The sequence below is a fragment of the Chryseobacterium sp. CFS2 genome, from assembly GCF_036543225.1.
Taxonomy (GTDB): Bacteria; Bacteroidota; Bacteroidia; order Flavobacteriales; family Weeksellaceae; genus Chryseobacterium; species Chryseobacterium culicis_A.
In genome coordinates this window covers 346030-403700 of sequence record NZ_JAZHQU010000004.1, presented here as the reverse complement: position 1 = coordinate 403700, position 57671 = coordinate 346030, and the positions used below count along the sequence as shown (strand labels likewise).

The following is a 57671-nucleotide window of genomic DNA, read 5'->3' as shown; positions in this document are numbered from 1 at the left end:
CCGTTATAATTAAAAGCAGAATAGTATTCCAGTGTCTGGTTGGTATTATAATGATTTATCTTTACAGGCTTCCCGTTATTGTATTCAAATGTGGAAGTTCCATAGGCGGACGAAGTTTTTGTAAGCTGCCCCTGACTATTGTATTCAAGGGTTTCTACGCTGGTTTGAGGCTGTGATGGATTATCATAGTAAACTGTAGTGATTTTACTTAATAACATTTTTGGTTCGGAAGGATTATTGGTTCCCTCATTATCATCATTGCTGCAGCTGTTAAGGAATACAACAGCGCTCATTATTCCCAGAAATAAGTAGTTTTTCATGTTATTTTTTTAGTTGACAAAAATAAGGAATTGCTCTGCGGCACTCCATAAAAAATCCCACTATCTTAGAAATAGTGGGATAATATCATATTTTATTTAGATCTTAGTATCTGTAGTATTCAGGCTTGAATGGCCCTTTTACGTCTACTCCGATATACTCAGCCTGCTCAGGAGAAAGAGTTTCCAGCTCTACGCTTAATTTCTTAAGGTGTAAAGCAGCTACTTTCTCATCTAAGTGCTTAGGAAGCATGTATACTTCGTTTTTGTAAGCAGCAGAATTGTTCCATAATTCGATCTGAGCCAAAGTCTGGTTAGAGAAAGAGTTAGACATTACAAAACTTGGGTGACCTGTAGCACATCCTAAGTTTACCAATCTACCTTCTGCAAGGATGATTACTTCTTTTCCTTCAATAGTATAAATGTCTACCTGAGGTTTTACTTCAGATTTAGTCTGACCGTAGTTTTTGTTTAACCAAGCCATATCGATTTCGTTGTCGAAGTGACCGATGTTACAAACGATAGCTTTATCTTTCATTTTAAGGAAGTGTTCTCCTCTAACGATATTGAAGTTACCTGTTGTAGTGATGATGATATCAGCATTATCTACCACAGTGTCTAATCTTTTTACTTCATATCCGTCCATTGCAGCCTGAAGTGCACAAATTGGATCAATTTCTGTAACGGTAACGATAGAACCTGCTCCTCTGAATGAAGCCGCAGTCCCTTTACCTACGTCTCCGTATCCGCAAACTACCACTCTTTTTCCAGCTAACATTACGTCTGTAGCTCTTCTTACTGCATCTACAGCAGATTCTTTACATCCGTATTTGTTGTCGAATTTAGACTTAGTTACTGAATCATTTACGTTGATCGCCGGCATTACCAGAGTTCCGTTTTTCATTCTTTCGTAAAGTCTGTGTACTCCTGTAGTTGTTTCTTCAGAAAGACCTTTGATATCTTTTGTAAATTCAGGGTATTTATCAAAAACCATGTTTGTTAAATCTCCACCATCATCCAAAATCATGTTTAATGGTTTTCTGTCTTCACCAAAGAATAAAGTCTGCTCAATACACCAGTCAAATTCCTCCTCATTTAACCCTTTCCAAGCATACACCGGAATTCCCGCAGCAGCAATAGCAGCAGCAGCGTGGTCCTGTGTAGAGAAAATATTACAAGATGACCAGGTAACTTCAGCTCCTAAAGCTACCAAAGTCTCGATAAGCACAGCCGTTTGGATCGTCATGTGAAGACATCCTGCGATTCTTGCTCCTTTCAGTGGCTGAGATGGTCCGTACTCTTCACGGATAGACATCAAACCTGGCATTTCTGCCTCTGCAAGAGTAATTTCTTTTCTACCCCATTCTGCAAGGGAGATATCCTTAACTTTATAAGGAACGTATTGTGTTGTAGTACTCATATGTAATGAATAGTTTTTAAATTCAATTGATAACGAAAGGCAAAATTACGATTAATAATTAAGATATAAAAACGGCAGATCAAGTTCAGTTTTATGAGATTAAACATGAGTTAATATTATTTAGTCTTAATATAAATAATTAATTTTAGCTGATAAAAAAATATATTATGAACCGTACCCATACAGAAAAGAAAATCAAACCCGTTGCTCCAAAAGTACAGGAACTGATCAATGCTTCAAAAAGTATCATCCTTGCTACTGTAGATGCTGAAGGAAATCCTAATTCAAGCTATGCTCCCTTTGTACAGGTAGATCAAACTTTTTATATTCTGGTCTCTTTCATGGCAAAACATACTAAAAATCTTGCTGACGGAAGAAAAACATCCATTATGTTTATCGAAGATGAATCGGCTACCAAGCAAATCTATGCCCGCGAGCGCCTTACCATTGAAGCTGCAGCTTCTCAGATTGAAAGAGATTCTGATGTATGGAACACTGTAGTTACCCAGCTTAAAGAAGTTCATGGCAAAGTAGTGGACGTAATTTCTGAAATGGGGGATTTTATTTTAATTGCTCTGCAGCCTGTGAAAGGATCTTATGTAAACGGTTTCGGAAGTGCCTACTTCGTGGATGCCAACCTTGAAATTGTAGAGCATAGAAATGATGTGAATCATCAGGCTAAATAAGTAAGCTGGAGGCTGGGAGAGGGAAGCTAGAGGTTTGTAAAGATTAAGGAAGCAAAGAGTTTGTTTTTTTCTCAACGGATTCTTCGGTCTGAAAATTCTTTTTACCACGAATAGTAACTTCGATATTCCAGCTCCCATCTTCCATTCCTTTTTTCATCAAACGATTTTTCTGACTTTATTTATCTCTTGTTTTTATAACGGATAGTAACTTCCATCCTCCCGCTCCCAGCTTCAAGCTTTTTTTAGTATTTTTGTCTCATATAAAAAAAGAATGCCCCTTTACAGAGATTTTTCAGATGATAATGCCACCATCCTTGTTTGGAAATATGATGAAAGTGAAGAACTTGATATCAACCAACTTCTGGAACCGGAAAATGCTGAGAAGGTAAAAGATTATCATCCCAAGAAATTATTGGAAGTTCTGATGGTACGCAAGCTTCTGAAAGGATTAAAGCCCCATTCTAAGATTTTATATAAAGAAAGAGAGCCTTTTCTTTCTCCCAATGATGCGGAAATTTCTATTACGCATTCTTTTCCCTTTGCAGCCATTGCCATTTCTAAAAACAAAATAGGAATTGATGTTGAAAAGTTCAATCCTAAGATTTTAAGGGTGATCGATAAATTTACCTATGAAAATGAGCGCGGTTTTATTCCTGAAGATAAAGCAGACACTTTTTATACAATTATATGGAGTGTAAAAGAAAGTATGTATAAAATTCACCACTCAAAATATTGGTCTTTAAAGAAAAATTATGAGGTGAAACCTTTCGAGCTGAAGCATCTTCATAAAATAAGCTGCCGAGTATATGACGATCAGTTTTCAGATGAATTCAAAGCCAGGGTAGAGTTTTTCGACGATTACTGTTTTACGATTGTGGAGGAGTAGGATCTGTCTCATTTTTGTATTTTTCGATCACTTTTCTCTGTTCTTTTGCTACATCATAGATCAGCTCCAGAATATCGTGGATGTTTTTAAGCTCTGTTAAATGGGATACTTTATCAGGATCTCTTCTGTCAACGATATCATTTTCCTCAATCTCAGTTTTTCTTTTCAGAATCATATCTTCAATAGAAGAATCTTCCGGCTCAAGACGGCTTTCCATTTTCAACGTTTCATTGATATCATTTCCGTTGAGAAGGGTAGAGGTTTGCTGCATTTCGGCTTCAATCTTTCTGCTCCAGCTTTCAGCATCTATTTCAGGGTATTGCTCATTGCTTTTGGAATATTGAGACAGGGAAGCGGTATAGGCCGTAATCAGATGTGAGGTAGCCACAAACTGATGTACAACTTCCAGTTTTTTCTGCTGATTTTTAGGATCAGAAATCATTCTCTGGAAATTATCGGAAAGGTTGGCCAGAGAAATGATCGCATTTTTTCGTTTTACCTTATAATCTTCAAGGTCAAAATTTCCCTGTAAGAATTTAGAGATCACGCTTTGAAAATAAATAAGATTGTCTGCTGCCGATTTTTTCATCAGATCCAGGTTTTGGGTATGTTCCCAGACCGGAAGCACAATATAAGACACAGCAAAAGCAATCATTCCGGCAATAGCGGTATCGAATATTCTGTCTTTAAAAATAATATTGACTTTCCCGGGATTTAAAAAATTAAAACTCAGGAAAACATAGATCGTCATGAATAATACCGCCCAGAAATACCGTCCTTTCAGAAAACTAAAACACATGATCATGCTGATCAGCAGAATGGCAAATAAAACCCCATTAATATGTACAAAATGCAGAATGGCATAAGCAATACTTGCTCCTGCAATTGTTCCATAGAGACGAAGAAGGTTTCTCTGTTTGGTGATGGAATAGGCCGGTTTTAAAATGGCCGTAATGGTAATTAATATCCAATACGTGTGTCCCAATCCCAGAAAATCGAACATGGAAAAAACATATCCCAGCAGCAAAGCTGTTGTAATTCTGATGGCATGGCGGAAATGAGAGGATGATAACGAAATATTATTTCTTAAAACCTTGGCATTAAGTTTAGGCTCATTAGGCATGAATTTTTTCAAGTCTAATCCCGTAGATAAACTCTTCGCCAGTTTGATATCCTGTGAAAATACTTTATAGATTTCGTTAATTTCTTTCGTAATTTCATAGATACGCATCAGGATCTGGCGCAGAATCATGAAATTTTCCAGATTGTCAGGAGAAAGCTGTTTATTTCTGAGTTCGAAATAATTGTAGTTTAAGTTCTTTAATTCCAGTTCCAGATTGGACATAGGTTTTGCTCTGATACCGCTTTGTAATGCGATTCCGATATTGGTGATCTCTTCCGCCAAGAGATTAAGATAATCATGGATATTCACCAGGATCATGCTGTCTTCAAAGCTCTGCTGTAGCTTTTGATAGTCACTTTCAGAGGTCATCAGCTTTTCATGAAGGTCCATGGAATTCAGAAACATCAGCATTAATAAACGGCTGGTGGTTGTAGATTCATTGACGATCGTTCTTGTTTTGAAAACTGTTTCCCTGGTATCTTCCTGCAGGTTTTTTATTTCAATCTGCTTTGCAATAACCTGAGTGGTCAGTTTATTAAAATCCGGATTCTTTTGATAATAATTGGCTTTAATCTTTAAAAACTCAGCCAGCTGAAGATAATTTTCTCCAATCATCTGGCTTGCCAGTTTATACGGACGAATGGTGGTTACAATAAGAAATATGAGTAGAAACCATATACAGCCGCATGCAAAAATCAGCAGACTTTTAAAGATATTACTTCCTGTAAGGTGGCCATCAATAAAGATCGCGAGTACTACAAGTGATAGCGAACCTACAGCGGCCAATCTCTGTCCATAAACACCAATGAGGGAGAAAAACATCCCGAAAACAATGACCTCCAGCAATACCAGCACTTTGATATTCATCACAAGACTTGCAATGAGCGCTACAAATACAAAACAGCAGATGGCAAAAGTAAGAGCATTTCTTCTTCGGATAAAAGGTCCGGGCTGGTCGGTAAGGGCTACAAAGCTGGTTCCTAGCGGAAAAAGGAAATATTCTTTTAAAATCCCAAAGTGGGCGAGGACTAAACAAGGCAGAACAGTAGCTAGTGTAATTCTGATGGCAGAATATACATACTGACTGGTTACAAATTTTTTTAGTTCCGCCGAATAGTTCATACTACAAAAATAGCTATTGAATTTAAGAAAATCGCCATAAAAAAGAGACTTTTCTCAACTTAAATGTTATATTTTTTTAATGAGATGTTATTGTATTCAAAATAACTGACATACGAAGCAGATTGATGATTCATCATTCATACATATCAATTTTAACACAACAGCTAACAAATCTTGTTCCATGAATTCTTACTTTAGCTTATCTCAACTCTTAAGTAACAGTTTCATGAAAAATACTATTAAAAATCTCTTCTTTATATTCTTCTCTTTTTTCATTCTGAGTTGCGGCTCACAGAATAAGGAAAGTTTTAAAGCAAAGAAAATATATGAGTCCAATAATCTGATCATCACTCAGATTTCAGAAAATTCTTTTATCCATACTTCCTTTAAGCAGACGAATGACTTCGGGAATGTACCTTGCAATGGATTGATTGTAAAAGATCATCAAGAAGCTATTGTTTTTGATACTCCTACTGATGATAAAAGTTCAGAAGAATTGATACAATGGATTAAAGGGAAGTTGCATGCAAAAATCAAAGCCGTTATTCCCACCCATTTTCATGATGACAGCTTAGGAGGATTGATGGCGTTTCACAAAAATGGCATTCCCTCTTATTCATATGTGAAAACAATTGAATTAGCGAGAGAGAATAATTTTGTTATTCCTGAAAATGGTTTCAATGATTCTGTTGTTTTGAAAGTAGGGGACAAGGATGTTATGGCAAAATTTTTTGGGGAAGGGCATACAAAAGATAATGTTGTTGGATATTTCCCCAGCGAAAATATTCTTTTTGGCGGATGTTTGTTGAAAGAGCTAGAGGCAGGCAAAGGATATCTGGGGGATGCAAATGTTTCTGCATGGTCTGGTACTGTTGAAAAAGTTAAGAAAGAATATCCCCATGTGAAAATTGTAATTCCGGGACATGGAGAATCTGGAGATGGAAAGCTCCTGGATTATACCATTGCACTGTTTAAAGGTCAATAGTGAATTTTTGCTTCGCAAAGTGAATGGTGAATGGTTATAGTATGTGAAATTGACAAGCGAAGCGGATTGACGATTGACAATTGACAGTTGTTCTTTAGTGAATTTTTGCTTCGCAAAGTGAATAGTGAATGGTTGTAGTATGTGAAATTGACGAGCGGAGCGGATTGACGATTGACAGTTGCTCTTTCCTATTTTCAATAGTGAATTTTTGCTTCGCAAAGTGAATGGTGAATGGTTGTAGTATATGAAATTGACAAGCGAAGCGGATTGACGATTGACGATTGACAGTTACTCTTTCATATTTTCAATAGTGAATTTTTGCTTTGCAAGTGAATGGTGAATGGTTGTAGTATGTGAAATTGACAAGCGAAGCGAATTGACGATTGACAGTTGCTCTTTCATATTTTCAATAGTGAATTTTTGCTTTGCAAGTGAATGGTGAATGGTTGTAGTATGTGAAATTGACAAGCGTAGCGAATTGACGATTGACAATTGACAGTTACTCTTTCATATTTTCAATAGTAAATTTTTGCTTCGCAAAGTGAATGGTGAATGGTTGTAGTATGTGAAATTGACAAGCGTAGCGAATTGACGATTGACAATTGACAGTTACTCTTTCATATTTTCAATAGTGAATTTTTGCTTCGCAAGTGAATGGTGAATGGTTATAGTATGTGAAATTGACAAGCGAAGCGGATTGACGATTGACAGTTGTTCTTTCCTATTTTCAATAGTGAATTTTTGCTTCGCAAAGTGAATAGTGAATGGTTATAGCATGTGAAATTGACAAGCGAAGCGGATTGACGATTGACAGTTGCTCTTTCCTATTTTCAATAGTGAATTTTTGCTTCGCAAAGTGAATGGTGAATGGTTGTAGTATATGAAATTGACAAGCGAAGCGGATTGACGATTGACAATTGCCCATAAAAAAAGCCTCATTACAATGTATGAGGCTTTTTTATATAGCTGTTGCTCTTTTTTAACGATCGTTGTTGGATGTTTCTTCTCCAATGTTCCAGGTAAGACCGAAACGAAGAGTGTTATCCAATGCACTGTTGATTTTAGACATATTGATCAAATAAGAAAGATCCAGTCCGAAAGAACGGTATCTTAAGCCGACACCCGCTGTTGCAAACTGTCTTGCTCCCTGCTCTTCACTTTCGTGGAAGTAACCTCCTCTTACAGAAAAAGCATTGTCATAAGAATATTCTAAAGCACCACTGTACATGATACTGTTTTTATTTTTGAAAGATTTTCCGATACCAGCCATTGGTCCTACATTCGGGATTTGATAAATAGGCTGTCTTGTATTCGGATCTATTCCTGCATACTCAGATCCTGGAACCAAAAGTTTTGATCCTTCTACAGAAATTCCAACTCTGTTCATATCATCCAGGTACATATCGTATCCAACCCCTAATCTTGCCATTGTAGGAAGATAAGATCTTGATTCTTCATTTCCTGTATAATCCAGTTTCGGACCTAAGTTCTGAATAGCGATACCGGCATTCACTTTACCATCATATCCACCAATACTTGAGAATCGTGGAGAGGTATAGTATCCTGAAACGTCTACCGCAAAAGAGTTTGCTGCTTTAAGCGTAGTATCAGTGTTGAATCCTCCGGCTAAGTCTGAACGGATGAATCTACCGGTAACAGCACCGGAGAATGAATCAGAAAGTTTCAAAGCATAGGCAACGTCAATAGAGAATTCGTTTGGTTTTGATGTACCCATTGAAGCAATTTCTGTACCTACCAGCTGAGTCAGGTCTACCTGTCCCATATTGAAATAATAGATACTTGCAGAGATGGTAGATCTTTCTTCCTGCCCCAAAAACTTATGAAACGAAGCATATAATAAGAATACATCATTGGTAAGTTTTCCCATGTAAGGCGTATAGTTAAGACCTACGGAAGAACTTGTCCTGCTGAAGGGATATTTAGCCGCATTCCAGAATTGTGAAAAGGCATCCGGAGAGGTTACCACACCTTGATCTCCCATACCTCCCGATCTTGCATCAGGTGCAATTCTTAGGAAAGGAGCTCCGGTAAGAACTGGGTTTACTTTACCTAAATCTTGCGAATAGCCTAAAAAACCAGCACTCAAACCAAATCCTAAAAGCAGTTTAGTAGTTAAATTCATATGTTGTCTTTTATATATTATCAGTTTTTTATTAATATTATTGTCTATGTTCTATTTTATTATTTCAAAAGTACCATTTTTTCTACAGCTGTAGCACTTCCTTTGCATTTTTCTTGATTTTGACTTTTTGCAAATATCTTAAAAATATACGTACCTTTTGCTACCGTAGACCCAAAATCATCTCTTCCGTCCCATTCTATTGCCTGACGAGGGGTTCTAAAGCCCTGTAGGAACGGTTCTGCGACTACTGGTTGCGATAAAGTTCTTACGAGTCTTCCGGTTATAGTATAAATTTGTACGTTCACATCCAGAATGTCATCACAATTGTGTTCAAACTGAATATATGTTTTATTGGTAAATGGATTTGGCCAGTTCAGCGGACGGTTGATTGTCAGGTGTTGGTCAGATTCATCTTTAACTTCAAAATTTAACGTAGCAGTTGTGGAATTATTGTTTATATCCCAAACTTTAAATGTTAATTGATGTTGCCCTATGGCAAGATTTCTGAAAGGATAGGTTACATTCCCTTTTTGATACTCTGCAAGACTAGGATTTAAACATCCGTTTCCTTCTCCTGCTGCATAGAAATCATTCAAAACAACAGTATTGATAATCTGCCCGTCAAGATATACTGTAATATCGTGGCCTACTCCTGATCCTGTTGAGTTGATTCCTGTATCATCCGTAAGGCAGGCAAGAAGCATAGGGTTCTGGTTGGTAATACCACCATCTGCAAAGTTGGTGTTATTCATATACAGCTTTACTTTTGGAGGTTGATTATCATTAATTCCGTTAGGATTAATATCACCCACCTGTACAGCCTGGTTATTGAAAACATCTGTTGATTTGTTGTCTGCATAGGCTAGTATTCTTCCCTGGCCTACAGCATAGTTAATATCTTTAGGAACATAAAACTCAGCAGTGAATACTCCGTTTACCGCAGTTCCGGCAGATTTTACGATGGCACTTCCTTCTTCAGTATAATCTAAAACCGGAGTTAACACGCCACTGTTATTTAATGTTTTCTTGTTTAATCTTTTATCAAAAATATTGATGCTGACTTTTCCGTTGAAGGTATTATTCAATGTTCCGTTTGGATTATTGATGTGTCCTTTTATCTTTACAAAATCCAACCCTCTTATCAGTCCTGGAACCGGAGTTTCAATATTATCAATGACTAAAAGTCTTTGTGGTCTGCTTAATTTCATAGCAGGGTCACCCAATAAGTTTACTTTTAAGTGATTGCTGTTTGGCCCTTTTTGTTTTTTAGCAATTAAGTGAGCATTTCCTAACGAATTAAAATCATCGTTGGTTAATTTAAAGATATTCTGAGTAAATGTATTGGTAAAATCACGTCCATAATCTACCCCAATAGCACGGCTGGAAGTAATCATTGTGGAAACACCTCCCTGCTTCATCTTAATAAACTGTTCCCCTACAGAGTTGGTGGATGGTTCATCCCATAATGTAAATTCACAAGTGATGGTAGAAACGAATGGGAATCTGCTGTATACATTAGAGAAATTGTTGGCATTCTGAACCTCACTACTCGTCAGAACTCTTTCCTGTGCCCAGCCATTGATTCCTCCATGTCCGAAATAGAACAGATATAAACTGTTTCCGATAGCATTGGAAATCGCCTGATTTACCTGTGGATATCTTCGCCCTCCAGAGGTACTCTGAGCGGTAAAGGCATCCATATATAATTTTTTGACGTTATATTCTTTAAGATCCGTCTGGCCTGGCTGCTCAAATATACTCACCAGAGAATTGTTCATTACGTTATGAAACGGACCTCCACCTTCATCATTATCATCTACAACAAAGTCAAGCCTCATACGCCAGTCTCCGAAAGGACTTGACTGTCCCTGAAGAGAATTGTAATAAGCCAGTGTTTTATTGATCATATCTCCGGCTTCACTTACATTGGCTGCAGGAATTCTACCAACAGGCAGATCCGGTAAGTTATTTTCAATTAATAGCGTGGTCTGCGGTTTGGTCATGACGATATAATCATCCGTCACGAATGATGAAACGTAGTCTGAAGACTGCTCACTCTGATAGCTGGCAACAACGTTTGAATTATTCGGAACCCTGTTTTTATAATCATATGAAGCATCCCCCAGAATAAATACATACTGAAGTCTGCCCAGCGGAGTGTTCAGTTTGCTGACAAAGTCTCTTATTGCAGTAAGATCTTTACTTCCGCTGCCATATTCCTCATAGATTTTGTTAATGTCAACAATTTCTACCTTATAGTTATGGTGAGTCTGATGATAGCTGGCAAGTCGCTGTGCCTGTCCCATCATTTCAGGTACGGTAAGGATGAGATAATCTACATTTTGTATGGCAGAAAGATTCTGGTTGGAAATTCTTCCTACAAACTGAGGACTGAAAGCTGCATCAGCACGGAAAGCTACAAACTCATTGTTGAAATTCTGATCAGCAGCGGTATAGGCAAAGTTGAAAGAGCCGGCTCCTGCTTTATTCACTCTTCGGTTTGCATTGGTAATATCCGTAACGTCCCATACCTGTTCAACATTAGCAGCATTACTGATACTGAAACCATAGGTTGTATTACTTCCACTTACAATCGAATAATCCCTGAAATTCATCTGTGAACCATTGAACGCAAGATTTTCTTTATACTGAACCTCTACATAATCAAAATAGAAGGTTCCATTTGGATTTTTGGAAATATCAGGGTTATAAACCAGTGTAAACTGGTTTCCTGTAAGATTGGTGAGTGTTCCGGAATACGTTACAGGATAAAAGGTATACTGATAACTCGATGTATCCGTAGGGATAACCTGTATCGGATGCGGATTTAAATTGTTGATCTTAAAATCAACAGTATTCTGTTGTGAATTATAGGCTACTACCTGAGTTCTGTATCGTATCACATCATTAGCCTGTATAGGTGAATTGGTAGTAAGCGTTACTGTTTTTTCATTAGTGAAAGGCGTATCTTCTACCCATGTTCTCCCAACCTTTAACAGGTTTTTCTGATCTTTATTGATCACCTGGTAATTGTCATACCTTGTAATCATCTGGGCAGGAAGGTTTCCGTCAACAGTCGGAACTCTTTTTCCCGTACCTTTATCAAAATTGATATAATAATAAGAGAAATCTTCATAGATGTTTTTCACATTATTACTTCTCTCACTGAATCGGGTATCGTGTCTTTTAAAACCATTTCCATTGGCAGTATCATAAAGGTTGTATCCGTCCGGGCCTTGCGCATAGAAAAGAGCATAGTCATTATCATTCCATACCCCATCATCTTCACCTACTACCTGAATGGCATTTTCCTGTAAAGCACCATATCTTGGATCCTGATTGTATTCAGGAAGCATTACCCCTCCGTTTCCGTAAATTCGGAAGTTTTTAGGATTTACAGAACTCGGATTGATTCCATTATCTCTTAAAAACTGTGAAGTGATTTTGAATACTCCGGACTTGTCTACCTTTATTTTGTAGAAGTTTCCACTGGATAAAGGATTGGCAGTAGTTCCTATTTTATTAACCGTTCCTGTAGTATTGATAAAAGAAGAAGCTTCCGAAACATTAAATGAAGACAATCTCTGAACACGGCCCTTTATATTTTTAAATAAAGCAATACTAATGCTGGCATAGCTTTCACCGTTTAAAGTATAATATGAAACATCGGCTACATCATAATCAGGAAGTCTGCCTTTATCCAGCTCAAACAAATCCTGATTGGAAACACCTTCCCAAACAAGGTCTGAAATTTTCAGCTGCTTTTCTCCAATTTTTTGTTGGGTTACTATAAAAACATTATTTTGGCTGAAAGAAAAACCTTCATTTTTAAAATTGGGAAGATTTAATTTTGTGTCACCAAAATCCTGGATTTTAGAACCATTCCATTCTATGGTGTTTCTCTGGGCGTAAAGTGTTGATGCAAAAGCGATTAAAGATAAAAGAGTTATTTTTCGTCTCATGTTTACTATTGAAATTGCTAAATTACAAAATAAATCAAAATTTTAGAATTAAATTGCGATACAATAAAATTAATTTGTTAACGTTTTTCAAAAAAATCAAATGTTTACTTGATTTATTGAATAATTTATTTTTTCTTTGTACTTTGAAAATATTTATATCGACTATGAAAAAACTAAAGTTGTTTTCATTAATAGCATTAAGTTCTACACTTGCATTAACCAGTTGTGGCGGATCAGGAACCAGCAAAGGTGGCGGTACCAAAAAATTTGTCAGTAAAACAGGTTGGAAACCAAACGAAAAACAAGGTTGGTTTTTTGCAGGAAAGCAACAAAAGCAGAAGGGGTGGCCTGGAATGGTATATGTAGAAGGTGGAACTTTTACAATGGGATTAGTGAAAGATGATGTTATGCACGATTGGAATAACACGCCTCGCAGAATGCAGGTAAGTTCATTCTTTATCGGTGAAACTGAAATTACTAACTACGAATACCGCGAATACCTTACATGGTTGAAGTATGTATTCCCACCAAGTGACCCGAGTTTTAAGGAAATCTATAACGGTGCTTTGCCGGATACCTTATTATGGGACAACAAATTAGCAAGAAACGATTATAATGAAACTTATCTGCGTTCTCCGGAGTTTGATTACTATCCGGTAGTAGGAGTTTCCTGGACCCAGGCAAACAGATACTGTGAATGGCTGTCAGACAGAGCGAACGAAAAAGCTTTGATGCAGGCTGGTATTATTGCTAAAGATTTGTATATCAACGAATCTAACAACCAGGGAGGTACTGCTTTCAACATGGATAAATTCAAATCGAATGATCCTGAAATGCAAGGGTATATCAACGAGAAAAGAATGCAGCAAAAAACAGGTATGAAAACTACCAACCAGAGATTGCTTGCTGCTAACAGAGCCCCTAATTCTGCAATGGTACAGAAGTTCAGACTTCCTACCGAAGTAGAGTGGGAATATGCAGCTCTTGGTATGGCTAAAACCAGAGAATATAACCAATATCTAGGTAAAAAACCTGAAATCGAAAGATTAAGAGGTACTAAAGGAAGAGACAGAGGAATGTTCCTTGAAAACTTCAAAATGGGTAAAGGTGACTACTCAGGTATCGCTGGATGGAAGAATGACGGTTCTGCTCAAACTTCTGACGTAAGACAATATCCTTCTAATGATTTAGGAGTGTATGGTATGTACGGAAACGTTGCTGAATGGACGGCTGATGTTTACAGACCAATCATTGACGAAGATTACAACGATTTCAACTATTATAGAGGTAACATGCCTCAGGCAATTGTAAGAAACGGAGACGGTACTTATAAAATGATCGACGAAGGTACTATCAAATATGATACTTTGGCTGACGGAAGATTAGTTTACAAAGGACTTCCTGGACAATTTGAAAGACAGACTATCGCTGACTACAGAAATTATAGAGATGGTGACAGACAATCTTCTTTAGAATATTACAGAGCTTCTGATTCTGCTGCCGGATTCGATATGTACAACGCTCCTAAGAAAAGCTTTGTTGTAGATGGAACAGGTAGAGTGAAATTACAGAAAGATACCAAAGAGAGAACTTCAGGAATTTCTAACGAGGTTAGAGTTGTGAAAGGAGGTTCTTGGCAGGATACAGCGTATTGGCTGGATCCGGGACAAAGAAGATATAAAAATCAAAACAGAGCTTATGGTTGGGTAGGATTCCGTGTTGCACAGGATGCTAGAACTAACGATAAGAGTAGAACTAGAAGATAATATTTATCAAAAAATACTTATAAAAAACCTTCCGAACTTTCGGAAGGTTTTTTTATTTTTGAACCATGAAATCGCTTCGGTTAAAAAGTCTAAAACACTCATGTAGATTTGGCGATTGCATGTGACCACTTTAAAAAAAATATATATTTCCAAATGAATATAGAACAGTTTTATCCTTTATTTCTGCAGGCCGCAAAAGTGACCATTGACAGCAGAAAAATAGCACAGAATGATATTTTCTTTGCTTTTTCCGGTGAGAATTTCAATGCAGCTACTTTAGCAGAAAAAGCCATTGATGATGGAGCTTTGGCCGTGATTGTTGAACTTCCGGAATTTGAAAACAACGATAAAAACATTTTCTATGTTCCGTCTACCCTTGAGTTTTTGCAACAGCTGGCTATTTATCATAGAAGCAAGCTTAGCATTCCTTTTATAGGACTTACGGGAAGTAATGGTAAGACTACCACAAAAGAACTTATTCATGCGGTTCTTTCTGAAAAATTTAATGTTCAGTATACATTTGGAAACCTGAACAATCACATCGGAGTTCCGTTAACAATTCTTTCCATTAAACCGGAGCATGAAATGGCTGTGATTGAAATGGGAGCCAACCATCAGAAAGAAATAGAATTTCTGTGTACCCTTGCTCAACCTGATTTTGGCTATATTACCAATTTTGGAAAAGCCCATTTAGAAGGGTTCGGAGGTTTTGAAGGCGTCATTAAAGGAAAGTCTGAACTGTATGATTATCTTAAAAACAATAACCGAACTATTGTTGTTAACGAAAATGATCCTATTCAGGTAGAAAAAACTGAAAACTATTCACCTAAAATTACTTTTGGAAAAGATACATCCGATTATAATTTTGAATCTTTTTCAGAAGAACATTTTGTAGGGTTGACTTATCAGGGAATAAAAGCCGTTTCAAAGCTGACTGGAGAGTATAATTTTACCAACCTTTGTGCAGCTGCAAGCCTGGGTCTTCATTTTGGAATTGGTTTTGACAAAATACAACACGCACTGGAATGGTATACCCCTACCAATATGAGATCTCAGGTGGTGAAAAAAGAAGGAAGGACTTTGGTTCTGGATACGTATAATGCGAACCCAAGCTCTATGACCGCTTCGTTGAATAACTTTATCAGTTTTGAAGGTACTACAACCATTATCATTGGAGATATGCTGGAATTGGGTGATGAAAGCGAGAAAGAGCATCAGAACATCTTAAAACTGGCTCAGGATCTTCATTTCAATGAAATTATTACTGTGGGAAAACATTTTAAAGCCGTTAATCCTTCAGATCTTGCTTTTGAAAATACAGCAGAGCTGATAGAATATTTGAAACAAAATAGAATTCAGTCCGAAAACATCTTGTTGAAAGGGTCTAGAGGAATTGCTCTGGAGAAGTTGATTGACTTTATTTAATGCAGTAAGGAAGCTGGAGGCTGGGAGAGGGAAGTTCATGAGCGCAATTGAAGAGCGTCCTCTTTTTTATTCAACTTTATAAAATTTCATTGTTAAAATGATCACAGGAAAATGAGGGTGCTGGATCGTAACTTCCAGCTTCACTCTTCCAGCTTCCAGCCTTCTTACTTATTTCTTCAAATCCCAGAATTCTTTTACAATTAGTTTAATATTTTTAAACGTACTTGGGAAAACTTCATTCTCAATTTCTGACGTGGTCTTCCAGGCAACTTCAGTAATACCTTCTTCTATTTGTGGCGTGGAAGTATCTTCTCCGTCAAAGTTCATTTCAAACCAATGGGTACATTTTAAAATTTTCTCTCCATTTCTTTCTACATAGATGTGGTAAGTGGTATTGATGAATTTTACAAGCTCCACATCACTAAGGCCGGTTTCTTCCTCTATTTCCCGTACAGCAGACTCTTCCCTGGATTCTCCTTTTTCCATCTTACCTTTAGGAAGATCCCATTTGCCAAGTCTTTTAATGAAAAGAATCTTACCTTCAGGATTATTCACGAGGCCTCCTGCAGCTTCTATAATTCTGAAAAGCTTTTGGAACTCCTGCCAGATTTCATCCAAATTCTCTCCATATACATTAAGTTCCTGTACAGAAGTGTTCTCTAAAAGATCCAAAGCAATCTCTAAAGTTGTGTAATTTTCATACGCAAGCTTTTTTTCAAGTTCTTCAGGATGCTTAGATATCAATAATTTTTTTTCGTTGACAAAAACTTTATACATTTGTAATAGTTAAGAATTTAAATACAAAAATAAAAAATGAATTTAGAAGGACGAAAGATTATTGTCAATAAATCATCTAAAGAACTTACCGAGTTGCTGAAATCACCTGAAAATTATAAAGATTTTATGCCGGATGGTCTTCAGAAATTTGAAACGAGAGATAACGGATTTAAATTTGGATTACAGGGAATGCCGGAAATTGCGTTAAAAATAGACGAAGTAGATGATCAGAAAGCTGTTTTAAAATCTGCAAGTTCAAGCTTGGATTTCACATTAACAGCAACTTTAAACCCAATCAGTGATAACCAAACTGAAGTTCAGATGCTATTCGAAGGGAAATTCAATCCATTCATTAAAATGATGGTAGAAAAACCACTACAGAACTTTATCAATACGCTTACTGATAAAATCGAAGCCTATAAATAATAAAAACCTCCAACGTTGGAGGTTTTTTATCATTTTGTCTTGTCCTGAAAAAGGTTGACTATTCATAAAAAAAATAGTCATTATTATGGATTTTAAGAAATTATTATATTAAAATATCTTGTTTGAATAAATCAATTAATTTATTTAAATATTTATAAGAAGTTAAATCTTCCCATTTTCCGTCTTTTATAAACTTTTCAGCAATACTGATAAAATCAGCTCTATCTTTCCATTTATGCAGATTACGTTTATTCAATATAATAAAGTTAAATTTATATAGGTCTTCATCATCATTAGATGTTAATACTCCCATAAATATGTAATCATGAACATCTTCTATAATTTCTTCATCTACAATACATTTTCTATTTTCAGGTTTAACGCTATAAAGATATTGTTTAGCTAATTCAACGGCTTTTTTTCCAAAAGAATGTTTATTTAAACAATTAATGTGAAATACAGAATCATTGAATTGATATAAAGGATCTTTAATATTTTGAATGAAAGGTGGAAATGAAAAGATACTCTCCAAATCAGTAATTTTTTCATTACACAGTCCACATGTCGTTTGATTTATAAATGCTATAGCCATATTTAAATATCTTAAGGTCTAATTAAAGTTGTTTCACCTCCATGAAAAACATATCCCATCCAGGAAAGAGGATTGCTATTAGTACTGCCAAAACTACTGTTATTATAGCTATTATAAGGGTTGTCATATATACTGTTGCAGGCACAGTTGTCATAAGCTCTATTACCACTTCCATAGCCGATCTGTATTCAATCTTTTGAATTAGAGTATTGGTTTTCAATACTCTAATTTATAGTCAACACATTCGGAATGTTACCAATGCATTTATTTTGTCAAAAAATTATCAAAAGAATTTCCAAATTCTGATTCTATTCCCTTAGCTAATGCTATTCCGCTATTACAAGTCAATTCAAAATTAGCTTTATTATCCTTTATGATATATTCATTTTCAGAATGTTCAGTATCAAAAGAAATACTAACAGATAATTGAGGATTTTTCCAAGAAAACTTTCCTTTTATATATTGACAATTTCCCATTACTAAATAAATGATTTCATCATCTTTTTGTGAAGTTATTTTTAAGGCTATCTTGTTATGGGTCATATCAAATAACCATATTTTAACCATATCGCCCTCATATTTACTTAATACAATATTGATCTTATCTAAATTTGTTAGTACTTCCATATTATTTTGATATAAATTGTGTTCCATCCCAAACAACTTGATTACCATTTTTATAAATGTAGTCTTTTGAAGCAGCCCAGGATTACTTAATATGTGGTCAAATTCAAAATTTGTCATTTTAGGTTGCTCCGGTACCCCTGTGTAAAGCTAAATCAGCATCAATTCCTAAACCTATTATTTTTCCCTCCGCTTGCACTTCCTTTGCTGCCAGTCCTGGTTTCCTTAATGCTACTGCGCCAATAATCCCGGCAGCTATCGCAAGATACCTGTTTTCAGGTTTCCAAGTACTTATTATCTGTCCTCCAATGTCAAAGACTCCTGCTGGGTCATCAGCACTTCCAATATATTGGATAGGTCCATCGGCTCTTACACCAGACATTCTCCATGCCATATCATTTATTCTCTCCAGCCGTAGCTGTATAATCCCGTTTCCTGAAGTTCTTTCCCGTTGTATTTATTATCCTTATGGCTTTCCCCGTCCAAAGAATGCATTCCCGGTTTTAAAATGATTCATCCCAAAAGGATAGTAATCATTGGCATCTGTGATCTCAAGAACGCCTGCGCTGTTTCTACCGTAAGAAATCCTTACATTTCCAAGCTGGTCTTTTTACCAACACATCTGAAACACCTGATATGATCTTTAATATTTTAAATAGCCTATTTTCTCTTTTCTCCTGTTCTGGCTATCCGCAATATCATTTAAATTGAGATTTTCATTCTTATTTTTAAAATTAGAGTATTGAAAACCAGTACTCTAATTTAATATCAATACATTTGGAATATTCCGTTAATTTTTTAATTCGTAATTAGGATAACTTCATCATGTTCCAAATTTAAATTAGAGTTAAGAATTCTGTCTTGATTTACCCATTGGTTTTTACCTATTAAAAGTCCTCCAGCAATTATATAATATTTCTTTTCCTTCGATTCCAGTTCGAAAATCTTCATATTATATTTCAATAAGTTTTTATCGATTTCCATTGGAACTTCTTTTTCTGTAATTTCTTTAATTATAATATTATTAAGAATCGTTGGAATATTAATATAATTTACTGCCCAGAACTCGAAATCAATATTATAAGATTGATCTTCAGTATAATTATCCTGATCAGGAAATTTCATCTCACTACGTAATAATAATGATGAATGGCTTACAATATAAGCCCACATTTTAAACTTTCTATTTGAATTATATACCATAACTTTAGATTATTATAGTTAATATAAGAGTGAATAACTATCTAATATTTTATATGTACCATCTGCCGCTTTATTATAAAATATTGTTTTCTGTAATTAATAATGAAGCATCATTCATAATAGTATGCATTTCCCAGTTGGTATAATTTCTGAATGTAAGAGGTGCATTAGGGTCGAATTTAGAAAATTTAATCTTCCCAAATCCTGTTGTATTAAAATGTATTTTATCGTAACTTTTCATAGCATCTAATATTTTACTTTTATTAAATCCTGTGGAAAAATCTCTATAAGTATGAAATGAGTTTTTTTCTGCAAAATTGAATAAATCATCACCTAATCCTAATGCAAGATTTTTTTCTGCCTTTATTTCGGCGGTTGCCAGTCCTGGCTTCCTTAATACTACTGCCCCAATAATCCCGGCACCCATCGCAAGATACCAGTTTTCAGGTTTCCAGTTGCTCATTATTTCTCCACCAATGTCAAAGATGCCGAAGAAGTCACCAGCCCCTCCTATAAACAACTTTACAGGTCCATCAGAACAGTGCCCACAATATGGAGGTAATGATATCTGCGGCGGCGGAAGATTCACCTGATAGCCTCCGCTTGCATAGCACATGGTACAGTTTGACGGAAATACAGAGTTATTATTATTGACATTATAATAATTTTCTATCTGCCACCATGTATGATAATTACTGCTGCCACCCGGTGGGGTAAGGATAATTTTTCCGATATCAATAGGATTACTGGATGAAGAACCCGGCGGATCTTCTCCGTATAATCCCGTTGGATCTATAAAATTAACAGGGTTATTAAAAGCATAGCCATAAAATCTTCCGGATTAAACACCAACACATCTGAAACACCTGATATGATCTTCAATATTTTAGACAGCCTATTTTCTCTTTTCTTCTGTGCCAGCTATCCGAAATATCATTTGAAATTGAGATTTATTTCCTGTTTTTAAAATTAGAGTATCGGTTTTCAATACTCTAATTTATTGCCAACACGTTTGGAACAATACCTAATGCTCTGATTCATTGTTACCTTAACCTTTTTATATAAAACTTCATATATTTTTTATAAAGAAGGCTTTTTGTTGCATCGATTATAAAAAGCATTTATTATAAATCTTCAATATCAGCTTGGTCTATATTATAATTCTTCAATAACGAATAAGCTTTTTCTGATATTGCTAACCCATTTTTTTCCGTAATAAAAAAATCATCTCTATTTGATTCCCCATTTATTTTAGCCCAAAAGAAGTTGGGAAGTTCTTTATTTGGATACAGCTCTAAAAAAGTTTCTGATTTAGATATTATAACCGCATCAAAACTAATACCTGTGAGTTTCTCATGTTCTAGACCTTTTCTAAGTTTCTCTGTTACTATGTAGCATGGAAAAGATTCTAAAATATCATCTCCTAACCAACCCTCAAATTCATAATGAAGATTTTTAATAAGAGGAGGAAAAAAAGAATTATCCAATTGTGTTTGTTCGCCTAAGCCTCCGGCTACTTCTGGTTCAATAAGTCTATACATTAATATTAATTATTTTAACGGTGGTGTAAATTGCGTTCCAAATTTTCACCTATTATTGTTGCCTGATCAAATAATTGCTGCTTGGTTGGACTAGGATTCTCTTTATAAAATTTATTCCATATTTTTCTTATTTGGCTTAAGTGGACATCACGCTCTCCGAAGTCTCCCGACTTTGGAGCATCTTGTATAGAGATTACTTTTATTACTAACTCAAAGTCAGGAGACTTTGCACAACTGAGGCATTGAAGATCTAATTTATTACCAACACGTTAGGAACATTACAACATTACCCAAAGTCCGGAGGCTTGGCATAGTTAGTACCTAATATTACCATTATAATCCAGAAGAATCGGGAAGTTTTTTTATAAACTCCTTTATTTTAATATCCTTTAGCCCTTCATGTTGCATGTAATGTTCAATTTTTAATGCTTTATTATAATCTTTATAAGATATTTTATACCTTAATATGTCAAAAGAAAATTTTGATAATTCTAATCTTAATTTTTCCATTTCTAGTGGATGCACCTCAGTATCTTTTTCAAGCATTTCTGCAAAATTCACTAATTTTTGGCATATATAATAAATTTCATCCTTAAGAAAAACAGGAGAAAATCCAAGTAAAAAATATATTCGAGAAAGGATAATTTTTCTAAAACTATACTCTTTTATCCCGTAAAAATATTCTAACTTATTAATATCTATATCAGCATTTAATATTAAAAAATTCACTACATCTCCAGGATTTACCTGATTTAAGTAAAAATTTTTCAATTCTCTGATGCTTGTCCATCCCGCTCTGTGTAATGATAAATCAGCTTGATTTAAATAAGCAAATAAAAATACACACAAGTTATATTCTAATTTTATTTTTTTCATATTCTCATTAAAAAGGCCACCAACGCTTAACATATTTTGGGTTCAAAGTTCTTATATCCAATTGCATACGTCCTTCTACTATAATTCTTCCAGAATTTCCCACGCCACCAATATAAGGAGTAGGCGTAATACCCGATTTAGGGACTGTAAACTCTACATATCCACCACCACGATTACCTCCTGCTGCTTGTCCCAGGTTTACCTTCGATGGCTTTACAAAAGGAGCTACTTCAACATCAACACCAAGTGGTTTAGGCGATGAAACATTGATAGATCCACTTTTCTTTATTGCATTAACCGCTGAATTAGATGTATGATGTCTTACTGTTATAAAGTCCTCTGCCAAACCTGACGCAAGTTTTTTTTCTGCCTGCATTTCAGCAGTTGCCAGTCCTGGCTTCCTTAATGCTACTGCACCAATAATCCCGGCACCCATCGCAAGATACCTGTTTTCAGGTGTCCAGTTGCTCATTATTTCTCCACCAATGTCAAAGATGCCGAAGAAGTCACCAGCCCCTCCTATAAACTTTACAGGTCCATCAGAGCAGTGCCCACAATATGGAGGTAATGACTGTATCTGCGGTGGCGGAAGGTTAACCTGATAGCCTCCGCTTGCATAGCACATGGTACAATTCGACGGAAATACAGAGTTATTATTATTGACATTATAATAATTTTCTATCTGCCACCATGTATAATAATTACTGCTGCCACCCGGTGGAGTAAGGATAATTTCTCCAATATCAATAGGATTACTAGATGAAGAACCCGGAGGATCTTCTCCGTACATTCCCGTTGGATCTACAAAATTAACAGGGTTATTAAAAGCATAGCCATAAGGATCTAATGAAAGAGCGCTCAAAGGGTCATGCTGCATAAATCTTCCCAGATCCGGCATATAGAAACGGGCATTCATATCATACATGCCTGTTTCCTGCAGCTCATTTCCAAGATAACCGTACTTATAACCAGAAGATTCCTCTATCTCATTATACCCCTGATGCTTTAATCCAAAAGGATAATAATTATTTTCTTCAACAATCCCTATTCCGCTGGTTGTATTAAGGTAACTTAGCCTTACATTGCCCAGATGATCTTTATAGTTGTAAATATACCTGTTTACCAGAAAATCATAGTATCCTTCCGAAGTGGGTACAAACTGTAATACTCCGTTTTTGTACTGAAACCCATCAAGATAATCTGTTACTGTTGTTTTATTTATTTCAGTTTCATCATGAATCAATCTTAATTTAGTCCCATCAGCTGAATAAAGATACTCAAAATTTTCAACTTGTTTCTCTATTAGACTGGGTAAATTTAAATGATTATATTCAATCTTATTAATCAAATGGGCTGCATCTGCTCTCAGATTTCCATTAACATCGTAGACCATCTCGTCTCCTCCGTCAAGCCCTAAAGAATTACCACTGGAATCCCAAACATCTACAAGCTTGTTCCCGTCATATGTGTATTTGATATCATCAATTTTTACGGCAGAATTACCATCAGAACTTCCAAACCTTAATAAGGTCTGAATATTTCCATTAACATCATAAGTTACTTTTTCGTTATAAGCATTTGTTGCTATGACAGTTGATTTAGGTTTTTGATAAACTGCTGATTCTAACCTATTAAATTGATCATATCCATAGCTATATCTTCTCAGCACTCCATCACTTTGGGTAGCCCAGTCAACCTCGGCAATATTCCCGCTATAGGATGCTGCAGTACTTTGTGGATTAGTATATTTGAGTTGTAATCCAAAAAGCTTATTGTTTAGGTTGTTAGGGTCATTAATATGAGTTAAGGCTCCACGTGTGTTATATCGGTAAGCAACAGACTGTATACCATTACCCACGTTTTTATTCTGAAGTTGTCCCAGCTCATTGTAAACATATTCAGCCAGGGTTTCTTCGGCCCCGTCATTGATCCGGTGAGTATGTTTTAATAATCTTTCCTGATGATCATACGTAAAGATTTCATTGATCTTTACTTCCGGGCTGTTGCTGTCTTTTTTATGACGGGTTGTCGTATTCAATGGAACGCCGGAAAAGGCAAGTGTGGATTCTATATTGGTATATCCCCCTAAATGGTTAATCGTTTGCCCTCCTGTTACTCTTTCTTTATCATCGTAGTAAGTATAGTTTTTGGTCCAGTTATTATCTTCTATATTTTTAATGAAGGAAGCAAGAAGTTTGGATTGTGTAACCACTCCTGAACTGTTTGACGGGCTTCCGGGAGGATACGTGTCATAATAATTAACACTTAAAACCGTAATATTGTTTTGCGGATAGGTATTGCCGGAAGTGTAATAAATTGTGGAGCCTGCTAAATCCGTAAAGCCTGTATTACTCCTTTCTTCACCGGGATTAGTATTAATTGCAGCCTGCTGGGTAAATCTTCCTTTCGGGCTGCTTTGGAGTCCTGTGTAAGCCACCCGGTTGAAGGCATCATATTTTGTAAAAAGCCATTTGCCCTGAGAACGGAGATTGCCATCCTGTGACATCACTAATCTGCCCAGCTGATCATACACCATGTATTCCAAGGCTTTTCCAGGAAGTTTTTTTTCTACCAGCCGGTTCCAGCCATCATAGGAGTACGCATAGAGCAGCCTGTCCAGAATATCAGGAGTAATAACACCATTATTAGCTAAAATCTTCTGGGATGCTAAGGGAGGGATAACAAAAGCCAGCTGATTGTATTCGTTATAAATATAATAGGTATTCAGGGACTCTGAACCTTCCTTTTTACGGGTCAATATTGTTTGCCCGCGTTCATTTTTGAACTCTGTAACCGAGTGCCCATCTTCATCCGTAACTATGGTTTTGTATAAGGTTCCTTCGGGATAACTTATGGGGTTTGGGTTTAAAGCAGAGGAAGTTGCCCCGTATTTCCAACTTGTTGTTGTAGTAAATTTGTAGACTTCTGAATTACTGTTAGTCTGATAATCATAGCTGACCTTCTTACCCAGCCAGTCACTTCCCGGGCCCGCAGAAGATTGTAAACGGTCTAAAGGAGAGTTTTCCAGGGAGTTTTTTCCATATATCAATGCATCCGCACTACCTGAAGTGGTTTTATAATATCCTGAAGTAGAAGGTGGGGTCTGGATATCACCATTTAAACTGATCATGGGTATGGGAAGCCAGTTTTCCACTTGTCTTCCAAAACTATCATAAGGAATATGGGTAACCATATCATTACCTGTTGGAGAGGTATGAATGGCTACATGCTGTCTTGGTTTTCCTAATCCATCGAAAAAAAGGATACCCTGAATCTGCTTAGCTTGAGCATCACTAAAAGTCTTTGGCTCCAGATAAGTGCGGGTGTAAACATAATTCTCATTTACGCTAGAGAGATCAGAATTCTGGCCATTAAAGAGATTAGAAGTCGAATTAAGAACCGCCTGGCTGTAATGCATAATACTTACCAATAACAGTATAGCTGCGTGTAATTTTTTCATTGTTGTTAGTCTTTATAGTTTTTATATCGGTATTGGTAATCCTTGATAATATTTCCGTCTTTATCCTTTACAGAGTGTAACCTTCCCGTATTGTCATAAATATAATATTCCGTAACTCCTGATGGGGGAGTCATACTTCTGATCCCAACTAAAGGATCATAGGTATAAGTAGTGATCTGAAAATTGGATAGGCCAGGTTTTTTTCTAAAAGTATTCATTGCTGAAAGTAATGCTTCCTCGGAAGCCTGAGTTCCTGCATTGTTGTCTACGTCTGACGCATCAATGAAGTCTTGCGCTAGATTCCAGACTTGATCATATGCTGCCCCTTGCACTTTAGCAATGATGAGCGATTTATTATATCCGTAAATCATGGCAGTTTTTACGCCTGCTGCGTTTGAAAGCTGGATAAGGTTTCCTTTGTAATCATACGAATCCATCTTTTGAATTTCCTTCGTATTCTCATCTTCAATATTGGTAGCAAGAACAGAGGTAGGCAATAAAGAGCCGTTATTAAATAACACTTTTGATCTGGCAAGAAGCTTCCCGTCTTCTTTTTCTTCAACGGACACCGGTACACCAATCATATGGGCGCTTTCCAGATGAGAATATCCGGGTAAATTAGTAGGATAAGTAATGGATTTTTCTTTTACTTTCCCGTTAACAACTGATTTTATGTAACCGGGTTTAAGATTTATAGCGTTGATGCTAACCTCTGTTTCCTTAGTTATACTTTGATTATTAGCATAAAATTCCTTCTCTGTTTGAAGTGTTTTTAAAATATAAGAGCGTTTACTGGAAATGTGCTCTGAAATAAATACTGAATATTCCGGGTGAATCTTAAAATCATACTGACTTTCCCAATATTGATCAAAGAAATAATTAGTTTCTTTTTGAGAAAGCAATCGGTTCTGATCATCATACACTTCTTCCTTCGATGGTAAACCCCACCTTGTGATATCATAATAAGGCCAGAAATAATAATAATTAACATATATTTGGTTGGTCAAATATTTTGGATAATCATTAGGAGTAATAAATGTTTTTTGGGTATACCCTTTACCGGTTTCCCATACTTTCACATTTTTATAGAGGATATAAGAAACCTGTTTTTGCTCATTATACTCATCTATTTCTCCATAATATTTATATCCTGATGATGTTGTTGTTCCAAAAAGATTATAATCATAGTTGATGGTTCTTTCCGGAGCAATATCAATGCTATTTTTATAATAGTTGATGACTTTAACTCTCTTTGCTATATTTCCAGCTGCGGAAGCAGAATTGGTATAAACGTGATCTTCATACTTATATTCCGCAATCCCTCCTGCGGGTGTCGTTATTTTTTCCAGTATTCCTTCCTGATTTCCTGACTGCGCACTATTTTCATAGCCAAAAACAGTCTGCTCTATTTTGAGATTATTTTTATCGTTTTTTCTTATGAAATTTAAAATGCGTTTTCTTCCCCATACATCAGACGAGGGAAAAGCAGATATATAACTGTTCATTACATAAGAATACTGCACTTCACCTGAAGGATTTTTGAGTGTAATTTCTTTTAGCCAGTAAGGATCATTAACGGTGTTTTCTAAACTCTCATCATAAATAAATGTAAAGTTAACTTCTCCTTTGACCGTTTTTATTGACTTTAGTTTACAGTATTGCTGAGCCATCTGGCTCGGAACGTTTTTATTTTGCAACTGATAATCAAAAGTTGCCACTTCAACTCCTGTGGGTGTAAAAATTTTTGCCAGATAATAAGTAGATGCCACTCCACTGGGTTTTGGATAATTATTGCATTTAAATTGGTAATTATCAATATTATTAAAACTGTATCTATAACCATTATTAGTTATTATGGCGAATTCTAACCCAGTTGCCATAATAGAATTATTAATTTCTATTGTGATATTATTATTGGGATTTAAATTGACAACCTTATAACCATTGGTATCCTTTTTAACAGTAAACTTCCCAGATAAATCAAGTACATTGTAATAATAAGTGCTTTCGTACGGATCATACTGATTATTAATTCTATCACACTCGACTTCAACACTTTGTATATCTCTATAAATAATACTTGTTCCAAACAATGACCATCCCTGGCCAATATCACTGACTCCCCGGATGTTATTATAATTTCTGACATTATACCGTAAACTGATAGGATAATTGATGTTATTATCAGCCATAGGTATACTGAGTAGGGGAATATTTATATTAGGAATTCCTGAAGCCTCATTTACAGGCATATCAATATAATTGGATATTGATGCAATAGACTTTTCTAATGCCGCTCCATTCTGTGCATATCCCAGCTGTATTCCTAATATCAGAAAGACTAACGGGACAAAAAAATCTGGATATATTTTCTTCATCATATTTATTTTTTAATGAGTTTTGCAGATGCTGTTTTATCTGTATCTGTTTTTACAGTCACCAGATAAGCGCCCTGAACCAAAGCCTGGGTATTAATTTTTGTTACTCTGTTCTTAGTTTTTATACTTTGAATCTGTCTTCCGCTTATATCATATAAAAGTATATCTGCTTCTTTGAAATCATTGAATCCTATTTCCACATAAGCATAATCTGAAACAGGGTTCGGATAAATTTTAATGTCGTATTTTTCTATTAACTGATCAACCTGTTTGTCTCCCAGTTTGATAATCTTCCAGTTCTCTTTACCTAATTCTTCTGCACTGGTTCCTGCCAATACAATAGAGCCATCTCTGTTCAGCTTTAAGTCTGAAAGTCTTTCTTCTTTCTTTCTGGATTCTCCTTTTACATGTTTTCTCCACTGCTCGGTACCATTCTGATCCAAATACAGCATCCAGAAGGTTTCATCATCCGTTTGTATTCTTCCTTCTGCCTGAGTATAGCCGCCTAATAAGATTCCTTTGGAAGATTTATCATCTGCTGAATGAATCACACTCATTCCCATCAAAATATCCCTGTTCCCCAAATTGTAAGATTTCTGCCACTGCTCATCGCCTCTTTCGTTTAGGGCAATCAGCCAAAGGTCTGTTCCTTCTTCAATTCCTACGGTTTTGTTTCCTGATCTTTCTGATCTGGATTCTCCACCGATGATAAAGCCATTTGAAGCCAATGCCAGCGTTCTGATATGATCATCACCTTTCCCTCCGAAGTTCTTTTCCCATTCTACTTTTCCATTCTTGTCCAACTTGACAATCCAGTAATCTCCTTCACCAAAATTTTCAGTTTGTTTCGAGTTTCGGGATACGGGATTTGAGTTTTGAACATTTGATGCAGAACCTGCACCTCGCATCCCGGAATCCTTTTCAGAACCCGAAACCCGAACCTCGGAACTCCTCGAATAAATCCCCAGTAACGCTCCTCCGTCTTTCGTTGGAATCATCTTTTCTACTTCATCTAATCCTTTTCCGCCTAAAATCAATTGTGAAAATTCTTTTCCGTCTTTGTCGAGTTTTGTGATCAGAACATCTTTTGAACCGTAACCTTTTGATGAGTTTTGAACATTACCGGCCACAAAAAATCCTAAATCGGTAGTTTGAATTACCGCTCTGGCTTCTTCATCGGCAGGCGAGCCAATAGTTTTTTGCCAGATTTGGTCTCCAAATTCATTGATTCTGATCAGCCAGATATCTGATCCTCCTTTGGAATCCTCTTTTTTATCCAATCCTTTTCCTGAATAAGAAGTTCGGGCCAGAAGAAATCCTCCATCCTGTGTGGTAACAGTGGCTGACAGGTAATCATGGTTTTGTCCTGAGAAATATTTCTCCCAAACTTCCTGCCCCTGCTGGTTGAGTTTTACCAGGTGGAAATCATAGCCGTTGTTTTGCTTACTTCCAGACTTCCGCTCCTCGCTTCCTGACTGTATAGAACTTCCTGTGATCAGATATTGTTGATCAATAGTTGTTGTAATCTGGCTTAGAAAGTTCTGCGTACCGGACCTGAAATCCTTTTGCCAGAGAATATCCTGGGCAGATATTTCCAGTATTGTACATAAGGTTAATGCACTGAGATAAATTTTTTTCATTAGCTCGCGTTGTATTTGATGGTTAAAATTATTATCTATAACCTACTTTTATATTGCGTAAAAGCCAATATTCTATTAATTTTTCTTAATGCATGTTGCTTTTGATAACATAAATTGTTTACTCTTCTGACTACGATGATAACTGTATTAGTTTTAATTGAAACCAATAATTCCTTTTGTATAAGTTAAATGTATTGAAGAATATAAAATCTTAGAGTTAAGGGAAGAATACATGTTGAATTATGTAATCGAACAACAATATTCTGTGAAAAGAAAAGACTTTCACAAACGAAACTTGCTATGATGATAGGGAAGATAGACAGTATCTCTATAAAGTGGAAAAAGGAAAGGTTACTTCCAGTATTGTCACTATTTCTGTAACTTATGCAATAAATGATATTTCCCTGACTGAGCTGATCGGTGAAATAAAAGTATGAAAATATCTAAGCAATAACTCCCGAACAATGATCTGCTGTACTTCCTGTGGCAGAAGACAACACATTGATCTCATTATTCATTTTTAGAACGCCCATAAAGGCAAAAATCAAAGCTTCCTTATAATTGATGATCTCTTTTTCAGGGATGATCACCTCGGCTTTTGTTTTTGCTCTTATCTTTTCAATTAAAAACGTGTTGTAGGCACCTCCGCCTGTAACCAGAATATCTTTTATATTATTTTTATTGATCACAAGGGAAATCTGCTGCGCGGCATGTTCTGTAAAAGTTGCCAGCGCATCCAGGGTTTCTATATTTTCAAGAGCTGGAAATATATGCTGGTTGCACCATTCAATTCCCAAAGATTTTGGAGGTGGAATATGGTAGAAATCCAATGCGTTAAGCTGATTCAGTAAGGTTTCATTGATTTTTCCTTTTTCAGCCAATGCTCCGTTTTCATCAAAGTTTTTATGAAGCTTTTGAGCCAAATAATTCAAAACAATATTAACCGGGGCAATATCAAAAGCGATTCTTTTTTCGCCTGATTGTAATGAAATATTGGAAAAACCGCCAAGGTTTAAACAAGCGCTGTACTCTGAAAAAAGCAATGCATCACCTATGGGAACCAGAGGTGCACCATTTCCATTCATTAGGACATCCTGACTTCTGAAATCATAAATGACGGGTAATCCGGTTTCCAGTTTGATTGCTCTGCCATCACCAATCTGAAGGGTGAATTTTCTCTTTGGCTGATGAAAAACGGTATGCCCATGAGAAGCAATCAGGTCGATATTTTCAAGTTGGTGTTTATGAATAAATTCTTTAACCCGCTGTCCCAGATAAAAACCATACTCTGAATGCAGTTCCAGTAAATCTTCAGCAGAAAGGTGAACTGAGTTTCTAAGTTGAGATTCCCAACCCTCAGAATAGGAGAGTGTCTCGGCCTTCAGGATTTGAAAGGTCCATCTGTCCTGTTTTTCAAATTTGGCAAGGCAGATATCCAAACCGTCCAGACTTGTCCCGGACATCAGTCCAATAGCCAGAGCTTTCATAGTTTTTTGGAATTATTTTTTATTCTCAGAAATTCTTTTTGAACTGAAATCTCCTGAGTTGTTATAGAATGTATATTCGGAAAAATCATCTTTGGCAGTCATTCCATTGGCACCTACCAGCGTAGAGCCGTCTTCCATGGTAACGTATACCGTATCTTTGGTATAAATTCTGTTTTTTCGCTGATCCCAATAAATACTCTGCATGGCAAATCTCTGGCCTTCATTGGTTTTTATTCTTACATCACCTTTGGCTTCGTAGAACTTTTTGTATTCAAAAATACGGGCGTATTTAGCTGTAATTCTTCCTGGAACCTTAGGTTTCTTTTTATCAAAAAACTCAATGTCGATTCCTTTTCTGGCTACCACATACGGGCTGTCGATCAGCTCATATTTTTCAATGATCGGTGCTTTGGCCTTTAAAGTAACAAAACCGGAATCACGCTGTATAATATTGGCGTTGTTGATGATTTGTGAAGGGAAATTTTTGCTTTGGCTACCATTTCTTTTGGTAAGATCCTCTTCACAGGATGTCAATATAAAAAATATAGCACAACTAAAAAGGCATGCTATATTTTTATATGATATTTTTTTTGAAAAGTTCATTTTAGTTATAAAGAGTCTTTCTGAACCATTTGTCAGCAAAATTAAAGCCGATTCTCAGGTTAACAAAATTCTGGTTGATCAGATTGTTTTGAAGAGTACCTCTCTTACCTACTTCTAACCCTATTTCAAGACCACTCATTCTTGTGATACTACTGTTTTTGAATGGAAGCATAACCCCTGCAGAAATACCGAACTTGTTGATACTGTTTCCTTCCAGATTAAGGTTTCCTCTCTCGTAGAAAGCACCATATCTATAGATTACTCTTGAGAAGTAGTTTCTAAAGTTATTGTAGTTAGGAAGATACCATCCCCCTGCAGAAATTCTGTAAGTATCCTGGAAATTAAAATCTTTACCAAAATAAGAGATATCTTCTCCTTTTTTATAATCTACCTGTCCTGATACAAACCAGTGGTTTTCACTTCCATATCCAACCCCTAATGAAGCCTGTAGTGGAAGAAGGTTTTTAGATTTTGTTTCTTTTTGCTCTATGATTGTTTCTGATCCGGTAACTTTAGTAGTCTCCTGAGCATCAGAATATCTGTATGTACTATTGGTGTACTGAGTAGTCATATTACTTGTATTACCAAAAGTAGCAGTAGCTCCTACGGTAAACTTCTTATCAGTACGCGTATTTAAAGTCTGGTAGCTTGTACCTAATGTGAAATTAAAGTTTCTGATTCTGTTTTTAGTCTCATAACCATTAACATATTCACCTACATAGGTACCAAGATTACTGTTGTAAGCACGGAACTCATTAAGGTCATTAAGATCTCCAAAGTAAAGGTTAGCTTTTGCCCCTACAGACAATTCCTGACTGATCTTATAAGAAAGAGCAATCTGAGCAGTGTTCAAAGTTCCGCTTCCTTTAAAATTATTTCTATAAAGAGGAGTTTTATCCTCACCAAGCTGTTCCGTTACGATATCGTAGCTTTTAGAACTGTATGGCTGATAAGAGATTCCCATTTTTACTTTAGAAGATAATGGAAATGCAAGCGAAATATTGGAAAGATACGTAGAATGCTTTGTAGATTTCATATCGTTATAGTTCGATTTGAAATAATTGTTTTCGTTGGTAGCTTCCAGTCTGATACTCGTAAGTTCAAAATTGGCGTTGTTTGCCGGGTTGGCAAAATTGAAACTACTGGTAAAATCACTTATAAAAGCAGTAGATATACCTCCCATAGAAGTAGTTTCGATCGTATTATCATATTTCACATCTCCAATTCCATACGTTGCATAAGGAGAGTTGCTTAGACTCTGTGCATTAAGAAAATATCCAACTGATATGAATGATACTACAAAGATTTTTTTCATTCTTTATTTTTAAAACAATGCGCAAATATCTTAAATATTAATGAATTGTAAAAATTATATGTGGTTAAAGTTTGTTAAGGGCTTTTCTTTCAAAGAAAAATGCAAATTTTCAGCCTTAAAAATAGCAATTCTGTTGTACATAAAAAAAGACTGTTCTTGAGCAGACAGTCTTTATTATATTCGTTATTACCTGATTATTTATTTTACCTGAAGGACAGATCGGCTGTGGCTGAAGCATTCAAAACTGAACTTTCCATGGTATTTTCCCATTCCTGAAGTTCCTACTCCGCCAAAAGGTAAATAATGAGAACCCACGTGGATAATGGCACTGTTGATTTCAGCATCTCCGCTTGTGGTATGATGTAAAACATAATCAGCCAGTTCCTGATTTTCTGTGAAGATATACAATGCTAAAGGTTTAGGACGGGTATTGATTTCTTCCAAAGCCTCTTCCATATCGCTATACGTCATAATAGGAAGAATAGGCCCGAAGATCTCCTGCTGCATCACCTGATCATCCCAGGTAATATTATCCATTAGTGTAGCCCCAAAATGGCGCGTTTCAAGGTCATATTTTCCACCGTAAATCACTTTTTCCGGAGCTGCTTCCAGATAACCCGCCAGGTTTTTAATCTGGTTCTGACTAACTATTTTTCCTATTTTCCCAAGTGACTCTCCTTCATAAGTTGTATCCAGATTAGCTTTGAATTTTTCAATGAAGGCATCCTTTACAGACTCATGGATATAGATATAATCCGGAGCAACGCAGGTTTGTCCGCAGTTAATCCATTTTCCATAAGATATTCTTGCAACGGCTTTATCCAGATCTGCATCTTTATGAACAATCGTTGGAGATTTTCCACCCAGTTCAAGGGTCACCGGAATTAACTGCTCTGCAGCTGCTTTCATAACAATCTTCCCGACATTCGGGCTTCCTGTAAAGAAAATATAATCAAAAGGTAAACTTAATAACAATGTATTTTCTTCAATAGCACCCTGAATAACCGCTACATAAGATTCATCAAAAGATTTTCTGACAATATCTTCAAGAACCTGAGCTACATGAGGCGTATTTTCAGAAGGTTTTATAATGGCTGTATTTCCTGCAATCAAAGCCCCAATCAGCGGACTGAATGTTAATTGAACTGGATAGTTGAAAGGTCCGATAATATACGTAACTCCATAAGGCTGATAGGTCACTTTACTTACAATTTCAGCACCTGAAGGATGTGGTTTTGATGGTACAGGAGTTGGCTTTGCCCATTCATCAACATTTTCCAGCAAATAATCAAGTTCACTGATAACAATTTGAATCTCCACGTACTCTGCTTCTTTTCTGCTTTTCCCCAAATCTGTATCCAAAGCCTCACAAAGTGCATCAGTATGCTGTAAAAAAACTTCACGGAATTTTCTTAATTGTGCTTTTCTGAATTCAATATCTTTAGTCTGATTCGTTTTGTAAAAGGCTTTCTGCTGTTGAAATATCCCTTTAATTTTTTGTTCCAGGTTTGTATCCATTGGTTTAATATTTTAAATAGGTGTGAAATGGTAATGAATTTACGAATAATTTCACGTTGCAAATGTATTGTATAAAATTACATTGTGTAAAATTTAATTTATATTTTATTCTAATCCTATTATTGATATTACCTATAATAGGAGGCATTTTTTTGAACCACTAAGATGGTATGAAGGTGTTAAGAGTAGTAAGATAAGCTTCGCTATAAGCTTAAAATCAGAATGATTCATCTTAACTATACTTTATTTCTTCAACCCTTCTTCATGGTTTTATTATATCCTGTATTTTTATAGATTTAAGGAAACTCAAAATGTATGATCTATATTTTTATGGATTTTAAGCAGACTTAATTTTATGAAATGAGAGAAGATTTTTTATCTTTGAAACATGAATTGGGAGAACATCGCCGGACAGACAAATCTGAAAAAACTTCTTAGAGAAAGCATTGCTGAAAACAGAGTGAGCCATGCCCAACTTTTTGTAGGAAAGGAGGGATACGGAACACTGCCTATGGTATTGGCCTATGCACGGGAAATTTTCATGCGGGAAAATGAACATGCTGCGGTGAAGGTAGAGCACCTTAATCACCTGGATCTGCATTTCAGTTTTCCGGTTTTTACCGATAATAAAAATTCATTAAGTAAAAATAAATTTGATGAGTTCAGAGAAATGATCCTGGCTTCTCCTTATGCAAGTTATGATGACTGGACTGCTTTTTTAGAATCGGAGAATAAACAGTTATTTATTTCTGCTGATGAGATTGATGACCAGAATCAGAAGTTCTCTTTGAAAAGTTATGAAGGAGGAACCAAAATTCTTATCGTCTGGAGAGCTGATAAAATGAATATTGCCGCTTCCAATAAGTTTTTGAAATTTTTGGAGGAGCCACCTGCAAAGACTGTTATTCTTCTTACAGCTGAAAGCACCAACGATATTCTTCCAACCATTCTTTCCAGAGCACAGATTGTAGAGATTCCCAGAATTAATGATGAAGATATTGAAAATCATCTCAAAAAGAATTTTTCTGTTTCTGAAGAAAAAGTGAGAGAGATTGTTCATGAAGCACAGGGAGATCTCAATGATGCCATAAAACTGCTGAATTCTGGAGATAAAAGCAATGAATTCGAAAAGCTCTTTGTACAGTGGGTGAGAGATGCATTTATGGTTAAAAAGAAACCTGAATATTTAAAAAGCATTATTTTCTGGGCAAGGGAAATTGCAGGATGGAACAGGGAAAAACAGAAAAACTTCCTCAACTATTGTTCTGAAATTTTCAGACTGGCATTACTTCAAAATTATCAGTCCGAAAATCTGGTGTATAAAAAGATTAATGCGAACGGCTTCAATTGGGCCGGGTTTTCAAAATTTATCAGTGGCGCCAACATTGAAAGTATTCTGGAAGAAATCAATACTGCGGATCTGCACCTTACCCGAAACGGAAATCCTAAAATTGTCTGGACCGATCTCGGCATAAAATTATCAAGATATATTCACAAAAGCACATAAATAAAACTCCGGCTCTCACCGGAGTTTTTGTTTGTATTTTCCCTTTTTTAAAGAGGTGTTTTCCAGTAAAATTGTGTTAAAGATTAATATTTTGTAGAGAATTTCCTCCAAATTTTCCATTATCATTAAACTTTATCCAGCTGTTTTTCTTCCAAAACAGGCTTTCCAGAAGTTCCAGCACTCATTATAGAAATCGTCTTTCTGTTACAATAAATTAAATCTATATTAAAAAATCAATCAATCGTTTGATTTGTGTTAAAACTTGTGTACATTTGCGCCCTGAAAAATGAACACTAACATGATTTCAAAAGAAGAAAATATATTATTCGCAGCCGAGAAGCTTTTTGCAGAAAAGGGATTCGAAGGGACTTCCACCCGCGAAATTGCAAAGGATGCTAATGTAAACATCTCTATGATCTCGTATTATTTTGGCTCTAAGGAAAAACTTTATGAGAAATTAGTGGAATACAGAATGAATGAAGGTCAGTTTTTTTCAAAGGATCTTTTGGGAAGAACAGATATCAACGAGTGGCAGAAAATTGAAAAAGTTATTGATCAGTTTTCTCACAAGATCAGAACTCAAAAATGCTTCTACAGAATTATGCAGAGAGAGCAGCTACATACAAAGAATCCTCAGATTGTAGAATTTTTGAAACAAACCAAAATGGGATTCCTTTCTATGTATTCCCAAATATTGGAAAGTGGTCTTAAAAATGGAATTTTCACCAAAAACCCACCTATTTATCTGCTTCATTCCACGGTAAGCGGAACCTTATTTTATGCATTCAATGCTAAAGAAATGTATAAAGAGTTCCTGAATGAAACAGAAGATGAAGAAGCTTTTGATGAAAAATACTACACAGAACTTAATAAACATATAAAATATTTACTAAAAGACCTTTTAGGTTATGAAGAGAATAAATAACTCAGTGATTGCATTATCACTATTCGTAGGAATAGCAAATGTAAATGCTCAGGAGAAAAAAACACTTTCTCTTGACGAAGCCGTGCAGCTGGGAATCCAGAACAGCAAGAATCTCAAGATCGATGCAGCCAAGATCGAAGAGGCTACAGCTGATCTTTTGGAGGCTAAAAACAGACAGTTACCGGAATTAAAAGTGTCAGGTAGCTATATGTACCTTCCGATAAAACCGAATGTTGATATTAAACTTCCGGGAGTTTCCGGTGGAGCAGGTGGCCCAGAAGTACATCAGGTGCTTTACGGTTCAGCTAACCTTAGCGTTCCGATCTACAGCGGGGGAAGAATCAAATATGGTATTCAGTCAGCTAAATATTTGGTAGAAGCTTCTAAACTAAGTACTGAGAATGATAAAATTGCCATTGCTTATAATGTCGCCCAGGCTTATAACAACCTGTTTAAAGCCAACCAGTCTATCAAGGTCTTTGAAGAAAATCTTGCCGCTTCTCAAAAAAGAGATGAAACTTTCCTTAAAATGGAAAACAATGGTTTGATTGCAAGAAATGACAGATTAAAGGCAAATCTTCAGACTTCAAATATTGAACTTCAACTGTTGGAAGCTAAAAATAACTACAATATTGCCAACATCAATATGGATTTATTACTTGGACTTCCTGAAACGACAGAGCTGGCAGTAGATGAAAATTATATTGAGGAAGGATCAGATGTAAAACCTGTTGATTTTTATGTTGCCGAAGCCAGAGAAAACCGTAAAGACTTACAGGCTTTGGCTCAACAGAGAAAAGCGGCAGAACTGGGATCAAAAGCAGCAAAAGCAGAAAATCTTCCTTCTATTGCCTTTACAGGAGGTTATGTCGCAGCTGATATTCCTAAGTTTCTTACTGTTTACAATGCGATTAACGTAGGGATTGGAGTTTCCTATAACTTATCCAACCTGTGGAAAGAAAATTCTTCATTGAGACAGTCGCAGGCAAGAGAAAAACAGCTTGCTGCTACCGATGAATTATTGAATGATAACATTAAGCTTGATGTAAACAGAGAGTATCAGAACACAGATTATTCAAAGAAGAGAATTACTGTTTTTGAAAAATCTGCTGAGCAGGCTAATGAAAACTACAGAATTACCAAAAATAAATACGATAACGGTCTTGCAACCATGACAGAATTATTGGATGCAGATGCGGCGCAGATTGCTGCCAACGTTGGCGTAATCAATGCTAAGGCAGATGCTGCACTGGCATACAGAAAACTATTACAGACAACAGGAACTTTAACAATTAAATAATCAGATCGAAACCAAAATGGAAAATAATAATACACAGGCAGTTGAACCTAAAAAGAAAAAAAGTTTAGTTTTTCCTATCATTTTAGCTGCAGTAGTAATCGGAGGAGGAATCTACGGTTACAGAGCGTTTACTTACGGACAGTACCATGAAGAGACTGACGATGCTCAAATCGCTTCCAATATGTCACCGGTAATTTCTAAAATCTCAGGATATGTAGCTCAGGTAAAAGTAAAAGACAACCAGTTTGTAAAGAAAGGAGATACGTTGGTGATTTTGGATAACAGAGATCAGAAAATGGCTCTTGAACAGGCTCAGGCAGCATTATCTACAGCGAGAAGTAATATCTCCAATGCAGAAGCTACTACAACGGCTACTTCAAAAAATATCGGTTCTTCAGAAGCAGCGGTAGTCACTGCCAATGCTCAGATAGAAGCCGCAAAAGTAAATGTTTGGAAAACTTCTCAGGATTTGAAGAGATATGCTAATCTTGTAAAAGACCATTCTATTACAGAACAGCAATATGAGCAGGCTTTAGCAGCAAAACAATCTGCAGACAGACAGTTACAGGTTTTAGTTGATCAGAGAAATCAAATTGCTCAGCAAACCCATATTGCTTCTTCTCAAACGGCTGCAAGTTCACAACAAATCAGTGTTGCCGGATCTGTTGCTAAACAAAGAGAAGTAGATGTGGAAAATGCAAAATTAAACTTATCATATACCGTAATTCTTGCACCTGAAGACGGGCATGTAGGGAAAGTATCTACACAGGCAGGTCAGTATCTGCAGGCAGGATCACAGTTGTTTGCTTTGGTTAAAAACGATCAGAAATGGGTTGTGGCCAACTTTAAGGAAACACAGGTAGATAAAATGGTAGAAGGGCAAAAAGTGAAAATTGAGATTGATGCTTTCCCTGATCAGGAGTTTGAAGGAGTGGTAAGTTCATTCTCTCCGGCTACAGGAGCTACTTTCTCTATTCTTCCTCCGGATAATGCGAGTGGTAACTTCGTAAAAGTAGTTCAGAGACTTCCTATAAAAATCGATTTTGTAAATCTTGATAAAAACATTGCAAAAAGATTAAGAACAGGAATGAACGTGAAGGCAGAAGTTGCTTTGAAATAACCTTTAAAACTGTTAAAAGTCAATGAATTTCGTTGTTAATAGGGAATCAGCTTTAAAATTCACTATTCACTTGAGAAGCAAAATTTACCATTGATTTTTTACATCGTAAAAAACTTATGCAAGATTCATTAGTAGAATATGGAGCGCGTAGAGTAATCATTACGATTACGGCTATCCTTTGTGCCCTTCTTGAAATTGTAGACTCCACGATTGTCAATGTTGCCTTGAATGAAATGAAGGGGAATCTTGGATCTACACTTTCTGAAGTGGGTTGGGTAATTACGGCTTATGCCATTGGTAACGTAATTATAGTACCAATGACGAGCTGGCTTTCCCAGCAGTTTGGGCGTAGAAATTACTTTGCGGCATCCATCATTATATTTACCATATTTTCATTTTTATGTGGAAATGCGACCAATATCTGGGAACTTGTGTTCTTCAGATTGATGCAGGGAATCGGTGGGGGAGCCTTATTGGTAACTTCACAGACGATTATTACGGAATCTTATCCGATTGAAAAAAGAAGTATGGCTCAGGCTATTTATGGTTTGGGAGTAATTATCGGTCCTACCTTAGGTCCGCCTCTTGGAGGATATATCGTTGATAACTTCAGCTGGCCCTATATTTTCTATATTAATATTCCGATTGGAATTGCAGCAACCTTGATGACACTGCAGTTTGTAAGAAGTCCGAAATATGCAGAAAAACGTAAAGTCTCGGATGTTGACTGGATTGGGATTGGATTGCTGGCAGTAACAGTAGGTTCATTACAGTTCATTCTGGAAAGAGGACATGAAGAAGACTGGTTTGAAAGCGGAATGATTGTAGCCTTCACAGTAGCCGCAATTTTAGGATTTATATTATTCCTTTGGAGAGAGCTTACCTTTAAATATCCAATCGTTGAGCTCAGGGTACTTAAAAACAGCAATTTAAGAATCGGAACCATGATGTCATTTGTGCTTGGATTCGGGTTGTATGGTTCTACATTCATCGTTCCACTGTATACCCAGAGTATTTTGGGATGGACGGCACTTCAGTCAGGGGCACTGATGATTCCGGCAGCTTTAACGACGGCCTTTATGATGCCTATCATTGGTAGATTACTGGCAAAAGGAGCAAAACAACAGATTCTGGTTTCTTTAGGATTATTCATCTTCTTTGTCTATAGCTTCTGGGGATACAAAATTCTGACACCGGATACCAGTAAAGATGCCTTCTTCTGGATGTTGATTGTGAGAGGAGCAGGTTTGGGATTATTGTTTATTCCGATTACCTCTTTGTCCTTAAGTACACTGAAAGGGCAGGAGATTGGTCAGGGAGCCGCTTTCACAGGGATGATGAGACAGCTGGGAGGATCTTTCGGGATTGCAGCAATTACTACCTTTATTGCCAATGCGGGTCAGAAGTACAGGAATAACCTGATTTCCCACCTTGACGAAAACAGTTTTGAAGTTCAGCAAAGGCTTGCCGCCCTTAAAGCAAATTTTGTAGCGAAAGGAATGACTCCTGATGCAGCAATGAATGCCGCGTATAAAATGCTCGACTTATCCGTAACGAAACAGGCAACGGTATTATCCTATATGGATGTATTTCTTTACCTCGGAATCGTATTCCTGATATGTATTCCGTTTATCTTACTTGTAAAAGAAAGAAAGAGCAAAGAAAAAATAGATTTGAGTGAAGCCATGCACTAAATTATAATAAAAAAAACCTTCGAACTTTTCGAAGGTTTTTTTATGTTGTTTCTGTTGTAAAATAGTATCAGTCAATATCTTTGGATTGTAATTTTGTTAAAGAAAAAATAATATCACATATTGGAGAATTTATTTATTTTGTCTAGCTTTACCGTACCAAATGAAAAAAGTATGAATACATTCCCTCACCATTCAAGAGTCCAATCAAAAAGGATTTATCGCAATACAGTATCAGATTTTTATCTGAACTTCATGTATTAAAAACAGTTGAAACAGCTACTTTTTATTTTGTTTTTATATTCCATAAAGACAATTTTCCCATTTCCGAAGCTGTATGAAGTGGTGTGTTTCGTTGCGTTACCTAATTAAACCGTATTAAATATGAATCAAATTCAATTGCCGGAAACGTATGCCGCGTTATCCGACTTCAGAGAAAATGATGTTTATCTTCCTGAAATGGATCAGCCTCAGATTATTTCAGATTTCTTTCCCAAAACCTTTACTGAACTTACCCAGCGCTTGTCAGATATTACAGGTGCTTTTTATGGAGGGATGCTCAAACAAATCGGAAAACTTTATGGAGCAGAAGCTATAGAACAGCTTTCCAGTACTTTTATGTATGATCTCGGATCAAGAATGGCGCTGAGAAATCTTGAAACAAAACCTAACCTGCAGCCTGGTATTCCTGCTGTAGCAAAAATACTGATAGGAGCAATTTTTACATCCAGTCCCGAATATAACTTTGAATTTAAAGAATTAAATGACTACAAATGTGAATTACTGATTAAAGGAGTAGACCGCTATCATAAAATCACCCAGAGCCTGCAGATTGCGGGTTTGCTGAAATGGCCGGTCATAAAACCTTTCATACAGGGAGTTTGCGATACAATGGGACTGGATGTTTTATTGGATATAAAAGTCCTCAAACTAGATCCTGACAGCTCATGCAGTTATCATGTAGTAATCGTAGAAAAATAGAATTCTTACAAATATCTCGTTGATTTTACAGAATTTTTATTTCAAAATAGTAATAAAAGCGGATTTTAATCCGCTTTTATTATGGATAAATATCCAATGGTTTGAGACAAAACTGATAAGCAAACTTACGATTTAGTTGATTCCGTAGATTTTATTTTCACGAAATGATATCATAAAGAAAAATCAATAGGAATGGGTGTTACCCATTTAACAAAACAGATAAATATCGTCTGCAGCATTCAATTTTATCGGAGATAAAATCTTTGCGTCTTATAGCCTAAAGCATGAAAATCCTTTGTGCCTTTGCGTCTACCAACAAATTATTTTATTTAATATTCTCGATCCATTCAATACCACTGATATCAATCAGTTTTAGCGTCTGAATTTCACTTTTTTCAATTATATCATCAATACTCACGGTTACATCAGCCTTTGCTCCCAATGGAATTACCAGACTGTGCTTTCCCGGTTTCACTTTGGCAACGTAATGATTTTTTATATTTTCTTTAGACAATCCGGCAAGTTCTTTGTGATCCAGCTCTTTTAAAATATTTCCATTTTTGTCCAGAATATGAATGCCTATCAGAAAAGAACCGTACACATCGGCTCCTTCCGTTCTGTACACTTCAAATTTTAAATCCGAATTAGTATGAGAAATATTTGAAATTTCCAGCTTCGGTTTTACCGATTTATTATGCAGGGTTCCCCATACACCTCCATGGAAATACTGATTGGTAAAAAGAGTTAAACCCAATATGATAAACGAACCTGCCAGTACAAGAACTTTGGGTTGTGAGACAGGGAAATTTCCTGAGCCAAGCCACTGAAACCATCTTTTTTGAGTGAAGCTTTTGTTATTCTTCATGAAATAATAATCCAGTGAATAAGGACCGCTTCCGGTAAGAAACAGAACAAATCCGCCGGCAACTCCTAAAACTCCGATCTGCCATTCATCAAGACAGGTTGTTCCCAGCCAGCCGGAACCTAATAATATCCCGAGGGCAAGACTGAAAATTCCGATACTCATTAACCGTGTAAATAATCCGAGAATAATGAATAATCCTACAACGGCTTCAATAATGGTAAAGATGATCATGGAGCGCTCCAAGGCATCCGGATGGGTAACAAGATATTCAATAATAGGTTTTATGCCGAGGGCATTAGGTAAAAAATGATTGAATTTTTCTCCTATGTATCCTTTTTCGTCAGGAATAAGCTTGTTTTCAAGGATAAGTCGGCGCCAGAACGCTGAAAAGTAAGTCCATCCGATCACCATGCGGAGGGATAAAGTATATAATCCGGCCAGGTCCGAAGACTGGCTGTTTATGGTATGTTTCATTGAAATTAATATTGTATTGTAAAAAACTGATTGTTATTAGATTTAAAAATTTTTAAATCAGATTAAGTTTCAGTCTTTTAAATAGAATATATTTTGGAGGGCTGTTTCCTGTAGAATGCCCGGAATAGATATTGAGGGAAATCTTTTCTTCAACAAAGTTACCTGTAGCTTGATTAGCACTCAATAAGAATTTACTGTATCGGCTTTGAACTTTAGTTTTTGAAATTGAAATTCCTGAAGAAGCAGAAGCGAGATCACAGCTAAAGGAAAGAGATGAAGTTGTTTTTACTTTATTCAGCCCGCTGATGTATTGAATGTCAAAAATATCAAGAACATTTCTTTTCACAGAACATGGTGATAATGAAAACACCAATATAAGCATCGTAATGATGGCTTTATAGGTTTTCATATGGATTCCTGAATAGGGCATGGTTACAAAACTACACTTTATTTTAATGTGAGCTTTATAAATTCCAGGAAATCGTTCTGTTGATCCACAAATAAGTAGTGGGAACAGTTATCAATAAGCCTGAAATGGTTCTTCCCGACAATATTTTTAAGGTCATTCAGCTGTTTTTCTGAAAATATTGCGTCATTCTTGCCATACACTGCAAAAATGGGAATTCCTTTTTTGCTGATACTTTTTAAAATGGCAGTATTATCAAGATTATTCTGAGACTCATTTTGGTAGAATTTAAGAGGAGAATCAGGGTTTCTTATATTGTTTTTGTTGAATTCCCCTGCTTTGTATTCCGTTCTCAGCATTTCACTTTCGGGAGTAGGATGGGGCATATCAAAACATCCAAGTTTCCCAGCCATATCATAACATCTTTTTCTATAAGCGGCAGAATTTTTGTCCAGACTTTCTATTTCCGAAATCTCTTTAAGCCGGGCAGGATCATTTTTAAAATGTTCTTTAGCTTGTTTTAAAATATGGTTGTAGGTTTCCTGTTGGGTAAATAAAGCTCCGGCAAGCGTAAGGGATTTTATTTTTTCCGGAAATTGTTCTGTAAATAAGGTCCCGATAATTCCCCCAAAGCTGTGGGCAAGAATATTGGCTTTTTTGATATGGTAAGTGGTATAAATACTTTTTAAATCCTCAAAGCTTTCTTTGAATGTCATGGTTGCATTTTCATCCTTTGAGCGTCCTTCACCACGTCTGTCGTAGACAATGACATAAAATCCTTTATCGGCAAGGTTTTGGGCTGTAGTTCCTTCAAATAAAGTTGCATTTCCGCTGGGGCCGCCATGAATAAAAATGACAGGAGTATTTTTCGGATTTCCATAAGCCTTTGAGTATAAATTCTGTGCTTGAAAGGATATTGAACATATCATAAGAAGAATGGAAAACAGAAATTTCATGTTGATCGTTTTTTGAGTCTTCTAAACTACTAAATATTCTCTGAGCTGAAAGACCTCAAGCACATAGAATTATTATTAACATTAAAATACTACTGACGTACAGTTGTCACAAACCTGTCTTATCTTTACCACATTATTTAGAATTTAAACAGAATATTTCAATGAGTTATTGTTTAGCCATAGAAGGAATGCAGCCCGAAAGCCGAAAAGAACTGCACAAAAATTACCATGATAACTATTATGGATTTCCTATTCATGATGATAATGAGTTGTTTGGAAGACTGATTCTTGAAATCAATCAGGCGGGATTAAGCTGGGAAACCGTTCTGAAAAAAGAAGACAGCTTCAGAAAAGCGTATGACAATTTTAATATTCAGCAAATAGCGGCTTATACAGAGAAAGACCGTGAAAGACTGTTAAGCGATCCGGGGATTATCAGGAATAAACTGAAAGTGAATGCTGCCATTGAAAATGCAAAAAAGATTATAGAATTACAGAAGGAATTTGGTTCGTTCGAGAAATGGCTGGAACATCATCATCCAATGACATTGCAGGAATGGATGAAGCTATTCAAGAAAACCTTCAAATTTACAGGCGGAGAGATTGTCAATGAATTTCTCATGAGTACGGGATATCTCAAAGGAGCTCATCACGAAAGCTGTCCGATACATTCGAAAGTATTGGCTCAAAAACCTTTGTGGAAAGAAAATTTGAATAAATAATAAATTTAGATTCCTACGGAATGACAGAATGTGTATTAATGTCAAACACCCCTACTTGTCATTCCGTAGGAATCTAGCTTGCAAAAATTGAGAATAAGAAAAGACAGCTCAATCCGGTTCACTAAGATTTTAAACCCTTTTTATTCCTTATCCATAATCTGTTTATGCTCATTGCCCCATTTTTCAAATTCCAGGATAATGGGTTTCAGTTTGTAGCCTATTTCTGTAAGTTCATATTCTACCCTTGGCGGAACTTCAGCATACACTGTTCTGGTGATGATTTTATCTTCTTCCAGTCTTCGGAGCTGAAGGGTAAGCATACGTTCTGTAATGTTCTGAAGCTTTTTTCTCAATTCTCCAAAACGCATTTTTCCATTAATCAGATAACAGCAGATCGCCAACGCCCATTGTCCCCCGATAATGTTGGAAGCATAGATCTCTGGACATTCATCGGCAAGCGCTTTTTTATTGGCAAAATTGGTTGAATTTTCCTTTATTTTAGTCATTACTTACATTTTTTATAGTACCATACAATGGGTAGCTAATGTACGAAATGTAAGTTACGTGTAGTAATTTTGTCATAGAAATTTAAACATAATGAAGACCTTAGTAATTGTTACCCATCCTGATATTGAAAAATCTGTTATCAATAAAAAATGGATTGACGAATTAAAAAAATACCCTGAAAAATATACGGTTCATCAATTATACGAAGCTTATCCTGACGGAAAAATCAATGTAGCTCAGGAGCAAAAGCTGATGGAATCTTATGATAAGATTGTATTTCAGTTTCCTTTCTACTGGTTCAGCAGTCCGCCGCTTTTAAAACAATGGCTGGATGAAGTGGTTTTATATGGTTGGGCATATGGAAGCAACAGCGGTTTCAAACTGGCCGGAAAGAAAATGTCACTGGCTGTTACCGCAGGAATAGATGAAGAAGGGTACAGTACATCTGGAGAATATAAATACACCATGAAGGAACTTTTCCGACCTTACGAACTGACCTTTGATTATATAAAGGCAGACTACAAAGAACCTTTCGTTTATTATGGAATTGAAAGAGATTCTTCCGATGAATGGATCAACAGAAGTGTTCCGATGTATCTGGAGTTTTTGGATGATTTATAAAAATATAAAAATGAAGTTGGACTCTTGAATTAAAGGAGTTCAACTTTATTGCTGAATATATTCAAAAGGTTCCACATTCCAGTCTTGTAAATATTTCTTTATGGTATTACTATCAATATTAAAAGGCACATCCTGATATTTCCAGCCTTTTGAAGGAACTTTTAAATCTATAAGATAGTTCTCAATAGAATAAATGCCAAGAACTTTTGCATTTTTAGGTTTTATAGAATCGAAAATGATGAGGAATTTATCTCCTTTTTTGTAAGAATAATTTGTTGTTTTAAAATATATTTTATTACTAACCTGATATCTATAATCTGTTCCTACACCATTGTTATTCTTTGGATGCCAATCCGTAACAGCTTCTCCAATTGTATATTTAGGGGGTTTGAGCATTTTCTTTACCCATAAATTCTCGTCTACCATGCAGAATATGATTAATCCTAAAGTGAGTACCAAAAGAATAATATGGAATTTTTCTGACACAAATTTTTTCATATTCAGTTAATATATTTTTATTTATTTTTTTTTAGTCTACCAACTATTCCTACTATAGTTAAAAATATTCCAATGATTAAAAAAGGATGCCAGAGGAAAAAGGAAATTTCACCTAAATTTACAATGATTTCAGAATAATCTCCTCTTGCTGTAAATAATCCAATAGACGTAAAAAACATTATAATGGATAGAACAAACATTGATAATCCGATAAAAAATAGGTACTTGTAAATTGATTTCATTTTCTATTTATTTAAAACCCGATTGATTCTTTTCTCTGCTTCTTCTTTTGCAATTCCATTATAAAAATCATGTACAAATGGATGGTCATAACTTTGGTGAGGATAGACAAAAGGGCGGCCGATAGAATTATTCACTACAACTGTGGTAGGAACACTTTCTTCAAATTCATAATCCGGAAGATACGTAGAAAGCCATCCGAAATACTCGGCTTCAAATTCTTTATTGTCATAATTTTCCACATATTCATCAAAGCTCTTTTCACTCAGGGATACCCAGATTCCGTAATCCAGATCTCTGCAATCATCTGTGACTTCCTGTACAAGAACAGTACGGATAAATCTACGGGTATTTTCTTCCTCTTTTACAACGCAAAGGTCTGAACTGAGTTCAGCATTCTTTAATTCTTCTTCAGATAAGCAGGAGTAAAAATAAGGATATGAATAGGCTATTGCAGGCCAGTCTTCTTTCTCTTCTCCACAGCATTGGCAGATGTATTTCATGATTAAATTTGCATTTCGGCTAAAATACCTAAAAATCCTTATCCCACGGTAGGGGTATCTTCTTCTTTCAGTATTTTTTTCTCCTTCATGGTAAGCATCATTCTTTCATATTTGTACTTTTCCCAATCAAAGGTGTTAAGAAAATCAAGGGCAGCCTGAAAACCTCTGTTGAAAAGTTCTTCCTTTTCTTCTTTTTTCATGAAGAAGTTCAGCCAGCTGCTGGTACCGCAGTTGACACTTTGTATGCTGTATAAACGATAAAAAGTATGTTTGGTAAGGAATGTTTTGTCATTAAATCCTTTTAAGGTGCTGATGATATTTCCGGCATAACTGAAGGGTGTTTTGAGAATTTCCTCACTGGTTTTCCCTCTTTCAGAAAGAATAGCAGAATCGCTCGTCAGCTGTACTCCGAAAAGGGGCATTCTCGGATAAAAAACTTCATCAGCATGAAACAGGTCAATAGGAAAGTTGGAAATACTGCCACCATCAATGAAAACTCCGGCAGGATTAATATCTTCCGGTTTTGTATTCATCCAGTATCTCCAGGCGTACTTTACAGAACTGTCATCTTTATTGATTTGTTTCTGAAAAGGTTCAAAGAAAAGGGGAACCGCCATAGAGGCTCTTACGAATTCAGCCGGACTGATGTGTTTCAGTTCCTCTTCAGACCAGTAGAGATTGGCCATCGTAGGAAGCTCCACTTTAATTTTAGCATTGATGTCAGTGGTAATGATTACATATTCAGACTTCAGAAGATAAAACGGGTTGTTTTTATAGTAATCATTGTTGACAGCGCTTTCATAGAAAATTCTGTATCGGGTTTGGTCAATGTGTACCTGGTTTTTAACTTTAATTTTTTCGATGCTTTGCAGCGCCATCAGATAATATTCCTGCCCGTTTCCATAACGGTAATTGAGGTTGAGATTCTGTTCTTTCTGAATGAATTTTTCATTGAGATGGGCAACCGTTTTTATTCCAAATTGATCCAGTGCATTTTGCATGGTATTCTGAAAAGCATTTCCCGGATTCAGTCCGCTGTTTTCTTTCCTGAAATTATTGTAGAGCTTTTGAATACAGAAAAAGAGAATGACAGCCGGAATCAGAGGAATCAGAAACATCAGTTTGGCATTCAGAATTGTTGTTGAAGGAGCGAAAAAAGGAATACTGATCAGAATAATAAAAAGGATAGCGGCAATAACAGCATTGATCTTAAAAAAATCTTTGTTGTTCAGCATCGCATGGAGCGTTGTTTTTACATAGGTTTTCCCATCCATGAAATCTGAAAAATCCCAACTGAAAAGAATATCTTTGATCAATGCGCTTTTAGATTCTTCTTTGGTTTTACAGGCTGCAATGAGCATGGTGTTTATTGCTCCGGCACTTGTTCCTGCTACTTTCAGAAAACGGATGCCGAATATTTCCAGTCCGTAAAGATACCCTACCAATGCGCTTCCCCAGACACCGCCACCTTCCTGTACAAATTCTACATACTGATTACCATTCTGATCCAGAAGATCAGAGAATTCTTTGGCAGATATATTCTCGTGTAAGGCAAGCAGTTTATCTTTAGATGCCTGTGAAAGAGAAGGATCTCCCAGAATTTTGTTGAGGTTTTCAGTGGTCATGGTATTTTGTTTTGATGGTGTGTTGGTTAAAGGCAAAAATGCAATCAACCGATGTCTATTTTACCGAAGATAAAATCTTTGCGCTTTTGTGTTGATATAAAATTAATCACCACTGTCTTCGTCTCACATAAATAAACGTACTGATCACAACCGTTGCCATGGCTCCAAGCGTTATAAAATATCCATATTTATGGTGAAGCTCAGGCATATTATCGAAGTTCATTCCGTAAACTCCGGCAATAAAAGTAATCGGTAAGAAGTAAACTGAATAAATAGCCAGAACCTTCATCACCTGATTGGCCTTTTGATCCGAAAGTGCAAGGAACATGGAAATAAGGTTGGTGATCTGAATATTCAAGTGGTCAAAATCTGCCACTACATCTTTATGCTTATCCTTTAAATCGACAATTTCAGAGTCCTGTAAATTCAGTAATTTAAATTTATCAATAGCATCCGTGGAAATCACCAGTACCCTGGAATTTAATCCTGATTTTCGTTTCAGTTTGTAAAGACGGCGGATCTGGCTGGTATGATTGGTATTTTTAAGGAAAATCTCATTCTCTATATTGTCCATCGTTTCAAACAGACTTAAAGATTCATCATCAAAACTTTTCATGATCAATATAGCAATCATCAGCGTGATCTGCTGAGGATTAAGATCTTCCTGAATCAAAGAAACTTTCTTCTTGACTTCAGTGATGCTTCTGGTTTTCATCCTGTGGATGGTGATAATGGTATTTTCAACCAAAAAAATTCCAATCTTGGTGCTGATATCGCTGATGGTATTCAAATTCTTTCTTTCCAGCTCTGTACTTTCACGGAGTAAGAAGAATTTTATATTCCCGTCTTCTTCATATTTCGGAAGGTGATTAGGATCCATTGTATCTTCCAGCAGAAGATTATTGATTTCATATCTTTCATGAAGAAATTTCAGGTCTTCTACAGTAGGAGCCTCTACATCTACCCATTCGCACTGGGAGGTTCTGTATATCGTATCAATTGGCATAAAGTAAAAATACTAATATTTTGAAAAACTATGTGTTAAATAAGTTTTATCTTTGCCAAAATTAAAAAACTATATGATTAAAAGTACAATAAAAGGTGTGGGATTTTATGTTCCAGATAACGTTGTTACAAATGATGATTTAGCAAAACTCATGACGACCAATGATGAGTGGATTACGGAAAGAACGGGGATCAAGGAAAGAAGACATCGTAAAAATAGAAATGATTCTCAGGAAACAGCCGCTTATCTAGGATTTAAAGCTTCTGAAAAAGCCCTTGAAAAAGCGGGTCTGACTGCTAAGGATATTGATTATATTGTTTTTGCAACACTTTCTCCGGATTATTATTTTCCAGGATGTGGAGTATTGCTTCAGGATATGTTGGGATGTGATACCATTGGAGCATTGGATGTAAGAAATCAGTGTTCAGGATTTGTCTATTCTATGAGTGTTGCGAATGCATTTATTAAATCAGGAACTTATAAAAATATTCTTGTTGTAGGAGCAGAAGTTCATTCTTTCGGATTGGATTTTTCTGACGAAGGAAGAGGGGTCTCTGTAATCTTTGGAGATGGAGCAGGAGCTGTTGTTCTTTCTGCATCAGAAGATGAAAATGCAGGAGATATATTAGCGATGAATATGCATTCTGAAGGAAAATATGCCGATGAATTATGTACACAGTTTCCGGGATCTAAATTCGGATGGAGTGACAGAATGAGAAAAGAATCGGAGAATGTTACCAATAAAGAAGTTTATCCTATTATGAACGGAAACTTTGTATTCAAACATGCCGTAACAAGATTTCCGGAAACCATGATGGAAGCACTGAACAAAGCAGGAAAAACCATTGAAGATCTTGATATGTTCATTCCACACCAGGCGAATCTTAGAATTGCTCAGTTTGTTCAGCAAAAATTTGGACTGCCGGATGATAAGATTTTTAATAATATTCAGAAATACGGAAATACAACGGCTGCTTCTATTCCCATTGCTTTAAGTGAAGCGATTGAGCAAGGAAAAATCAAGAGAGGAGATTTGGTTCTTCTTTCAGCTTTCGGAAGCGGATTTACCTGGGGAAGTGTTTTGTTTGAATATTAATAAACAAAAAGGCGAAAAGGCTTCATTGCAAAATAGCTAAAAAAAAACCGCAGAACTCTCGTTCTGTGTTTTTTTTTGTTTTTAATAGAGGTTTTAATTTGTTTTGTTTATTTGTTTTAATAATTTAATTTAAATCATTGTTTTTTTAGTATATTATGTACGTGTTTTTGGTTTTTAAAGTGAATTTTTTGTGTTATAGAACTTGTAGTATAGTTGTTGTTTTTTAATTGAAAATATTCATTAAAGTTTTTTTAAGAAAAATATATATAATAGTAACTTTATTAAGTTTATTAAGCGAAATTTCTAGAAACAAAAAACATGAAAAATTATTTATTACTGGGAGCTTTTTTGGTTCCCATGTTTTTTTTGGGGCAGGTCGGGATACTGACTTCAACTCCTCAGAAGACCTTACATGTCAACGGTTCATTACAGGTAGTAAATGAATTAAATGTAGGTGGAGATAGTACAACAGCTGGATCAGCAGGAATTTCCGGTCAGATTCTGACTTCTAACGGTGTTGCGGCTGCACCCTCATGGCAAACAGTGAATACAATAAGCGGAACGATTAACAACGCTTATTATGTACAGGGAACTACAGCTGCTACAGCTGCTCCTGGAGCAACAATTGATGTGCCGGGAGTTACTATTACTTTAACAGTTCCTGCAGGGAGAACTCAGACCTTTTTATTTACTATTTTAGGATATGCTACATTATTAGATGGTAATTCGAGCCAAGGGGTTTTTGCCCTTTTACAGAATGGAGTGAAAATTTCTTCAGCTTTCGCTACTAAAGCAGGAAGTTTTCCTGGGGGAATCACTTTGCTAAATATGCCGATTCCGGTGACATTTTTGAAATCGGTAACCCTTGCAGCGGGAACTTATACTTTTAAAATTCAATATACTTCGTGGTCTGGGAGTGCTACAGTTAATTTTGTTCCTTCTGCTTATGCAGGATATAATGGTGATACAGAAGCAATGCTTACTAAGATGCAGGTTTTGGTATATAATAATTAAACATTTTAATCAAAAAACAAAAAACCGCAGAATGAAAGTTCTGCGGTTTTTTATTTATATAGTATACTCTATTAAAGGCTTTTTAATAATTTTTCTGTGTCAGAAGAATCCTGTCCGGTACTTTTTGCCAGTTCAATAGATTTTTCAGCCCACATTTTTGCATTTTTCTTATCTCCTACCTTATTGTAAAGATTGGCTAGCGTATCTGTATTGGCAAAGTTCTGGTCTTTCTTTACAGATTCTTGTGCCCATGTAATGGCTTTTTCCAGAGATGTCTTATTGCTTACATTTTCAAAGAAGTTCCATGCAAGAGAATTCAGTTCTTCAGAACCTGCTGCAGAATAATCTTTGTAAAGGTCAAGGATTAATTTTTCATACTCAGGAATATCTTTGTTCTTTAAAGCTCTGTTGGCTTTCATTCTTTTTAAAATCTTGTCGGCCTCTTCTTTGCTCAGGAATTTCTGGGTTTCAGCCATGAAATAGTTGTCATCCCATTTTTTTGTATCCGGGTTATAAGCTTTTTTAGAAACAGTGTTCAGCTTGATGTTTTTATCAAACTTTTCGTATTTATCTTCAGGGAAGAATTTAATGATCTCTGCTTTTTTATCCTGGAACATCTTGTACAAAGGACTATCTGTTGTCTGAACCCCTGAAAGAAGCATCTGGATATCTTCCTGATCTAAATTGGGTTTCTGCTGGAAATAACGGTTAAGTACTTTTCCGGCAAACTCAGCATCGTTATACATAGTAAGTCCGGCAAGATTCTTTAAAAACTCAGGGTTTTTCTCTCCCTTTTCAAATTGCTGTTTCAGAGAAGTAAGTCTTTTATTCGGGTCTTCAGCATCTTTGGCAAACTGGATAAAGTCTTTTTCTTCTACATATCCTAACGTTCTGTGTACTGCTTCACCGTTTCCGTCAATAAACAGATAGGTAGGGAATGCTTTTACGTTATATTTTTTGGCAAGCTCAATTCCTTCTCCTTTTTCCATGTCAATTTTAGCATTGATAAAGTGAGAATTGTAATAATCACCTACAGACTGAAGCGGGAAAATATTTTTCACCATTAGCTTACAAGGTCCACACCATGAAGCATATGCATCAATAAAGACCAGTTTTTTTTCTTTTTTTGCTTTGGCAAGGATAGAAGCAAAGTTGCTGTCTTCAAATTTAATTCCCTGCGCCCATGCAAGGGCTCCTATAAAGATTGAGGAAAGTATGGCTATTTTTTTCATAAAAACTTTTATTCCCTGCAAATGTAATAAATATGATGACATATGAGTCGTTCATATTGAAAATAATTATAAAGGAACTTTAGTTTTAAAACAGCTATCAAGGCGTATGAAAGATAATCATCTATTGTTTTAGTCTTATTATTAAAATTAACGCAAATGACTGTTTTAAGGTAAATGATTAAATTTCAATAGAATGTTTTAATAAAAAATAAAATATCACTAGTTTTGTAAAAAACAAAAAGACACTCCGTGAAAATAATGATGAATTATTATAGAATAAAAATAATAATTTGTTTTCTTATGCCTAAAAGTCTTCTGAAATTTTTGTTTTTGCTGGCAACAGCAGTTCCCATATTCGCTCAAAAAAAAAATAACTTTGACCTTATCTGTGAGAAGACTTCTTCTGTTACAGCCTATAAGGATTTACCCAAAGCCATCAAAACTGCAGATTCTCTGTATATGAGGGCACAAACATCTTCAGAGAAGATCAAATGTCTTGTTCTTTCTTCGGAGCTATATCATCATGCAGGAGAACTAAAAAAAGCAATCTGTTTTAGTGAAAATGCCCATTCGGTAATCAATCAGATGAATGATCCGGAATGGATGGCCGTGGTGACCAGATTACTTGCGAGGCAATATAGACAGGTAGGGTTATACGAAAGATCCAAAAAATACATTGTAAAAGGGCTGGAGGCTTCCGGACGGATTACCGATTTTCAAAAAAGTAATGAAGCCGCAGGGCTCCTGAATCAGGAAATGGCCTTCTATGAGATGGAGCTTGGGAATTATCCCAATGCGATACGGCATATTGAATCCTCTCTGAAATATTTTGAAAAAATAAACAGCTATAACGAAAGCAGAACAGCAGCAGCTTCATATCAGCTGTTGGGAGATGTCTATTTCAAACTTAATGATTATTCTGTTTCCGAAGATTACTATCGAAAAGCGGAAGGACTGCTTAAAAATGGAAGCTGTACAATGGGGCTGGTTTATAACGGGCTTGGAGGTATACGCCTGAAGCAGAAAAACTGGAAGGATGCTGAGGTGTATCTTAAAAAAGCAGAAAAAATTGCAGACACATCCCGAAGTCTTAAACTTAAAAAAGCCGTTTATTCCAATATTAACGATTACTATGAAGGAATTGGAGACAATTTTAAAGCTTCATTATATGCTGTGAAATATGTACGTGCTTATGATAGCATTGCAGCCCGTAATCAGAGTTTTGCTGCGAAGGGTGGAGAAATTCTGAAAGGAAAGAACAGTAAAAAAGGAGCACATATGAATCTGGCAAAAAATGCAGCCATTATCATTCTGTTTACTTCGCTGGTTGTTTTACTTGTTTTATTCAGGGCAAAGCAGAAAAAACAGCGTTCAAAGTTCAGAAATATTATAAGAGCTCAGTTAAATATGATCAGTAACAGAACTCAGTATTCTTTACAACAACCCGATGGTGCCGAATTTTCCAATATATCTGTGGAAGAAATTGATGAAAAAGACTCTGAAGCAGACCGCAGACGGAATGATTCCCTGATGACTTCCGAAACAGAATCAAAATTGCTTGAACTTCTGGAAAATTTTGAAAAAGGTGATCTTTATAACAACAAAGGAATGTCCCTTTCTTTTCTTGCCGGTGAATTGAATACCAATACAAAATATCTGTCTTATGTTATCAATCAGCATAAAAGTGCAGACTTTAAAACGTATGTCAATCGTCTAAGAATCAATTATATTGTAGACAAATTAATCAATGATGAAAAGTACCGACAGTATAAAATAAGTATCCTTGCCGATGAATGCGGATTCTCTTCACACAGTAAATTTGCTGCTGTCTTTAAAGCGGTTACAGACTATTCTCCATCAGCATATATCAAATATCTGGATACTGAAAAGCAATCAGACAAAAATATCCATTTTCCCGAAAATGATTAAAAACAGCTTGTTTTTTTAATTCTACCTTACCATTTTCACGAAAATGAACAACCTATTATTTTAAAGAAAAGCTTTGCTGGTATATATTTGCATCAGTTTCACGGGACATGATGTAATTCTGCTGCAGCTTATCATTTTTATTTTCTTCTTTCAAGATAAGAGTAAGCCCAAACTGCAATTCCCTTTTTTTTAGCTTTTAAGGAAAATATTCTTCTGATCAGGAATATGAACCATATATTATAATCGGGGTTGATTGCCCGGTTTTTTTTCAGTCAAGTTTTTTTAAGTGCAAATCCACAGATTTCTGTGGATTTGTGATTTTATTTAACTTTTGTACTGTCGGTTTTAATTTTTGAAGTATCAGAGGTTGCGGGTGAAGGGATGGAGTTGGCCACAGCAGAATCTCCCATTTTATTTCTTAAAGAATCTTTATTGTGAGCCTCTTTATATTCCTCTCTTTTTTCTTTATTTTGAGCACAACTTCCAAGGAAAAGAAGTCCAAGAACAGCTCCTATCCATAATTTTTTCATAATAGTTAATTTTGATTGTTGATGATAATCAAATATAAGGAATTAATTAAAAGATAAAAGATAAAAGATAAAAGATAAAAGATAAAAGATAAAAGATAAAAGATGTTGTCATTAAAATTCAATAGGGGTGGGTTTTAACCCGCCTTTAAAAATAATATATCATCATCGGCTTTAGCCAAAACCTAAATAATAGTCCTTTAAAGCTAAAACTTGATGATAACTTCGACATTTCTGGTTATTCAATAAAAAAAATCTGCAGAGCTTTCATCTGCAGATTTTCCATTTTTAGATCGAATGTTATATAAATACTATTTGACAGGAGACGTTGCCATAGAATCCCTTTTTATCTTGATACTGTCAGGATTCGTCATTTTTGTAGTCATGGTATCAGTTGTTGTAGGAGGTATACTTTTTTGCGTATTACCTACTGCTGCTGAATCCCGGCTACTGGTTGACATTGTCGATTCTTTGGTTCCACAGCTCACTGCAAATATTCCTATTCCAACGGCTGTTAACAATAACTTTTTCATATTCTTCTATTTTGAGGTGTAGTAACAAAAAATCAATAATTATTCCTAACAGTACCTGGGAAGTCGTAAAATATCTGTAAAGTTTGTTAAAAGATGTTAGGTAGCAGGTTGCAGGGAATAGGAGTTAGAAGTTAGAAGTTAGAAGTTAGAAGTTAGAAGTTAGAAGTTAGAAGTGGGAGCGTGTTATGGAAATGAAAGTACTTTTTTAACTGCCAGTAACCTTAAACTCTAAACTTTAAACCTTGAACCTTGAACCTTGAACCTTGAACCTTGAACCCGAATCCTCGTATCCACAAAAAAGCCCCGAAACCGAAATTCCGAGGCTGCTATATCATTTATCAATGATCGTTTATTACCCTAAATATGGATATTTGTAGTTTTTTGGAGAAACAAACGTTTCTTTTACGCTTCTTACAGAGGTCCATCTTAGAAGGTTCATTTTAGAACCTGCTTTATCATTAGTTCCTGAAGCTCTACCACCACCGAAAGGCTGTTGTCCTACTACGGCACCCGTTGGTTTATCGTTGATATAGAAGTTACCGGATGCATTTTCTAACGCTTTAAAAGCTTCATTAATTGCGTAACGGTCTTGTGAGAACACAGAACCAGTCAATGAATAAGGAGAAGTAGAATCTACAAGTTTTAGTGTTTCTTTCCAGTCCTGATCTTCATATACGTAGATCGATAAGATTGGGCCGAAGATCTCTTCCACCATACTTTCGTAGTGAGGATTTGTAGTTTCGATTACTGTTGGGTGTACAAACCATCCTTTAGAATCGTCAACTTTTCCACCGATGGCTACAGCAGCTTCACCGGAAGCATTTGCTCTGTCGATGTATCCTTTACATTTTTCGAAAGAATTTTTATCAATTACAGCGTTTACGAAGTTTGAAGTATCTTCTGGAGAACCTACTTTAATAGAGTTCATCTGAGTTTCCATTACTTTTTTCACATCAGCCCAAAGAGACTTAGGTACATACGCTCTTGAAGCAGCAGAACATTTTTGTCCCTGATATTCGAAAGCACCTCTTACCAATGCAGTTGCTACAGCTTCTACGTTAGCAGAAGGGTGAGCGATTACAAAATCTTTACCACCTGTTTCTCCAACGATTCTTGGA

50 protein-coding genes (2 of these 50 only partly in view) are annotated in these 57671 nt (G+C 35.9%); 17 read left to right on the top strand and 33 right to left on the bottom strand.

The window, feature by feature from the left end; translation table 11 throughout:
- Positions 1–320 carry the 5' end (the start) of a hypothetical protein gene (locus ODR02_RS11700; protein ID WP_309512559.1) on the bottom strand. The gene continues 481 nt to the left of window position 1, outside the view, so only the first 320 of its 801 coding nucleotides appear in the window; it begins with the start codon at positions 318–320; its stop codon lies beyond the left edge, outside the window.
- A 103-nt stretch (positions 321–423) separates the two neighbouring features.
- On the bottom strand, positions 424–1737 hold the full coding sequence (gene ahcY, locus ODR02_RS11695; RefSeq protein ID WP_047421190.1) for an adenosylhomocysteinase: 1314 nt from the start codon (positions 1735–1737) through the stop codon (positions 424–426).
- Positions 1738–1904: 167 nt separating this feature from the next.
- Here ahcY and ODR02_RS11690 point away from each other — a divergent pair, with 167 nt between their 5' ends.
- Both ODR02_RS11690 and ODR02_RS11685 read left to right on the top strand, forming a co-directional pair.
- Entirely contained in the window at positions 1905–2423 is a 519-nt protein-coding gene (locus ODR02_RS11690) for a pyridoxamine 5'-phosphate oxidase family protein (protein ID WP_309512558.1), read from the top strand.
- Between the two features lie 271 nt (positions 2424–2694).
- Entirely contained in the window at positions 2695–3309 is a 615-nt protein-coding gene (locus ODR02_RS11685) for a 4'-phosphopantetheinyl transferase family protein (protein ID WP_209788468.1), read from the top strand.
- Here the strand turns inward: ODR02_RS11685 and ODR02_RS11680 are convergent.
- The gene (locus ODR02_RS11680; protein WP_309512557.1) at positions 3290–5554 is read right to left on the bottom strand and encodes an FUSC family protein; all 2265 of its coding nucleotides are present in this window, start codon (positions 5552–5554) and stop codon (positions 3290–3292) included. The two genes, ODR02_RS11685 and ODR02_RS11680, sit on opposite strands and share 20 nt — an antisense overlap.
- Positions 5555–5780: 226 nt before the next feature.
- On the opposite strand from ODR02_RS11680, the gene blaCHM reads away from it, so the two are divergent.
- Positions 5781–6539, top strand: coding sequence for a CHM family subclass B1 metallo-beta-lactamase (blaCHM, locus tag ODR02_RS11675; protein ID WP_309512556.1), 759 nt, complete (start codon positions 5781–5783; stop codon positions 6537–6539).
- Between the two features lie 979 nt (positions 6540–7518).
- Here blaCHM and porV read toward each other — a convergent pair.
- Positions 7519–8682, bottom strand: a complete 1164-nt coding sequence (gene porV, locus ODR02_RS11670; RefSeq protein ID WP_105680985.1) for a type IX secretion system outer membrane channel protein PorV — start codon at positions 8680–8682, stop codon at positions 7519–7521.
- Between the two features lie 59 nt (positions 8683–8741).
- On the bottom strand, positions 8742–12644 hold the full coding sequence (porU, locus tag ODR02_RS11665) for a type IX secretion system sortase PorU (protein ID WP_209788476.1): 3903 nt from the start codon (positions 12642–12644) through the stop codon (positions 8742–8744).
- A gap of 164 nt (positions 12645–12808) precedes the next feature.
- Between porU and gldJ the strand changes: the two genes are divergently transcribed.
- Positions 12809–14410 carry a gliding motility lipoprotein GldJ gene (gene gldJ, locus ODR02_RS11660; RefSeq protein WP_105680983.1) on the top strand — a complete coding sequence of 534 codons (1602 nt, stop codon included), beginning with the start codon at positions 12809–12811 and terminating at the stop codon, positions 14408–14410.
- A gap of 153 nt (positions 14411–14563) precedes the next feature.
- Positions 14564–15835, top strand: a complete 1272-nt coding sequence (locus tag ODR02_RS11655; RefSeq protein WP_309512555.1) for a UDP-N-acetylmuramoyl-tripeptide--D-alanyl-D-alanine ligase — start codon at positions 14564–14566, stop codon at positions 15833–15835.
- Between the two features lie 168 nt (positions 15836–16003).
- Here ODR02_RS11655 and ODR02_RS11650 read toward each other — a convergent pair whose 3' ends face one another.
- Positions 16004–16612 carry an NUDIX hydrolase gene (locus ODR02_RS11650; RefSeq protein ID WP_209788482.1) on the bottom strand — a complete coding sequence of 203 codons (609 nt, stop codon included), beginning with the start codon at positions 16610–16612 and terminating at the stop codon, positions 16004–16006.
- 36 nt (positions 16613–16648) lie between these two features.
- Between ODR02_RS11650 and ODR02_RS11645 the strand changes: the two genes are divergently transcribed.
- On the top strand, positions 16649–17038 hold the full coding sequence (locus ODR02_RS11645; RefSeq protein WP_047387661.1) for a hypothetical protein: 390 nt from the start codon (positions 16649–16651) through the stop codon (positions 17036–17038).
- 103 nt (positions 17039–17141) lie between these two features.
- Here the strand turns inward: ODR02_RS11645 and ODR02_RS11640 are convergent, their stop codons facing one another.
- From ODR02_RS11640 to mdlD, 15 genes are all read right to left on the bottom strand, one after another.
- A complete protein-coding gene (locus ODR02_RS11640) occupies positions 17142–17630 on the bottom strand; it encodes a hypothetical protein (RefSeq protein WP_309512554.1) in 489 nt (162 codons plus the stop codon).
- A gap of 22 nt (positions 17631–17652) precedes the next feature.
- Positions 17653–17850 carry a hypothetical protein gene (locus tag ODR02_RS11635; protein WP_309512553.1) on the bottom strand — a complete coding sequence of 66 codons (198 nt, stop codon included), beginning with the start codon at positions 17848–17850 and terminating at the stop codon, positions 17653–17655.
- Between the two features lie 44 nt (positions 17851–17894).
- Positions 17895–18257: a hypothetical protein gene (locus tag ODR02_RS11630; protein ID WP_209788486.1), complete on the bottom strand. Its 363-nt coding sequence runs from the start codon at positions 18255–18257 to the stop codon at positions 17895–17897.
- Positions 18258–18375: 118 nt separating this feature from the next.
- Complete coding sequence (locus ODR02_RS11625) at positions 18376–18648, bottom strand: hypothetical protein (RefSeq protein ID WP_309512552.1); 273 nt, start codon at positions 18646–18648, stop codon at positions 18376–18378.
- A gap of 404 nt (positions 18649–19052) precedes the next feature.
- The gene (locus ODR02_RS11620) at positions 19053–19457 is read right to left on the bottom strand and encodes a hypothetical protein (RefSeq protein WP_309512551.1); all 405 of its coding nucleotides are present in this window, start codon (positions 19455–19457) and stop codon (positions 19053–19055) included.
- Positions 19458–19530: 73 nt separating this feature from the next.
- Complete coding sequence (locus ODR02_RS11615; RefSeq protein ID WP_309512550.1) at positions 19531–20073, bottom strand: hypothetical protein; 543 nt, start codon at positions 20071–20073, stop codon at positions 19531–19533.
- Positions 20074–20581: 508 nt separating this feature from the next.
- Positions 20582–20998 (bottom strand): hypothetical protein, encoded by a 417-nt coding sequence (locus ODR02_RS11610; RefSeq protein WP_209788499.1) that lies wholly within the window; start codon positions 20996–20998, stop codon positions 20582–20584.
- A gap of 333 nt (positions 20999–21331) precedes the next feature.
- Positions 21332–21874 carry a hypothetical protein gene (locus ODR02_RS11605; protein ID WP_209788502.1) on the bottom strand — a complete coding sequence of 181 codons (543 nt, stop codon included), beginning with the start codon at positions 21872–21874 and terminating at the stop codon, positions 21332–21334.
- A 7-nt stretch (positions 21875–21881) separates the two neighbouring features.
- Entirely contained in the window at positions 21882–25334 is a 3453-nt protein-coding gene (locus ODR02_RS11600) for an RHS repeat domain-containing protein (protein ID WP_309512549.1), read from the bottom strand.
- Positions 25335–25339: 5 nt separating this feature from the next.
- Entirely contained in the window at positions 25340–27715 is a 2376-nt protein-coding gene (locus ODR02_RS11595; RefSeq protein WP_309512548.1) for a hypothetical protein, read from the bottom strand.
- A 2-nt stretch (positions 27716–27717) separates the two neighbouring features.
- The gene (locus tag ODR02_RS11590) at positions 27718–29352 is read right to left on the bottom strand and encodes a T9SS type A sorting domain-containing protein (protein WP_309512547.1); all 1635 of its coding nucleotides are present in this window, start codon (positions 29350–29352) and stop codon (positions 27718–27720) included.
- Positions 29353–29795: 443 nt separating this feature from the next.
- On the bottom strand, positions 29796–30839 hold the full coding sequence (locus tag ODR02_RS11585; RefSeq protein ID WP_309512546.1) for an anhydro-N-acetylmuramic acid kinase: 1044 nt from the start codon (positions 30837–30839) through the stop codon (positions 29796–29798).
- Positions 30840–30851: 12 nt separating this feature from the next.
- Positions 30852–31442 (bottom strand): LPS export ABC transporter periplasmic protein LptC, encoded by a 591-nt coding sequence (gene lptC / locus ODR02_RS11580; protein WP_047421210.1) that lies wholly within the window; start codon positions 31440–31442, stop codon positions 30852–30854.
- 1 nt (position 31443) lies between these two features.
- Positions 31444–32757 carry a hypothetical protein gene (locus tag ODR02_RS11575; protein ID WP_209788516.1) on the bottom strand — a complete coding sequence of 438 codons (1314 nt, stop codon included), beginning with the start codon at positions 32755–32757 and terminating at the stop codon, positions 31444–31446.
- Between the two features lie 198 nt (positions 32758–32955).
- Positions 32956–34275, bottom strand: coding sequence for an NAD(P)-dependent benzaldehyde dehydrogenase MdlD (gene mdlD / locus ODR02_RS11570; RefSeq protein ID WP_309512545.1), 1320 nt, complete (start codon positions 34273–34275; stop codon positions 32956–32958).
- Positions 34276–34663: 388 nt separating this feature from the next.
- On the opposite strand from mdlD, the gene ODR02_RS11565 reads away from it, so the two are divergent.
- From ODR02_RS11565 to ODR02_RS11540, 6 genes are all read left to right on the top strand, one after another.
- On the top strand, positions 34664–35782 hold the full coding sequence (locus tag ODR02_RS11565) for a DNA polymerase III subunit (RefSeq protein WP_309512544.1): 1119 nt from the start codon (positions 34664–34666) through the stop codon (positions 35780–35782).
- A 298-nt stretch (positions 35783–36080) separates the two neighbouring features.
- Positions 36081–36707, top strand: coding sequence for a TetR/AcrR family transcriptional regulator (locus ODR02_RS11560; protein WP_238594272.1), 627 nt, complete (start codon positions 36081–36083; stop codon positions 36705–36707).
- Positions 36691–38007, top strand: coding sequence for a TolC family protein (locus ODR02_RS11555; RefSeq protein ID WP_309512543.1), 1317 nt, complete (start codon positions 36691–36693; stop codon positions 38005–38007). Before ODR02_RS11560 ends, ODR02_RS11555 begins: the two co-directional genes overlap by 17 nt.
- Positions 38008–38023: 16 nt before the next feature.
- Complete coding sequence (locus ODR02_RS11550; protein WP_105680973.1) at positions 38024–39127, top strand: HlyD family secretion protein; 1104 nt, start codon at positions 38024–38026, stop codon at positions 39125–39127.
- Positions 39128–39243: 116 nt separating this feature from the next.
- Positions 39244–40821: a DHA2 family efflux MFS transporter permease subunit gene (locus ODR02_RS11545; protein WP_309512542.1), complete on the top strand. Its 1578-nt coding sequence runs from the start codon at positions 39244–39246 to the stop codon at positions 40819–40821.
- A gap of 381 nt (positions 40822–41202) precedes the next feature.
- Positions 41203–41799 (top strand): hypothetical protein, encoded by a 597-nt coding sequence (locus tag ODR02_RS11540; protein ID WP_209788533.1) that lies wholly within the window; start codon positions 41203–41205, stop codon positions 41797–41799.
- Between the two features lie 325 nt (positions 41800–42124).
- On the opposite strand, the gene ODR02_RS11535 is transcribed toward ODR02_RS11540, so the two are convergent.
- From ODR02_RS11535 to ODR02_RS11525, 3 genes are read right to left on the bottom strand one after another with little or no spacing between them, the layout of a single operon-like run.
- Positions 42125–43138, bottom strand: coding sequence for a TQO small subunit DoxD (locus ODR02_RS11535; RefSeq protein WP_309512541.1), 1014 nt, complete (start codon positions 43136–43138; stop codon positions 42125–42127).
- A gap of 52 nt (positions 43139–43190) precedes the next feature.
- Positions 43191–43547 (bottom strand): hypothetical protein, encoded by a 357-nt coding sequence (locus tag ODR02_RS11530; protein ID WP_309512540.1) that lies wholly within the window; start codon positions 43545–43547, stop codon positions 43191–43193.
- Between the two features lie 38 nt (positions 43548–43585).
- Complete coding sequence (locus tag ODR02_RS11525) at positions 43586–44500, bottom strand: alpha/beta hydrolase (RefSeq protein ID WP_309512539.1); 915 nt, start codon at positions 44498–44500, stop codon at positions 43586–43588.
- A gap of 161 nt (positions 44501–44661) precedes the next feature.
- On the opposite strand from ODR02_RS11525, the gene ODR02_RS11520 reads away from it, so the two are divergent.
- Positions 44662–45222 carry a DNA-3-methyladenine glycosylase I gene (locus tag ODR02_RS11520; RefSeq protein ID WP_309512538.1) on the top strand — a complete coding sequence of 187 codons (561 nt, stop codon included), beginning with the start codon at positions 44662–44664 and terminating at the stop codon, positions 45220–45222.
- Positions 45223–45362: 140 nt separating this feature from the next.
- Here the strand turns inward: ODR02_RS11520 and ODR02_RS11515 are convergent, their stop codons facing one another.
- Positions 45363–45728, bottom strand: coding sequence for a winged helix-turn-helix transcriptional regulator (locus ODR02_RS11515; protein WP_309512537.1), 366 nt, complete (start codon positions 45726–45728; stop codon positions 45363–45365).
- Between the two features lie 91 nt (positions 45729–45819).
- On the opposite strand from ODR02_RS11515, the gene ODR02_RS11510 reads away from it, so the two are divergent.
- Complete coding sequence (locus ODR02_RS11510) at positions 45820–46350, top strand: NAD(P)H-dependent oxidoreductase (RefSeq protein ID WP_309512536.1); 531 nt, start codon at positions 45820–45822, stop codon at positions 46348–46350.
- Between the two features lie 45 nt (positions 46351–46395).
- Here ODR02_RS11510 and ODR02_RS11505 read toward each other — a convergent pair whose 3' ends face one another.
- The 4 genes from ODR02_RS11505 to ODR02_RS11490 all read right to left on the bottom strand — a co-directional run bounded on the left by ODR02_RS11505 (position 46396) and on the right by ODR02_RS11490 (position 50222).
- Positions 46396–46848 carry a hypothetical protein gene (locus tag ODR02_RS11505; RefSeq protein WP_309512535.1) on the bottom strand — a complete coding sequence of 151 codons (453 nt, stop codon included), beginning with the start codon at positions 46846–46848 and terminating at the stop codon, positions 46396–46398.
- A 245-nt stretch (positions 46849–47093) separates the two neighbouring features.
- Positions 47094–47591 carry a DUF2199 domain-containing protein gene (locus ODR02_RS11500; protein ID WP_309512534.1) on the bottom strand — a complete coding sequence of 166 codons (498 nt, stop codon included), beginning with the start codon at positions 47589–47591 and terminating at the stop codon, positions 47094–47096.
- 38 nt (positions 47592–47629) lie between these two features.
- Positions 47630–49216: a patatin-like phospholipase family protein gene (locus ODR02_RS11495; RefSeq protein ID WP_309512533.1), complete on the bottom strand. Its 1587-nt coding sequence runs from the start codon at positions 49214–49216 to the stop codon at positions 47630–47632.
- Between the two features lie 106 nt (positions 49217–49322).
- On the bottom strand, positions 49323–50222 hold the full coding sequence (locus tag ODR02_RS11490; RefSeq protein WP_209788574.1) for a magnesium transporter CorA family protein: 900 nt from the start codon (positions 50220–50222) through the stop codon (positions 49323–49325).
- A gap of 73 nt (positions 50223–50295) precedes the next feature.
- Here ODR02_RS11490 and ODR02_RS11485 point away from each other — a divergent pair, with 73 nt between their 5' ends.
- Both ODR02_RS11485 and ODR02_RS11480 read left to right on the top strand, forming a co-directional pair.
- Positions 50296–51318: a 3-oxoacyl-ACP synthase III family protein gene (locus ODR02_RS11485; protein WP_309512532.1), complete on the top strand. Its 1023-nt coding sequence runs from the start codon at positions 50296–50298 to the stop codon at positions 51316–51318.
- Between the two features lie 318 nt (positions 51319–51636).
- Positions 51637–52332 carry a hypothetical protein gene (locus ODR02_RS11480; RefSeq protein ID WP_309512531.1) on the top strand — a complete coding sequence of 232 codons (696 nt, stop codon included), beginning with the start codon at positions 51637–51639 and terminating at the stop codon, positions 52330–52332.
- A gap of 71 nt (positions 52333–52403) precedes the next feature.
- Here ODR02_RS11480 and ODR02_RS11475 read toward each other — a convergent pair whose 3' ends face one another.
- On the bottom strand, positions 52404–53564 hold the full coding sequence (locus tag ODR02_RS11475; RefSeq protein WP_309512530.1) for a thioredoxin family protein: 1161 nt from the start codon (positions 53562–53564) through the stop codon (positions 52404–52406).
- A 300-nt stretch (positions 53565–53864) separates the two neighbouring features.
- Between ODR02_RS11475 and ODR02_RS11470 the strand changes: the two genes are divergently transcribed.
- Positions 53865–55493 (top strand): AraC family transcriptional regulator, encoded by a 1629-nt coding sequence (locus tag ODR02_RS11470; protein WP_209788583.1) that lies wholly within the window; start codon positions 53865–53867, stop codon positions 55491–55493.
- 320 nt (positions 55494–55813) lie between these two features.
- Here ODR02_RS11470 and ODR02_RS11465 read toward each other — a convergent pair whose 3' ends face one another.
- The 3 genes from ODR02_RS11465 to pruA form a co-directional block, all read right to left on the bottom strand.
- Complete coding sequence (locus ODR02_RS11465; RefSeq protein ID WP_209788585.1) at positions 55814–56023, bottom strand: hypothetical protein; 210 nt, start codon at positions 56021–56023, stop codon at positions 55814–55816.
- A 308-nt stretch (positions 56024–56331) separates the two neighbouring features.
- Entirely contained in the window at positions 56332–56481 is a 150-nt protein-coding gene (locus ODR02_RS11460) for a hypothetical protein (RefSeq protein WP_309512529.1), read from the bottom strand.
- Positions 56482–56905: 424 nt separating this feature from the next.
- Positions 56906–57671, bottom strand: the end of a protein-coding gene (pruA, locus tag ODR02_RS11455; protein ID WP_209788591.1) for an L-glutamate gamma-semialdehyde dehydrogenase. 860 nt of this gene lie beyond the right edge of the window; 766 of the gene's 1626 nt are visible here — the last part of the coding sequence; its start codon lies off the right edge, out of view; it ends in the stop codon at positions 56906–56908.

Coding starts and splice junctions, on each gene's coding strand:
- ODR02_RS11495 (WP_309512533.1), bottom strand. CDS start 49,216: ATGACCACTGAAAACCTCAACAAAATTCTGGGAGATCCTTCTCTTTCA.
- ODR02_RS11590 (WP_309512547.1), bottom strand. CDS start 29,352: ATGAAAAAAATTTATCTCAGTGCATTAACCTTATGTACAATACTGGAA.
- ODR02_RS11595 (WP_309512548.1), bottom strand. CDS start 27,715: ATGATGAAGAAAATATATCCAGATTTTTTTGTCCCGTTAGTCTTTCTG.
- ODR02_RS11630 (WP_209788486.1), bottom strand. CDS start 18,257: ATGGAAGTACTAACAAATTTAGATAAGATCAATATTGTATTAAGTAAA.
- ODR02_RS11465 (WP_209788585.1), bottom strand. CDS start 56,023: ATGAAAAAATTATGGATAGGAGCTGTTCTTGGACTTCTTTTCCTTGGA.
- ODR02_RS11480 (WP_309512531.1), top strand. CDS start 51,637: ATGAAAAATTATTTATTACTGGGAGCTTTTTTGGTTCCCATGTTTTTT.
- ODR02_RS11615 (WP_309512550.1), bottom strand. CDS start 20,073: ATGTGCTATGCAAGCGGAGGCTATCAGGTGAATCTTCCGCCGCCGCAG.
- blaCHM (WP_309512556.1), top strand. CDS start 5,781: ATGAAAAATACTATTAAAAATCTCTTCTTTATATTCTTCTCTTTTTTC.
- ODR02_RS11470 (WP_209788583.1), top strand. CDS start 53,865: ATGCCTAAAAGTCTTCTGAAATTTTTGTTTTTGCTGGCAACAGCAGTT.
- ODR02_RS11655 (WP_309512555.1), top strand. CDS start 14,564: ATGAATATAGAACAGTTTTATCCTTTATTTCTGCAGGCCGCAAAAGTG.
- ODR02_RS11555 (WP_309512543.1), top strand. CDS start 36,691: ATGAAGAGAATAAATAACTCAGTGATTGCATTATCACTATTCGTAGGA.
- ODR02_RS11535 (WP_309512541.1), bottom strand. CDS start 43,138: ATGAAACATACCATAAACAGCCAGTCTTCGGACCTGGCCGGATTATAT.
- ODR02_RS11640 (WP_309512554.1), bottom strand. CDS start 17,630: ATGGCTATAGCATTTATAAATCAAACGACATGTGGACTGTGTAATGAA.
- ODR02_RS11525 (WP_309512539.1), bottom strand. CDS start 44,500: ATGAAATTTCTGTTTTCCATTCTTCTTATGATATGTTCAATATCCTTT.
- ahcY (WP_047421190.1), bottom strand. CDS start 1,737: ATGAGTACTACAACACAATACGTTCCTTATAAAGTTAAGGATATCTCC.
- ODR02_RS11560 (WP_238594272.1), top strand. CDS start 36,081: ATGATTTCAAAAGAAGAAAATATATTATTCGCAGCCGAGAAGCTTTTT.
- ODR02_RS11475 (WP_309512530.1), bottom strand. CDS start 53,564: ATGAAAAAAATAGCCATACTTTCCTCAATCTTTATAGGAGCCCTTGCA.
- ODR02_RS11620 (WP_309512551.1), bottom strand. CDS start 19,457: ATGGTATATAATTCAAATAGAAAGTTTAAAATGTGGGCTTATATTGTA.
- ODR02_RS11625 (WP_309512552.1), bottom strand. CDS start 18,648: ATGGCATGGAGAATGTCTGGTGTAAGAGCCGATGGACCTATCCAATAT.
- gldJ (WP_105680983.1), top strand. CDS start 12,809: ATGAAAAAACTAAAGTTGTTTTCATTAATAGCATTAAGTTCTACACTT.
- ODR02_RS11685 (WP_209788468.1), top strand. CDS start 2,695: ATGCCCCTTTACAGAGATTTTTCAGATGATAATGCCACCATCCTTGTT.
- ODR02_RS11605 (WP_209788502.1), bottom strand. CDS start 21,874: ATGAAAAAAATAAAATTAGAATATAACTTGTGTGTATTTTTATTTGCT.
- ODR02_RS11515 (WP_309512537.1), bottom strand. CDS start 45,728: ATGACTAAAATAAAGGAAAATTCAACCAATTTTGCCAATAAAAAAGCG.
- ODR02_RS11680 (WP_309512557.1), bottom strand. CDS start 5,554: ATGAACTATTCGGCGGAACTAAAAAAATTTGTAACCAGTCAGTATGTA.
- porU (WP_209788476.1), bottom strand. CDS start 12,644: ATGAGACGAAAAATAACTCTTTTATCTTTAATCGCTTTTGCATCAACA.
- ODR02_RS11645 (WP_047387661.1), top strand. CDS start 16,649: ATGAATTTAGAAGGACGAAAGATTATTGTCAATAAATCATCTAAAGAA.
- mdlD (WP_309512545.1), bottom strand. CDS start 34,275: ATGGATACAAACCTGGAACAAAAAATTAAAGGGATATTTCAACAGCAG.
- ODR02_RS11500 (WP_309512534.1), bottom strand. CDS start 47,591: ATGAAATACATCTGCCAATGCTGTGGAGAAGAGAAAGAAGACTGGCCT.
- ODR02_RS11485 (WP_309512532.1), top strand. CDS start 50,296: ATGATTAAAAGTACAATAAAAGGTGTGGGATTTTATGTTCCAGATAAC.
- ODR02_RS11540 (WP_209788533.1), top strand. CDS start 41,203: ATGAATCAAATTCAATTGCCGGAAACGTATGCCGCGTTATCCGACTTC.
- ODR02_RS11510 (WP_309512536.1), top strand. CDS start 45,820: ATGAAGACCTTAGTAATTGTTACCCATCCTGATATTGAAAAATCTGTT.
- ODR02_RS11505 (WP_309512535.1), bottom strand. CDS start 46,848: ATGAAAAAATTTGTGTCAGAAAAATTCCATATTATTCTTTTGGTACTC.
- ODR02_RS11585 (WP_309512546.1), bottom strand. CDS start 30,839: ATGAAAGCTCTGGCTATTGGACTGATGTCCGGGACAAGTCTGGACGGT.
- ODR02_RS11520 (WP_309512538.1), top strand. CDS start 44,662: ATGAGTTATTGTTTAGCCATAGAAGGAATGCAGCCCGAAAGCCGAAAA.
- ODR02_RS11610 (WP_209788499.1), bottom strand. CDS start 20,998: ATGTATAGACTTATTGAACCAGAAGTAGCCGGAGGCTTAGGCGAACAA.
- ODR02_RS11550 (WP_105680973.1), top strand. CDS start 38,024: ATGGAAAATAATAATACACAGGCAGTTGAACCTAAAAAGAAAAAAAGT.
- ODR02_RS11650 (WP_209788482.1), bottom strand. CDS start 16,612: ATGTATAAAGTTTTTGTCAACGAAAAAAAATTATTGATATCTAAGCAT.
- ODR02_RS11490 (WP_209788574.1), bottom strand. CDS start 50,222: ATGCCAATTGATACGATATACAGAACCTCCCAGTGCGAATGGGTAGAT.
- porV (WP_105680985.1), bottom strand. CDS start 8,682: ATGAATTTAACTACTAAACTGCTTTTAGGATTTGGTTTGAGTGCTGGT.
- ODR02_RS11690 (WP_309512558.1), top strand. CDS start 1,905: ATGAACCGTACCCATACAGAAAAGAAAATCAAACCCGTTGCTCCAAAA.
- ODR02_RS11600 (WP_309512549.1), bottom strand. CDS start 25,334: ATGAAAAAATTACACGCAGCTATACTGTTATTGGTAAGTATTATGCAT.
- ODR02_RS11545 (WP_309512542.1), top strand. CDS start 39,244: ATGCAAGATTCATTAGTAGAATATGGAGCGCGTAGAGTAATCATTACG.
- ODR02_RS11460 (WP_309512529.1), bottom strand. CDS start 56,481: ATGTCAACCAGTAGCCGGGATTCAGCAGCAGTAGGTAATACGCAAAAA.
- ODR02_RS11565 (WP_309512544.1), top strand. CDS start 34,664: ATGAATTGGGAGAACATCGCCGGACAGACAAATCTGAAAAAACTTCTT.
- ODR02_RS11530 (WP_309512540.1), bottom strand. CDS start 43,547: ATGAAAACCTATAAAGCCATCATTACGATGCTTATATTGGTGTTTTCA.
- lptC (WP_047421210.1), bottom strand. CDS start 31,442: ATGAACTTTTCAAAAAAAATATCATATAAAAATATAGCATGCCTTTTT.
- ODR02_RS11575 (WP_209788516.1), bottom strand. CDS start 32,757: ATGAAAAAAATCTTTGTAGTATCATTCATATCAGTTGGATATTTTCTT.